The 55,998-nt window shown below is 65.6% G+C and carries 54 protein-coding genes (2 of these 54 running past the window's edge); 32 read left to right on the plus strand and 22 right to left on the minus strand.

The genetic code is table 11. The features are described from left to right. On the minus strand, positions 1-674 hold the 5' portion of the coding sequence (locus KF785_06245; protein MBX3146354.1) for a PQQ-dependent sugar dehydrogenase. It extends 484 nt beyond the left edge of the window; 674 of the gene's 1,158 nt are visible here — the first part of the coding sequence; its start codon is at positions 672-674; the stop codon falls past the left edge of the window. A 78-nt stretch (positions 675-752) separates the two neighbouring features. Here KF785_06245 and KF785_06250 point away from each other — a divergent pair, with 78 nt between their 5' ends. Then, on the plus strand, positions 753-1,745 hold the full coding sequence (locus KF785_06250; protein MBX3146355.1) for an NAD(P)H-quinone oxidoreductase: 993 nt from the start codon (positions 753-755) through the stop codon (positions 1,743-1,745). Positions 1,746-1,848: 103 nt separating this feature from the next. Here KF785_06250 and KF785_06255 read toward each other — a convergent pair whose 3' ends face one another. Together KF785_06255 and KF785_06260 are read right to left on the minus strand one after the other, a co-directional pair. Further along, a complete protein-coding gene (locus KF785_06255) occupies positions 1,849-2,883 on the minus strand; it encodes a radical SAM protein (protein MBX3146356.1) in 1,035 nt (344 codons plus the stop codon). 196 nt (positions 2,884-3,079) lie between these two features. Beyond that, complete coding sequence (locus KF785_06260; GenBank protein ID MBX3146357.1) at positions 3,080-4,183, minus strand: hypothetical protein; 1,104 nt, start codon at positions 4,181-4,183, stop codon at positions 3,080-3,082. A 121-nt stretch (positions 4,184-4,304) separates the two neighbouring features. Here KF785_06260 and KF785_06265 point away from each other — a divergent pair, with 121 nt between their 5' ends. From KF785_06265 to KF785_06280, 4 genes are all read left to right on the plus strand, one after another. Further along, positions 4,305-4,643 (plus strand): PadR family transcriptional regulator, encoded by a 339-nt coding sequence (locus tag KF785_06265; GenBank protein ID MBX3146358.1) that lies wholly within the window; start codon positions 4,305-4,307, stop codon positions 4,641-4,643. A 15-nt stretch (positions 4,644-4,658) separates the two neighbouring features. Further along, positions 4,659-7,370 (plus strand): ABC transporter permease, encoded by a 2,712-nt coding sequence (locus KF785_06270; protein ID MBX3146359.1) that lies wholly within the window; start codon positions 4,659-4,661, stop codon positions 7,368-7,370. Between the two features lie 109 nt (positions 7,371-7,479). Continuing rightward, positions 7,480-9,015 carry a serine hydrolase gene (locus KF785_06275; GenBank protein ID MBX3146360.1) on the plus strand — a complete coding sequence of 512 codons (1,536 nt, stop codon included), beginning with the start codon at positions 7,480-7,482 and terminating at the stop codon, positions 9,013-9,015. Between the two features lie 29 nt (positions 9,016-9,044). Continuing rightward, positions 9,045-9,596 (plus strand): VOC family protein, encoded by a 552-nt coding sequence (locus tag KF785_06280; protein MBX3146361.1) that lies wholly within the window; start codon positions 9,045-9,047, stop codon positions 9,594-9,596. Between the two features lie 275 nt (positions 9,597-9,871). Here KF785_06280 and KF785_06285 read toward each other — a convergent pair whose 3' ends face one another. Next, a complete protein-coding gene (locus tag KF785_06285) occupies positions 9,872-10,258 on the minus strand; it encodes a VOC family protein (GenBank protein MBX3146362.1) in 387 nt (128 codons plus the stop codon). 168 nt (positions 10,259-10,426) lie between these two features. Between KF785_06285 and KF785_06290 the strand changes: the two genes are divergently transcribed. Together KF785_06290 and KF785_06295 are read left to right on the plus strand one after the other, a co-directional pair. Continuing rightward, positions 10,427-10,924: an RNA polymerase sigma factor gene (locus KF785_06290; protein MBX3146363.1), complete on the plus strand. Its 498-nt coding sequence runs from the start codon at positions 10,427-10,429 to the stop codon at positions 10,922-10,924. Then, on the plus strand, positions 10,921-11,535 hold the full coding sequence (locus KF785_06295) for a hypothetical protein (protein ID MBX3146364.1): 615 nt from the start codon (positions 10,921-10,923) through the stop codon (positions 11,533-11,535). Before KF785_06290 ends, KF785_06295 begins: the two co-directional genes overlap by 4 nt. Here the strand turns inward: KF785_06295 and KF785_06300 are convergent. Both KF785_06300 and KF785_06305 read right to left on the minus strand, forming a co-directional pair. Continuing rightward, on the minus strand, positions 11,516-12,697 hold the full coding sequence (locus KF785_06300) for a phosphodiester glycosidase family protein (GenBank protein MBX3146365.1): 1,182 nt from the start codon (positions 12,695-12,697) through the stop codon (positions 11,516-11,518). The genes KF785_06295 and KF785_06300 overlap by 20 nt on opposite strands. Next, entirely contained in the window at positions 12,697-13,128 is a 432-nt protein-coding gene (locus KF785_06305) for a response regulator (protein MBX3146366.1), read from the minus strand. The genes KF785_06300 and KF785_06305 overlap by 1 nt, the downstream gene beginning before the upstream one ends. A 191-nt stretch (positions 13,129-13,319) precedes the next feature. Between KF785_06305 and KF785_06310 the strand changes: the two genes are divergently transcribed. Next, entirely contained in the window at positions 13,320-14,924 is a 1,605-nt protein-coding gene (locus tag KF785_06310) for an amidohydrolase family protein (protein MBX3146367.1), read from the plus strand. A 64-nt stretch (positions 14,925-14,988) separates the two neighbouring features. On the opposite strand, the gene KF785_06315 is transcribed toward KF785_06310, so the two are convergent. The 6 genes from KF785_06315 to KF785_06340 form a co-directional block, all read right to left on the minus strand. Next, a complete protein-coding gene (locus KF785_06315) occupies positions 14,989-16,269 on the minus strand; it encodes a HEAT repeat domain-containing protein (protein ID MBX3146368.1) in 1,281 nt (426 codons plus the stop codon). Beyond that, positions 16,266-18,005 (minus strand): HEAT repeat domain-containing protein, encoded by a 1,740-nt coding sequence (locus KF785_06320; protein ID MBX3146369.1) that lies wholly within the window; start codon positions 18,003-18,005, stop codon positions 16,266-16,268. The genes KF785_06315 and KF785_06320 overlap by 4 nt, the downstream gene beginning before the upstream one ends. Next, the gene (locus KF785_06325; GenBank protein MBX3146370.1) at positions 18,002-18,616 is read right to left on the minus strand and encodes a hypothetical protein; all 615 of its coding nucleotides are present in this window, start codon (positions 18,614-18,616) and stop codon (positions 18,002-18,004) included. The genes KF785_06320 and KF785_06325 overlap by 4 nt, the downstream gene beginning before the upstream one ends. Next, positions 18,613-19,176, minus strand: a complete 564-nt coding sequence (locus KF785_06330; GenBank protein MBX3146371.1) for a sigma-70 family RNA polymerase sigma factor — start codon at positions 19,174-19,176, stop codon at positions 18,613-18,615. The genes KF785_06325 and KF785_06330 overlap by 4 nt, the downstream gene beginning before the upstream one ends. Before the next feature lie 169 nt (positions 19,177-19,345). Next, positions 19,346-19,726 (minus strand): type II toxin-antitoxin system VapC family toxin, encoded by a 381-nt coding sequence (locus KF785_06335; GenBank protein MBX3146372.1) that lies wholly within the window; start codon positions 19,724-19,726, stop codon positions 19,346-19,348. Beyond that, positions 19,727-19,999, minus strand: coding sequence for a type II toxin-antitoxin system prevent-host-death family antitoxin (locus KF785_06340; GenBank protein MBX3146373.1), 273 nt, complete (start codon positions 19,997-19,999; stop codon positions 19,727-19,729). Positions 20,000-20,106: 107 nt separating this feature from the next. Here KF785_06340 and KF785_06345 point away from each other — a divergent pair, with 107 nt between their 5' ends. Continuing rightward, the gene (locus KF785_06345) at positions 20,107-20,625 is read left to right on the plus strand and encodes a DUF4112 domain-containing protein (protein MBX3146374.1); all 519 of its coding nucleotides are present in this window, start codon (positions 20,107-20,109) and stop codon (positions 20,623-20,625) included. On the opposite strand, the gene KF785_06350 is transcribed toward KF785_06345, so the two are convergent. Beyond that, the gene (locus tag KF785_06350; GenBank protein MBX3146375.1) at positions 20,596-21,012 is read right to left on the minus strand and encodes a methylated-DNA--[protein]-cysteine S-methyltransferase; all 417 of its coding nucleotides are present in this window, start codon (positions 21,010-21,012) and stop codon (positions 20,596-20,598) included. The two genes, KF785_06345 and KF785_06350, sit on opposite strands and share 30 nt — an antisense overlap. 194 nt (positions 21,013-21,206) lie before the next feature. On the opposite strand from KF785_06350, the gene KF785_06355 reads away from it, so the two are divergent. After that, complete coding sequence (locus KF785_06355) at positions 21,207-22,895, plus strand: M20/M25/M40 family metallo-hydrolase (protein MBX3146376.1); 1,689 nt, start codon at positions 21,207-21,209, stop codon at positions 22,893-22,895. Between the two features lie 4 nt (positions 22,896-22,899). Here the strand turns inward: KF785_06355 and KF785_06360 are convergent, their stop codons facing one another. Beyond that, complete coding sequence (locus KF785_06360) at positions 22,900-23,346, minus strand: hypothetical protein (protein ID MBX3146377.1); 447 nt, start codon at positions 23,344-23,346, stop codon at positions 22,900-22,902. A gap of 332 nt (positions 23,347-23,678) precedes the next feature. Between KF785_06360 and KF785_06365 the strand changes: the two genes are divergently transcribed. Next, positions 23,679-23,918 carry a GlsB/YeaQ/YmgE family stress response membrane protein gene (locus KF785_06365; protein MBX3146378.1) on the plus strand — a complete coding sequence of 80 codons (240 nt, stop codon included), beginning with the start codon at positions 23,679-23,681 and terminating at the stop codon, positions 23,916-23,918. A 9-nt stretch (positions 23,919-23,927) separates the two neighbouring features. On the opposite strand, the gene KF785_06370 is transcribed toward KF785_06365, so the two are convergent. From KF785_06370 to asd, 4 genes are all read right to left on the minus strand, one after another. Continuing rightward, entirely contained in the window at positions 23,928-26,366 is a 2,439-nt protein-coding gene (locus tag KF785_06370; protein ID MBX3146379.1) for an ABC transporter permease, read from the minus strand. A gap of 97 nt (positions 26,367-26,463) precedes the next feature. After that, positions 26,464-27,348, minus strand: a complete 885-nt coding sequence (locus KF785_06375) for a formamidopyrimidine-DNA glycosylase (protein ID MBX3146380.1) — start codon at positions 27,346-27,348, stop codon at positions 26,464-26,466. Positions 27,349-27,375: 27 nt separating this feature from the next. Next, positions 27,376-28,713, minus strand: a complete 1,338-nt coding sequence (gene lysC, locus KF785_06380) for a lysine-sensitive aspartokinase 3 (protein MBX3146381.1) — start codon at positions 28,711-28,713, stop codon at positions 27,376-27,378. Continuing rightward, positions 28,710-29,765, minus strand: a complete 1,056-nt coding sequence (gene asd, locus KF785_06385) for an aspartate-semialdehyde dehydrogenase (GenBank protein MBX3146382.1) — start codon at positions 29,763-29,765, stop codon at positions 28,710-28,712. Before asd ends, lysC begins: the two co-directional genes overlap by 4 nt. A 412-nt stretch (positions 29,766-30,177) precedes the next feature. On the opposite strand from asd, the gene thrC reads away from it, so the two are divergent. From thrC to moeB, 3 genes are read left to right on the plus strand one after another with little or no spacing between them, the layout of a single operon-like run. Next, positions 30,178-31,431: a threonine synthase gene (gene thrC, locus KF785_06390; GenBank protein MBX3146383.1), complete on the plus strand. Its 1,254-nt coding sequence runs from the start codon at positions 30,178-30,180 to the stop codon at positions 31,429-31,431. 16 nt (positions 31,432-31,447) lie between these two features. Next, positions 31,448-31,723, plus strand: coding sequence for a MoaD/ThiS family protein (locus KF785_06395; protein ID MBX3146384.1), 276 nt, complete (start codon positions 31,448-31,450; stop codon positions 31,721-31,723). Between the two features lie 3 nt (positions 31,724-31,726). Further along, positions 31,727-32,881: a molybdopterin-synthase adenylyltransferase MoeB gene (moeB, locus tag KF785_06400; GenBank protein MBX3146385.1), complete on the plus strand. Its 1,155-nt coding sequence runs from the start codon at positions 31,727-31,729 to the stop codon at positions 32,879-32,881. Positions 32,882-32,884: 3 nt separating this feature from the next. Here the strand turns inward: moeB and KF785_06405 are convergent, their stop codons facing one another. After that, on the minus strand, positions 32,885-34,252 hold the full coding sequence (locus KF785_06405; GenBank protein ID MBX3146386.1) for a M20/M25/M40 family metallo-hydrolase: 1,368 nt from the start codon (positions 34,250-34,252) through the stop codon (positions 32,885-32,887). A 124-nt stretch (positions 34,253-34,376) separates the two neighbouring features. On the opposite strand from KF785_06405, the gene KF785_06410 reads away from it, so the two are divergent. Both KF785_06410 and KF785_06415 read left to right on the plus strand, forming a co-directional pair. Next, positions 34,377-35,213 carry an alpha/beta hydrolase gene (locus tag KF785_06410; GenBank protein ID MBX3146387.1) on the plus strand — a complete coding sequence of 279 codons (837 nt, stop codon included), beginning with the start codon at positions 34,377-34,379 and terminating at the stop codon, positions 35,211-35,213. A 2-nt stretch (positions 35,214-35,215) separates the two neighbouring features. Further along, positions 35,216-36,241 (plus strand): hypothetical protein, encoded by a 1,026-nt coding sequence (locus KF785_06415; GenBank protein MBX3146388.1) that lies wholly within the window; start codon positions 35,216-35,218, stop codon positions 36,239-36,241. A 1-nt stretch (position 36,242) separates the two neighbouring features. Here the strand turns inward: KF785_06415 and KF785_06420 are convergent, their stop codons facing one another. Next, positions 36,243-37,016 (minus strand): enoyl-CoA hydratase/isomerase family protein, encoded by a 774-nt coding sequence (locus tag KF785_06420; GenBank protein ID MBX3146389.1) that lies wholly within the window; start codon positions 37,014-37,016, stop codon positions 36,243-36,245. Between the two features lie 19 nt (positions 37,017-37,035). Further along, complete coding sequence (locus tag KF785_06425) at positions 37,036-37,743, minus strand: GntR family transcriptional regulator (GenBank protein MBX3146390.1); 708 nt, start codon at positions 37,741-37,743, stop codon at positions 37,036-37,038. 153 nt (positions 37,744-37,896) lie between these two features. Here KF785_06425 and hpaB point away from each other — a divergent pair, with 153 nt between their 5' ends. The 15 genes from hpaB (at position 37,897) to KF785_06500 (ending at position 53,924) form a co-directional block, all read left to right on the plus strand. Then, a complete protein-coding gene (gene hpaB / locus KF785_06430; GenBank protein MBX3146391.1) occupies positions 37,897-39,375 on the plus strand; it encodes a 4-hydroxyphenylacetate 3-monooxygenase, oxygenase component in 1,479 nt (492 codons plus the stop codon). Continuing rightward, positions 39,372-40,349: a hypothetical protein gene (locus KF785_06435; protein MBX3146392.1), complete on the plus strand. Its 978-nt coding sequence runs from the start codon at positions 39,372-39,374 to the stop codon at positions 40,347-40,349. The genes hpaB and KF785_06435 overlap by 4 nt, the downstream gene beginning before the upstream one ends. Continuing rightward, positions 40,346-41,248: an SMP-30/gluconolactonase/LRE family protein gene (locus KF785_06440; protein MBX3146393.1), complete on the plus strand. Its 903-nt coding sequence runs from the start codon at positions 40,346-40,348 to the stop codon at positions 41,246-41,248. The genes KF785_06435 and KF785_06440 overlap by 4 nt, the downstream gene beginning before the upstream one ends. 1 nt (position 41,249) lies before the next feature. After that, the gene (locus KF785_06445) at positions 41,250-41,999 is read left to right on the plus strand and encodes an RraA family protein (protein ID MBX3146394.1); all 750 of its coding nucleotides are present in this window, start codon (positions 41,250-41,252) and stop codon (positions 41,997-41,999) included. Beyond that, positions 41,989-42,654 carry a hypothetical protein gene (locus KF785_06450; protein MBX3146395.1) on the plus strand — a complete coding sequence of 222 codons (666 nt, stop codon included), beginning with the start codon at positions 41,989-41,991 and terminating at the stop codon, positions 42,652-42,654. Before KF785_06445 ends, KF785_06450 begins: the two co-directional genes overlap by 11 nt. After that, positions 42,651-43,820, plus strand: a complete 1,170-nt coding sequence (locus KF785_06455; GenBank protein ID MBX3146396.1) for a hypothetical protein — start codon at positions 42,651-42,653, stop codon at positions 43,818-43,820. The genes KF785_06450 and KF785_06455 overlap by 4 nt, the downstream gene beginning before the upstream one ends. After that, positions 43,817-44,533, plus strand: a complete 717-nt coding sequence (locus KF785_06460; GenBank protein ID MBX3146397.1) for a hypothetical protein — start codon at positions 43,817-43,819, stop codon at positions 44,531-44,533. The genes KF785_06455 and KF785_06460 overlap by 4 nt, the downstream gene beginning before the upstream one ends. Further along, positions 44,530-45,066, plus strand: a complete 537-nt coding sequence (locus KF785_06465; protein ID MBX3146398.1) for a hypothetical protein — start codon at positions 44,530-44,532, stop codon at positions 45,064-45,066. The genes KF785_06460 and KF785_06465 overlap by 4 nt, the downstream gene beginning before the upstream one ends. A gap of 3 nt (positions 45,067-45,069) precedes the next feature. Beyond that, positions 45,070-45,411 carry an NIPSNAP family protein gene (locus KF785_06470; protein ID MBX3146399.1) on the plus strand — a complete coding sequence of 114 codons (342 nt, stop codon included), beginning with the start codon at positions 45,070-45,072 and terminating at the stop codon, positions 45,409-45,411. 29 nt (positions 45,412-45,440) lie between these two features. Beyond that, positions 45,441-45,965, plus strand: a complete 525-nt coding sequence (locus KF785_06475) for a flavin reductase (protein MBX3146400.1) — start codon at positions 45,441-45,443, stop codon at positions 45,963-45,965. Positions 45,966-46,128: 163 nt separating this feature from the next. Continuing rightward, positions 46,129-47,427, plus strand: a complete 1,299-nt coding sequence (locus KF785_06480) for an NAD(P)H-binding protein (protein MBX3146401.1) — start codon at positions 46,129-46,131, stop codon at positions 47,425-47,427. Then, positions 47,424-49,052, plus strand: a complete 1,629-nt coding sequence (locus KF785_06485; protein ID MBX3146402.1) for a GMC family oxidoreductase — start codon at positions 47,424-47,426, stop codon at positions 49,050-49,052. Before KF785_06480 ends, KF785_06485 begins: the two co-directional genes overlap by 4 nt. Positions 49,053-49,139: 87 nt before the next feature. After that, positions 49,140-50,324, plus strand: a complete 1,185-nt coding sequence (locus KF785_06490) for a glycosyltransferase family 2 protein (GenBank protein MBX3146403.1) — start codon at positions 49,140-49,142, stop codon at positions 50,322-50,324. Positions 50,325-50,331: 7 nt separating this feature from the next. Next, the gene (locus KF785_06495; GenBank protein ID MBX3146404.1) at positions 50,332-52,008 is read left to right on the plus strand and encodes a hypothetical protein; all 1,677 of its coding nucleotides are present in this window, start codon (positions 50,332-50,334) and stop codon (positions 52,006-52,008) included. 110 nt (positions 52,009-52,118) lie between these two features. Then, positions 52,119-53,924, plus strand: a complete 1,806-nt coding sequence (locus KF785_06500; GenBank protein MBX3146405.1) for a CocE/NonD family hydrolase — start codon at positions 52,119-52,121, stop codon at positions 53,922-53,924. Positions 53,925-53,973: 49 nt separating this feature from the next. On the opposite strand, the gene KF785_06505 is transcribed toward KF785_06500, so the two are convergent. Next, complete coding sequence (locus KF785_06505) at positions 53,974-54,717, minus strand: hypothetical protein (GenBank protein ID MBX3146406.1); 744 nt, start codon at positions 54,715-54,717, stop codon at positions 53,974-53,976. A gap of 746 nt (positions 54,718-55,463) precedes the next feature. Here KF785_06505 and paaA point away from each other — a divergent pair. Beyond that, a protein-coding gene (gene paaA / locus KF785_06510) for a 1,2-phenylacetyl-CoA epoxidase subunit A (protein ID MBX3146407.1) crosses the window boundary here: on the plus strand, positions 55,464-55,998 show its 5' portion. 434 nt of this gene lie beyond the right edge of the window; 535 of the gene's 969 nt are visible here — the first part of the coding sequence; it begins with the start codon at positions 55,464-55,466; its stop codon lies off the right edge, out of view.

The following is a 55,998-nucleotide window of genomic DNA, read 5'->3' on the forward strand; positions in this document are numbered from 1 at the left end:
CTCCAGATCTCGGGACGGGTGCCGGCCTCGGATACGAACGGGTTGTCGGTCGGGATGGACACCTGGCCGCTTGCACTGACGCTGAGTCGAAGCATCTTGCCGAGCAGACTATTGCGGCGCTGCGCATGGTTCTGGGGGTCACCGGCCGAGCCACCATCGCCCATGCCGATGTAGAGCCGACCGTCCTGCGGGCCGAACGCCAGCATGCCACCATTATGGTTGGTGAACGGCTGCGGCACTTCCAGGATGACCCCCTCGCTGTTCGGATCGGCGATGTCGGGGTTCGCCCCGACCCGAAAGAGCGAGATCTTGGTGTTACCGCCGGTGTCGGTATAGTTGACGACGAAGAGGCCGTTGGTGGCATAGTTGGGATGAAACGCCATGCCCAGCAATCCCTGCTCGCCACCGGTGGAGATCCGGCCGGCCAGGTTGAGGAAGGGTGTGGCGAGCGTTGCGCCGTTCTTGATGATCCGGATGGCGCCGCCTTTCTGAACCACGAAAAGGCGAGGATCTCCCGGCGGCGCCGTGAGCAGGATGGGGAAGCTGAAGTTCCCGACGTCCTCGAGGCGCAGGCCGGTTGCCGGATCGGGTGGGTCATCCGGGCCGCCGCTATCGGTGCACCCCACCAGGCCGGCGCTGAAGAGGCCGACGAGAGCGATATCACGTAGTCGCATGTAGTATCCGAGTCCGGGTGCTGGAGCAGTGCCAGAGCGCACCCCGGCAACCGTTCAATCTGAAGGGAGACGAGTGGCATGGCCGGGTTGACACCTGGGATGATGCGAGTGGTGCGGCACCGGGGCGCCGGCGGCCGTGAAGTGCTCGCCATCGACGAAGTAGACCGACCGGAGCCAGGGCCGGACCAGGTGCTTGTCAGGGTCGCAGCTGCCGGGCTCAATCGAGCCGACGTGATTCAGCGGCGCGGGCAGTATCCGGCGCCTCCGGGCTGGCCGCCCGACATTCCCGGGCTCGAGTATGTCGGGGTGGTCGCACTGTGCGGACCTGGCGTCACCCGCTTGCAACCGGGCGCGCGCGTCATGGGGCTGGTCGGGGGCGGGGCGCACGCAGAGTATCTCGTCGTGCACGAGCGGGAGGCCATGCCCGTGCCCGCCCGGCTCGGCGACATCGAGGCCGCCGCCATACCCGAAGCGTTTCTCACCGCCTACGACGCGCTGGTGACCCGGGGTCGAGTGGCGCCGGGAGAGCGCGTCCTGATTCACGCCGTCGGGAGCGGCGTCGGAACCGCGGCAGTGCAGCTTGCGAGGTGGCTGGGTGCCACGGTGCTGGGCACCTCGCGGACGGCAGACAAACTCTTCCGCGCCAGGGCACTCGGTCTCGATCTCGGCCTCGACACGTCCGAGCGCAGCTTTCGCGAAGGTTTGGACGCGCCGGTCGACCTGATTCTCGACTTCTTCGGTGCCGGCGCACTGGCCGACAATCTGGCATCTCTCGCGCTCCGCGGACGATTGGTCCTGCTGGGCACGATGCAGGGCGCCGAGGCGGAGCGAGTCGACCTGGGCCGGATTCTCCGCGGCCGGCTCGAGGTAATTGGAACGGTGATGCGATCGCGGCCCCGCGAGGAGCGAGTCGCGCTGGCCGATGAATTCACCGCGAGGGTGCTGCCTGAAATTGCCGCGGGCCGACTTGCCCCGATTGTTGGCGCCGTGTATCCGATGACGGCAATTGCCGATGCGCACGCTGCCATGGAAGCCAACGAGGTGTTCGGCAAGATCGTGCTGGCGTGGTGAGCCCAGCGCAACTGGTCTCCCCCGGTTCCGGCTCGCGTCTTTCCAGGCTCGCCACCGCAGCGCTCGACCGGTGCCCTACCGACCTTCGACCCGTGCTCCGCAGTCAAGGCATCAGGGTGAGATTCGGCTGCAGGGTCGCTCCGCGGCGGTTCTCAACCGACAACTGCCGCTCTGCTGATCGGTGGCTGAAGTTTTCTGGAAAGCCGTGGATTCGCTGCAGAGTGCGGAGCCGCTTACCCAGAGCCTCGAGATAGTCTCGGCCGGCATCGTGCCGGCGCGCGTAGCGGCGGCGGTACCGATCGAGCAGCTTCGGAAACTCGCGTTCCAAAGCGGGAAGAAAACCGGAACGCGCCACCGGTCCGAGTCTGAGCGCAGACCCGTCGGCAAAACGCGCTCCGGCCTCCTTCGCCGCTGCCATCAGCCCACCAAGGGCTCCCCATCCGTCTGTCAGGCCTGGAATGATCGGTGCGATCATCAGCCCGGCTTCGATGCCGGCATCGGTCAGTGCCTGCAAGGCGCGCAACCGGGCGTGCGGCAGTGGCGTTTTCGGCTCGAGCCGGCGGATCAGCTCAGGATCCAGCGCGATGAGCGAGATGTTGACCGAGACCTGATGGCGCCGGCGGAGTTCGAGCAGGAGGTCGATGTCGCGCGCAACCAGCGGAGACTTGGTGGTGATGTGGATCGACAGACCACGGTAGCCGCGGAAGGCCTCCAGAATCGATCGGGTGACCCCGAATCGGCGCTCGGCTGGCTGGTAGGGATCGGTGGCCGTCCCGATGGCAATGGGGTTGTGCCCAACCTTACCCGGGTCCAGTGTCTGCTGCAGCATCAGCGCCGCGTTCTGCTTGACGAAGATGCGGCGCTCGAACTCCTCGGCCGGCAACCGTTCGCGGGTCAGCTCGTTACGCTCCGACGTCCACCGATGGGTGTCCCGCGCGTAGCAGTAGCTGCAGCCGAACTCGCAACCGATATATGGGTTGATCGACCAGAACGGCATCCCGGTCGACTCCGGCGCGTTAGCCAGCCGCGTGACCTGCATCCCGATGAAGTCGGTGCCGCGCTGGCGCCGATCGAGGGTAGGCAGTGGTGCCCGACCGGACGGAAGCTCGAGGCCGATCTGATCTGAGGCTAGCCGCATCGGGCCCAGCCGCATTGAAGGCACGAGACGCAGGCGGACCCGTGCATGATCGGGCCGGCACATTCGGGGCAGACCCGGACTGCGGACGGCTTGGATGACGATTCGATAGGCATAGTCGGGCTTCCGTTGCCAGGAACTCTGCCCAATTTTCGGTTTTTATTCGGGTTTGTCAAGACCCCGAACTAGGGAGATGCGGTCAGGGTCGAACGTTGTACTCGACCGACAAGATCTCGAACTCGCCGTAGGCAAAGTCGCCCCCGCCCGGTAGAGACCAGCGGCCCTCGCCAAAGCTCGGCAGCCGCATCGGACCGAAGGTCCCGTAGGCTCGGATCGGGGTGGAGAACCGCGCCGGCTCGAAACGTTTCCCATCCTCGGACAGCCGGGCGCGGTCGTCCGACAGGAAGTCGACCAGCCGACCGTCGGGGTCGATGGTCAGGGTCGCCGAGACGGTATCCTGGCCGTGGGTGAACCGGAGCAGAACGTGCTGATCGTCGACTGCTTCCCATCGGACGGCCGGGTCGAGCAGGGTAGCTGGCGCCATCAGCACCATGTCATTCAGGAGCGTGACCGATTCGGTCCGGTTCATTTCCCGGCCCTCGGCGTGCACGATCGGGATGGCTCCCAGCAGCCGGACCTGCATAGTGGCTTCGCCGTCGGCGAGTCGATGGAACGCTTCGATCGGAAGCCCAAACCTCCGCGCGTGCATCAGGAAGAAACGGGCTGGTTGGTCGGCAAAGCTCTGCTGATCGGCGGTGAAAGGCATCCAGCCTGCTTCTGGGGTGCCCCTGATGCGACCGCGGAAGCGGATCCGGTAGTTGCGCACCCTGGGTTGGCCGACTACGCCTGCGGCCGTCAGGAATCGTCGGGCAGGCTCCGGCAGTCCGGCGAGATCGCGTGCGTCAATCGTTGCAGGTGTTGCCGAGTCGAAGCGCGCGGCCGTGTCGCGATCCATCGCTCGGCGAAAACTCGTCGGTCCATAGAGGAGCCAGCCCAGCAGCACGGCCAGCAGCAGCACCACATTGCCGACGGTGCCGGCCCACGCTTGGGGCCAGGCTGAAATAATCAGGATCTGCGACAGCACGAGGGCGACGCTGCCCAGCAGCCACCAGCCGGGCAGCCGGAGCGCCGACATCAGGGCCGTTCCGATCAACAGGATGCCGCCGAGCAGCCACCACCATCCCATGCCGCGCGAAACTGTCAGCGGCAGGGTCGGAATCGCGTCCGGGTTGACCGCTTTGGCAAATCCGAGCAGGTGAATCAGGCCGTGCAGCCCGATCAGGACTCCGACGATCCATCGCACTGTGCGCTCCCGAGCCGCTGGATCTGGACAAGATAGCGCCCGGTCCGGGCGGGGGCCGGTGAAACAATGACAGGCAACCGTTCGTTACCATAGAGTGTCTATGGTAAGGGAGAGGATTCCGATGAGTCTGGATCTGTTGCAGGGTACCCTCGACATGCTGGTCCTGAAGGCCCTGTCGTGGGGGCCGAACCATGGCTTCGGTGTGGCCCGGTGGATCGAGGCACGGACCGGGGACGCCCTGACCATCGAGGAGGGGTCCCTCTATCCGGCGCTTCACCGGATGACGCGAAAGCGCTGGCTCCGAGCCCAGTGGGGCATCACCGCCAACAAGCGCCGAGCCCGGTACTACGAGCTGACGCCGGCGGGTCGGGAGCAGTTGTCCACCGAAAGTCGGAACTGGAGCCGATTCACCCAAGTGGTCGGCCTGGTCATGGCGAGTGAACCGGGACAATCGACCTAAACCAGGAGCGTTGCCATGGCTTGGCTGCCGGATAAGTACCAGTCGCTGCGGGACCTGCTTCGCCGGGGGGACGTCGAGGCCGACCTGCGGGACGAAATGACCCACCATCTCGAGGCCCAGGTCGAGGCCAATCTCGCCGCCGGGATGACGAAGGCGGAGGCCGAGGCCGAAGCTCGCCGGCGCTTCGGCGATGCCGTGCGCTACCAGCGCGAGGCCAGCCGCGAAGATCGCTCGCTTCGCCGCAGCGACCGACGGCAGGAGTCCTTCACGGTTGCTCGGCAGGAAATACGTCGGGCCTGGCGATCCTTGCGCCGGACACCGAGCTTCAGCCTGGTGGCGGTGCTGACGCTTGCGGTCGGGATCGCCACCAGCGTGGCGGTTTTCACGGTGCTCGACGCGGTGGTGCTGCGCCCGCTGCCGTACCCGGATGCCGACCGTCTGGTTCGCATCATGCATCCGGTTCCCAAGATCGGCCCCGGACACGAGTGGAATATCTCGACGGCCGAGTTCGAGCTGTTTCAGCGGGAAGCCGGGAGTCTGGCCGCAGTGGCGCTCCACGGCGCCCAGCGGCTCACGGTCTCGATCGACGACCAGGCCAGCCGTGTCAACGCCGGCATCGTGACGGCCGGTGCGCTTCCGCTGCTCGGCGCCTCGCCCTTGCTGGGCCGCCTGCTGCTCGAGACCGACAACGATGTGGCGTCGCCGGGAGTCGTCGTGCTCAGCGAGGCGTACTGGCGCAGCCGATACGGCGCCTCTCCCGATGTGCTGGGTGCCTCGATTCGGGTCGAAGGGGCGACAGCGGAGGTCGTCGGCGTCGCGGCCGGGAGCGCGGGTCTTCCGGACTGGCCGGTCGATCTCTGGGTTCCCGAGCGGTATCAGCCAGGCGGGCCCGCCTACAACAATCACGTCTATCGGGCCTTTGCGCGGCTGGCAGACGGCGCGACGCCGGAAACGGCGTCGCGCGAGCTCGCCGCTCTCGCGGCCACCTACATCGAGCGCTTTCCCTCGGCGTACTCGCCGCGTTTCATGGAGAACACCGGCTTTACCACTCGGGCAGTGCCCTGGAAAGACACCGTAATCGGCGAGGCGCCGCGTACCCTCTGGGTCCTCTTTGCGGCCTCGATCCTCGTTCTCCTGATTGCAGCGGCCAATGTGGCGAATCTGTTTCTGGTGCGAAGCCAGACGCTGAGGCGTGAGGTGGCCGTTCGGGCGCTGCTCGGCGCCAATCGTCGGCAACTCGCCTGGCATCACTTCGCGGAGGCGGTTCTGATTGCCGGAGCAGGCATGCTGCTTGGCCTGGGCCTGGCGTGGGGAGGGCTCGAACTCCTGGTTGCTGCACTGCCGGGTGGGGCAGGTCAGGGCGTCACGCTGCCTCGGCTGACCGAGGTGTCGCTCGAATGGCGAGGGGTCGGGTTTGCCGCGACCGTTGCACTGCTTGCCGGACTCGCGTTTGTGGCGATTCAGTTCACCATCGACCCCAGGGGCGGCGAGGCCGTGCGGGCAGCCCAAGGAACTACCCCGTCGCGACGCGAGAACGCGACCCGTCACGTGCTCGTCGTCGCCCAGGTGGCGGTGGCGATGGTGCTGCTGGCGGCAGCCGGTCTCCTGACCCGGAGTCTGCAGTCGCTTCGCGACGTGAAGCCCGGCTTCGATCCCTCCGGCGTGCTGGTCGCCGACGTGTCGCTGCCATTCAGCGAGTATGGAAGCTATGACCGGACCACCGGATTCTATCGCCGGCTGACTCAGCGGCTCGAGGAACTGCCTGCCGTACGCGCAGCCAGTGTCGGGACCGCAGTGCCACTCGATACTGATGACGGATGCTCGGTCTTCGACTACCCGGATCGCGACCTGGGAACCAACGTGGCCTGCATTCTCAACGCCGTCGTAGGACCGGGATACTTCACCGCACTCGGCATCGAGCTCGAAGGGCGGGATCTGACCTGGGCAGACGTCGACGCACAGACGGGCGGCGTGCTCGTGTCGGATGCTCTGGCGCGGCGCATCTTCCCTGATGGCCGAGTGCTCGATCGGGCCGTGAACGGGCCGTCACCGCGAACCGGACCTTCGTATCGTGTCGCCGGGGTAACCCGGGATCTTCGCTGGCGGGGACTCGATCTGCCGCCGCCTGAGGTCGGGTTCTTTCCGATTGAAGCCATTCCCGGAACCTGGCTGTGGCGACCGCCATCGCGGATGCGCCTGGTCGTCAAGCTCGCTGGCGGCAGCCCCTTGGCATTGATGCCGGAGGTGCGCCAGATCGTCCGCGAGCTCGACCCGGCCGCAGCGGTCGAGCATCCCCGCACCATGGACGACATCGTGACCGCGTCGCTCGGGCGCGTCAGAGTCTTGATGATCCTGCTCGGCATCTCGGCTGCCGCTGCACTCTTTCTCAGTGTGATCGGGCTCTACGGCGTGATTGCCTATTCGGTGGCACGCCGCACCAGGGAGATCGGCCTCCGCATTGCCATCGGGGCGCCTGCAGGGTCGGTCCGGCTGACCGTCGTGAAACAGTCGCTGGTCGTGGTCGCCGCGGGGATTGGAGTCGGCATGCTTGGTGCGCTTGCGATGGGCCGGCTGCTGAACAGCTTTCTCGTCGGTGTCGCGCCGACGGATCCACTCACACTGGTTGTCGTGATCGTCCTGCTGGTTGGGGTCGCGGTGATTGCCAGCGTGCGGCCAGCCGTGCGGGCGGCGGCCATCGATCCGGTGGTGGCGTTGCGGTCAGACTAGCGTCAGGCGCAGCCATCTCGTCCCCGGGCGACCTGTTCCCCTTGCGGCTCGGGTACGGATGGCGATCTTTCGATGCGTCCCCCACCAATGCGTTTCCATCGAGGATCTCATGATGCGCCTGTTCCGATTTCTGGCGGTAGGCCTGCTCGCGCTTGCGGCCTTCGCTGCACCCACCTCTGCCCAACGTCAAACCGATCCCCTTCGCGGCCTCGACGTCTACATCGAAAAGGCCCGTCAGAACTGGAACGTGGCCGGCCTGGCCGTGGCAATCGTCAAAGGCGACTCCGTCATCTACGCCAAGGGCTTTGGCTTCAAGGACATCAGCAAGTCCGATCCGGTCGACGAGCGAACCCGCTTTGCCATCGGTTCGAACTCGAAGTCGTTTACCGTCGTGGCGCTCGGGATGCTGCAGGATGAGGGCAAGCTCAAGCTCGACGATCGGATGATGCAATACTTGCCCGAGTTCGCGATGTCCGATCCGTACATTACGCGGGAACTCACGGTTCGTGATCTGGTCACTCATCGCAGTGGATTTTTCCGCGGCGACGCCGTCTGGATGGGCAGCGGATTCTCGAAGGATGAGATTCTGCGACGGACCCTGCATCAGCCGGCGGCAACCAGCTTCCGTTCGGCCTTCGGCTACAACAACATCATGTTCCTGGCCGCCGGGCAAATCGTCGACAAAGTGTCCGGGATGAGTTGGGACGACTTCATGAAGCGCCGGATCTTTGCGCCGCTGGGCATGACGACGAGCAATACCAGCGCCAACGATCAGACCGGGCCCGATGTTGCGCGGCCTCATGCGCTCGTGGACGGCAAGCCGGTGCCGATCAACTACCGTAACATCGACAACGTCGGCCCGGCCGGTTCGATCAACGCCAACGTGCTCGATATGGCGCAGTACATCCGGTTTCATCTCCGCGATGGCAAGTACCGCGGCACTCAATTGTTGAGCAAGCGGTTCCAGGACGAAATGGAAACGGCCCAGATGATTTCCGGAAGCGGTCGCGATCCGCTCCTGCCGATGGTTCACTTCGACACCTACGGGCTCGGCTTCTGGCTGCGCGACTACTACGGCAAGCTGCTGGTCTCACACGGCGGCGGCATCGACGGAATGCTTTCGCAGATGGCCTGGCTTCCAGAGGCCGACGTTGGGGTGGTCGTGCTGACCAACACCGACGGGCAGAACCTCCAGAATGCGCTGCCGTTTGCCATCCTGGACCGGTTCATCGGGGCACCCGAGCGCGACTGGAGCGCCTTGTATCTGACGCAGGCCCTCGAGCAGCGCCGCCGTGCTGATTCGGCTCGCGCCGCGCTGACCTCGCAGCGGGTTGCCGGGACTCGGCCATCGCTTGCTGCGGATCGCTATGTCGGCGTCTATGAGAATGCCTTCTACGGCGACCTCCGGGTCGAGCAGGAGGGCGGCGGACTGAGCCTCAAGCGGAGCGCCGAGCAGTGGGGCAAGCTCGACCACTGGCATCTCGATACCTATGGGGTGACCTGGAATGTGTCGCGCACGCCCGGAGTCAATACCTTCGCGATTTTCCGGGTTGATCCGAATGGAACGATTGGCGCGCTCGAGATGCGCGGACCGCCGTTTGCGACGCCGTACCAGGAGGGTGTCGTTTTCACGCGCAAGCGTTAGGATACGGGGGTCTAAGGCAGGGCGGCGCGATGAAGAAGATTCAGGTGCAGGGCGTTCACCACATCACGATTGTCGGTTCAAACCGGCAGAGCGCCATTGATTTCTGGGAGGGCGTGCTCGGGATGCCGTTCATCTTCGAGCAGCCCAACCTGGGAAAGGCTGATGAGAGTCACCTCTACTTCGACCCTGGCGACGGCCGCCTGCTGACCGTGTTTACCGACGAGTCGCGGGTCGATGCAGGGCGCGATGCGCCGCGCGAGATTGGGTGCGTCGAGCATCTGGCGTTCAACGTGTCGCAGGCCACCTTTGCGCTGGCGGCTGACCGCCTGCGCGCCAGGGGCATCAGCTTCATCCAGCGCGACCGTGGCTTCATGAACTCGATCTACCTGCGGGACCCCAACGGACTCAAGGTCGAGCTGGCGTGCTACAAGTTCGAGGTGCCAGACGGGTTTCGCGCCGCCGACGTGCTGATGAATGCGCATCGCCTCAGAGTCGAGCGGGGCGACCACCATATCGGCGACGAGCATGTCGCCGATGCGATCGAACTGCTCTATGCGAGTCGGGATCGGTTGTCACACTGAGAGTCCCAGACCTGTTCGATCCAGCGCCGGGCCTGACACTGCGTTCAGGCCCGGCTCTTTTGCTATAGCGAGTGCAGCTGCTAGGGCAGGTGGGCGGTCGCGTTTGTCGCCGGCGCGCAGGTCGCAATCGCGGCCAGTGCGATCAGCGCGGCCGAAATGAGAATGGTTGTGGTGCTTGGACGGAGAGAGGCCATGGCTCGCGCGCAATTGAAGGTGCTTCGGTAGTCTCACCACCGTCGTTTCCCCTTACACGGCCCTCGAACCGGCTCGTCAGCTCAGATGGCTGCCTTCTCCGCCATCAGGGCGGCATGATTTCCTTCGGAATCCCGGAAGAACGCCATCCAGAGCTCCGAGGTCGGGGTGCGGTGAACGACATGAGGTGTGTCGACGAAGCCGACCCCGCGCGCCGAGAGCTCGGCGTAGCTCGCTTCCACGTCGGGCACGCGATAGTACAGGATCGAGGCCGGATGGTCGAACTCCGGCTTCTCTGCTGTGGAGAGCATCAGCCTGACATCGCCGCAGCGGAAAAACGCCAGGCCGGTAAACTCGAACAGGAGCGGCAGGCCCAGCTGGTCCCGATAGAACGCGGTGGCGCGACCGACATCGTGGACTCGAATGGCCACCTGTCCCAGGGTGGCTCCCTGCAGATCGGCGCTCGGCATCGCAATCGCCTCCGATTTGACTGGGGTGGAGAACCGGGTACCGTTCGGGCCGCAGCGAATCGCTTCTGGGCCGGCCCGTCATAATTTGGGTGCTTCGTGCGCCGAGGCAACGGGGCGCCGTTCGGTCCAGCCTGACAGCTTTTCTGGCCCGCAGGGACTACCTCTCCAATGGGCGAGCCGCAATTCGAACGGATCATCCGGCTGCATGGTCCGGCACTGCGCCGCCTGGCGCTTGCCTACAGTCGCACAACGGCCGATGGGGATGACCTGTTTCAGGAGATCTGTTTTGCCATCTGGCGTTCGCTCCCGACCTTTCGGGGTGATTGCAGCGAGCGCACCTATGCGTTTCGGATTGGCCACAACCGTGGGCTGACCTACCGGAGCAGGCGTCGCCCCGACCCGGTCGAGCTCGACGAAGGCGCTCGCGACGAGCGGCCGGGTCCCGACGCGATGGCGGTGGCGGCCTCCGAACGCGACCGGTTGCTGGATGCCATCCGCCAGCTTGGCGACGGACACCGGCAGGTCGTGCTGCTCAGTCTCGAGGGCTTGAGTCATGCAGAGATCGGCGACGTGCTGGGTATTTCGGAGAACAATGTGGCGGTTCGGTTGTCCCGCGCTCGCAAGGAACTGCGCCTGCTGCTCGGCGCCCCGGGAGGTGAAGAATGACGTCGCTCGGTGATCTTCAATGGCAGCAGTGGACCCGGACCTGGGAGACCGTGGGTGACGACGCACCTGCACGATGGGTCCGTCGCACCGTCGAGCGGCAGAGTCGCCAGATGCGTTGGATCGTGGGGTTCGAGGTTGTTGTGACAGCCGTGGTGCTCCTTGCCACCGCGTGGACGGTGCGGAACCTGACCCCCCTGGCCGCCGGCGCGATTCTCGGGGTTGCCCTGCTCCATTCGGCCGTGATCTGGGGCTTTACGCTCAGGAATCGCGCCGGTGTCTGGTCACCACTTGGTCAGACGATGCGCGACTATCTCGTCCTGGCCCGCGAGCGGTGCGGGCGGGAGCGTCGCGCGGCCCGCTTTACACTCTGGCTGCTGGCGGTGGAGGGCGTCCTCCTGGCTATCTGGCTGCTGGTGCGCGATCCGGCCGTTCGGCGGCCACCTCCGTTCGCGCTCTGGTGGGTGCCTTCGGCGGTGGTGGTAGCTGGTGCCGTGATCTGGGCCATCTGGGTCGACCGGCGGGCACGCAGGCGAATCGTCCGCCTCGATCATGCAGCTGTCCAGCTTGGCGTTGATGGGGGTGATGCGGCCGCTATGGGCGACAGCGCCTGACCAGCGCCAGCGCGTTCGCCACGGCCCGCTCGCCGTTGCGGTCGGAGGGGCGATTGACCACGGCGACCGAACCGTCCGCGCGGCGAACGGCCATCGTCGTCGACCCGCCACCGTCGAGGTTGATGGCATCGCTTGCGCCGATTGCCCTCAGGAAGCCTGCCAGTTCAACCAGGGTCATGCCTTCGCTGTAGCCGGGTTGGCGCCCATCCACCGTCACGAGCAGCAACCGCTGGCGGTCGTGACGGACGGCAACAGCTGTGCGCGGGTGGCGGATCGGGCCGAAGTTGGCGCCTCCGATGCTGTCGAGCCGCGGTGTGATGACGCTGTCGGTCAGCAGGACGGGTAGGCCACCAACCGCAACGACCGGCGTCAGGGGCGCCAGGGCAATCCGCCAGGTAACCGTGCTGCCGACTCGGAGCGCTCGGGCACGCTGCGCATGGAGTGAGCTGTCCGCGCCGTCGATGGCAATCACACTTCCGCCGGCCGGTATCGGAGTGCCGGCATCGGTGGTATCGACGGTGATAATGCGCCCCGACGAGTCGACGGCGAGCTCCAGCGTCCGCGATGCGGAGTCGGTTGCCCTCCCCCAGCGGCTGTCGAACAGACGAATGCCGTCCGCCCGCCGTTGATTCCATCCGGCAAGCGGAATCGAATCGCCGTCCGCTCGCAGGAATCCTGCGGTACCCAGGACGCCCATCCAAATCCGGCCGCTCCGATCGAATCCAACCAGCGGCCGGCTCGGCGACGGTCCGGAAATCACCTGGCCATCGTTGATGTGGGCACCGACCGGGATGCCGGGGGGGTCGAAGCTGAAGAAGTCAGCGTTCACGGCGCCGCCAACCGGTACTGCGAGCGTGTCGGCGAGTGTGCGCAGCAAGACTGAGGTTGGCGCGCGACCGACCGCCTGGCCACCGGCCTTGATGGCCACCGGATTCCAGCATGAGGCGCGATCGGCTTCGAGCAGGTTGACGACCCAGGGCCCGCGGGCAAGCTGGACCGTGTGCAGGATCAGCCCGGCCGCGAGGGTGTCGCTGCGTACACTTTCGGCATCTGCCCAGTCTGCCTGGGGTCGTGCCAGGATCGACGGCTGACCGGGGATGCAGCCGGCCAGTACGGCTGACCCGAACAGCAGGAGGGCCCATCGTGAGAGCCGCTGCGTCATCAACGGCTGCCAGTCTCGCTCAGGGCGCCACGTACGGCACCCACCAGCTCGTCCCGCTCGTATGGCTTGGCGACGAACCCCGCCGCGCCGGCCCGCCGCAAGCGTTCGATCTCGACCGGCGGGAGATAGCCGCTCGATATCACGACAGGAAGGTTCGGTCTGATCCGGTGGATCTCGGCCATCAGCTGATCTCCGGACAGGCCAGGCATGGTGCGGTCGAGGAGAATCAGACGTGTCCGGCTCTCGTTGTCCTTGAACAACTGCAGGCCCGTGGGACCGTCCGTTGCGGAGCGAACCTCAAAGCCGATTGTCGAGAGCAGACGGGAGGCATAGCGAACGATCCCGGGCTCATCGTCGATGACGAGCACGAGACCGGAACTCCGCCACGTTTTCCCGACAGCCTCACCATCGATGCGCCGGCTGGAGTGCACGATCGAGCTCCGATCCCAGGAGGTGGATCTAATCTAGCTGCCCGCAGGCTGCGGATGTTGGAATTGTCGTGTTTCCGGCGGTGGCTGGGATTGCGTCCGACCGTGATCAGGCTGAACATTCCATTCTCGTTGCCACGGCCTCCATCGGGGGTGGGGCCGGCACAACAGATCCTATCGCGTGAGGCGTATCGATGTTCCGATCAACCGAGTCTCGTTGGTTGCCGTCTGTGCTGCGACTCGTCGTCTGGGTAGGCGTGGTGGGGGGTCTTGCCTTGCCGGTGCGTGCGCAGCAGCCTGAGCGGTTCGACGTTCTGATTCGCAACGGTCGGTTGCTCGACGGGACCGGGAATCCGTGGTATCTCGCCGACGTGGCTGTTCGCGACGGTCGTATCGTTGCTGTGGGGTCGCTGCGGGGCGCGACGGCGACCCGCGTGGTCGATGCTGCTGGCCGGTACGTCGCCCCGGGGTTTATCGATGTCCATTCGCACGCGGCGGGCGGCCTGGCGCGCCCCGAGTTGAGTGGCGCGCGCCAGTTGCTGGCTCAGGGTGTGACAACGGTCGTGGTCAACCCCGACGGCGGCGGGCCGACCGACCTCGTGATGCAACGCGCGGAGCTGTCTCGACACGGCCTCGGTGTCAACGTCGCGCTCCTGGTGCCGCACAATACGCTCCGTGGCGAGGTGGTCGGGCAGGATGCCCGCGATGCGACCCCGGCAGAGATGGATCGGATGAAGGCGGTCGTCCGGGCCGGGATGGACGCGGGTGCGTTCGGGCTGTCGAGTGGGCCCTACTATGCGCCCTCAAGCTTTGCCAAGACGGAAGAGTTCGTCGAGCTGGCCAAGGTGGTTGCAGAGTACGGCGGTGTCTATACCAGCCACATTCGCGATGAGCGTGACAGGCTGATCGAGGCTGTCGACGAACTGATCCAGGTCGCTGAGGAGGCTAAGCTGATCGGGATCGTGACCCACATCAAGTCGGCAATCCCGGCGTTCGGTCTGTCCGAAGCGGCCAGCCGGCGAATCGAAAGCGCGCGAGACCGAGGCGTCCAGATCTTTGCCGATCAGTACCCGTACGAAGCTACCAGCACGAGTCTGGCGGCCAACGTGCTGCCGCGCTGGGTGGTCGAGGGCGGCCGAGAGCGGATGTTGGCCCGGCTGCGGAACCCCGATACGCTGGCTCGGATCCGGGAGGCTGCGGCTGCCGGGGTTGCGCGCCTTGGCGGTGCGGACAAGATGCAGTTCAGTCGTGTCGCCTTCGATCCGAGCATCGAGGGCCTCACCCTCGCTCAGGCTGCGACCAAGCATGGCAAGCCAGCTGAGGTCGTCGTGACTGACTTGATCGAGCGAGGCAGTCCGCAACTGGTCTACTTCGTGATGGACGAGGACGACATCGCCAATTTCATGCGTCGGCCCTGGGTCATGACCTCGTCCGATGGGGGTCTGGTCGCCCCCGGGGAGGGCCGGCCCCACCCGCGCGGCAACGGCACCTTTCCTCGCAAGATCCATCGGTACGTCAAGGAGCGTCGCGTCATCGATCTGCCGACGGCTATCCGCAGCATGACGTCGCTGCCGGCCACGGTCATGCACCTCACGGATCGTGGTGTGATTCGTCCGGGGGCGATTGCCGATGTCGTGGTTTTCGATCTCGATCGGATTCGCGACCGGGCTACCTACCTCGATCCGCACCAACTGGCCGAGGGAATGGAGACGATTCTGGTGGCGGGGAAGCTCGCGCTCGACAGTGGCCGCTGGACCGACGGGAAGTTCGGCGAGGTCCTGTCGATGACACGGCGCTGATCCGACAAAAAACAACGGGCGGCGAGGTCACTCACCCCGCCACCCGTTCCGATGGGGATACCGCCTACCGCTCGACGAGATCGGCCAGCGCCGCTCGGGCATCGGAATCGCCGCTGCGGGCAATCCAGCTGATTGCCGCCCGGCGGAGTTGCGGGTCCGTGTCGTTGGTCGCGATCGTTTTGATCCGCTCGACGGCCCGTTTGTCTCCAATCCGGCCCAGGGCATCGAGCACCGCGCGGCGGATGGTCCGGTCGGCGCTGCCGTCGTACAGCTTGACCAGCTCATCCGACCCAACCCCGGCCTGCTCCGCTGCCCGAATCGCGCGACTGCGGACATTGGCGGTCTGACGCTCGTCGCGGACGACGCTCATCAGCCAGCGCGTGTTCTCGGTACCGCCGGCTTCGCCGACCAGCTGCAGGATCCGTTGCCGCGTATCCGCACCGAGCGACTCCTCTGTCCACAATCCGCGAACAAATGCCAGCTCGGCAGGGGTGCCATCTCGGCCGCCCAGTCCACGAATGGCTTCGATGCGTACCGCCTCGGGAAGGGAGCGATCGCGCGCTGCCTGCCGCAGAGTTTCGCGCGCTTTCGGGTCGGGACTGCGGCTGAGCGCGGACAGCGCCGCCCGAGCCACTTCGCGCGACTCGTCTCGCGCCAGAGCGGTGAGCTCGGCGGTGGCGGCTCCTTCGGCGCGACTGAGGGCGGTAACGGCCCTGGCGCGGACCGAGGAAGCTTCATTCTCGTTTCGGGCCATGGCTACCAGCGCACCGATCAGCGCACGGTTGGCTCCGGCGCCGTCCTGCGCCACATCTCGGCCCAGCCATGAGAGAGCGCTTTCGCGGAGGCCCCGGGAGAGCGTCGGGGCGCCGGCGATCCGCAGCAAACCCGTCGCGTTGTCGTGATGGTCGGCGAGCACCGCGGCCAGCAAGGCGTCACGTCCCACCCGGCCGTCGCTTCGCTCTGCCAGGCCAAGGAAGTACTCGGCCGCCTGCGCGGCTGGTACGGTACCCAGGTCCGTCCCTCGGACCTGGGCCGGTACCGGGCCGATCCCGACTCGGATCGAGAACACGGCGCCGCCCGCGCGATTGATCACCGCAATGGCCGGTCCGGTGTCACACCGGTTGCCGTCGACGCCGTCAATGTTCGAGTAGACCCATCCGCCGCTGGCGCTGCCGATGCGCAGCACGGACAGTCCATAGCCGCAGGCATCGGGGCGCGCGGGGTAACTCAGCGTAACGATGCCGTCCGGGCCAGACTCGATCCGGCGGCGCAGGTCCTGTGCGTCGGCGCTGCCAGGAGCGGTCAGGAGCAGCAGCGCGGTCGCGGCGACGAGAGAGGCGTTCATCGTTCCACCAGTTCGAGCAGGAGTCGGGTGGTGCGGGGATCGTTCTTCTTGGCCAGGACGTTGATGGCCAGCCGCCGGATCACCGGATCGGTGCCGCTCTTGGCGATCTCGATCAGCTTGTCCGTCGCCGCAGGCTCCTCTCGGGTGCCGAGAATGCTGACCATGCTGGATCGGAGCTCACGCTCGTCGAGCGTGTCGTAGAGCTTGCTCAGCTCCTCGATCGCAACATCGGAGCGTCGCAGTCGCAGCAGGGCCGAGCGGCGGTATCGGATGTCCTCGTTGTTGTTGCGAACGATGCTCATGACCCACTGGTCGGCCGATCCACTGCTCGATCCGGCCACTGCTTCGAGTACTGCCGTCTTGATCTCGCGTTCGTTGCTCCGATCGTAGACGGCGCGCAGGAAGGCCACGTCGGCGTCCGTCAGCGTCGATCCCGAGGAATTCGAACCGATCGTGAAGGTTCGGCCAGAGGCGGACACGGCGCCCTGCCGTGCGGCCTGAACCCGAGTCTGGCCGCAGCAGCGACTCAGGCTGCGGATGGCGTCGACCCGAACCGAGGTGGCGAGGTCCTCGCGCTCGATGATGCGCCGCAGGGCCCGATTGGTCTCGGCCCCTTCGATATTGCGGAGCGACTGGACGATGGCGCGCTGACCCGACTCATCCGTGCTCGCGAGCAACTGTTCGAGGAGTGGAACCGGGTTGCCGCCCGGCAGCTGTGCCAGCCTGGCAATGGCATCGCGCCGTACCGAGACATCAGGATCGTTCTTGGCGATCTCGGTGAGCTCGGAGACTCCACCGCCGATGCCGTCACGTCCGATCAGATAGACCGCACGGCGGCGGAGCGGCGCCGAACACTCGTCGCGCCTGGCCAGGACGCGCTGCAGCAGTGTCGTTGCGGAGCTGGGGTCTGACTGCACCAGCGCACCAAGTGCCTCCGTGCGGACCGACAGGTCTTCCTGATCGCAGGACGGTCCGCCCTGGGCTGCGCGCTCGCGCACCCGGGTTGCGGCGCGGGAGTCGCCTCGGGTAGCCAGCGTCGCGACGACCCGAGTCATCAGGGCGTTGACGTCATCGTCGTCTCGCCGGTTGGTGAATCGTTTCTGCTGTTCATCGAGGACCTCGACGGCCTGGCGCAGTTCGGCGTCCGAGCCCGCTCGATAGAGCGCAAACGCCTGCCAGTAGAGCGCCGACGAGACATGGCGCGAGTTGGGGTACCGCTGAGTCAGAGTGCGCAGCTGTTCGGCAGCCTGGCGGTACTCGCCACGATTGAGGGTCTCGCGGGCGCGCCGATAGAGCGAGTCGTCAGGGCCGCTCTGCCGGCTGAGCCCGGGCAGTGCGGCGAAGCCGTTGGGGGCCCAGGCCGGCCAGGAGTCGGTCGAGTAGCTCGTCATCGGAGGCAGCGGAGCCATCGGGGCCAGCGGCGTGAACGGCGTCAAGGGCGTCGATGGCGCGAGTGGTGCCAGTCCGTCGAGGTCCATGTCGAACGTCATGGCTCTGAGATCGAAGTCGAGATCGACGATCACATCGTGATACGCGTCCCATGCTGCATGCGGAGCGATGCTCCAGACATGGGGTTCCGGAGCGATCGGCGTTGGATTCGCTCGAGGCGTCTGGGCGACAACGGGCGCCCGCGGAGCAGCCGGGCGTGGCGCGGGACGTTGCGCAGCAAGGCCAACCGGCAGCAGGGCGGCCACGAGCGCGGTAGTACAAATCAAGTACATGACAGGTTCCTTCATGGCGCAAGGCTGGCATTGGTCAGGAACAGCGAGAGCCGTGGCATCACGTCGCGCTGGTCCAGGGTTTCGTTGATCAGCTGTGCATCGGCGGCCGGGCGATTCTGCGGCAGCCGAACGATCTGGACCAGCACCAGCTCCAGGTCTTCGAGCAGATCGCGCAGCGCCGGATCGGTTACTCCGGCATCGAGGACGAGTCGAGTCGTCGAGAGCAGTTCGCGCGCTCGACCGATGGCGCCAGGAATGAAGGCATCGCCGCTGGGGTCATGGGTCACGGCGGCCAGCAAGGCGCTGGTCTGCTGCAGGTAATCTCCCGCGACACCGACGAACGGGTTGGGGGCCGGGGCACCGACCGCGACGGTTTCGACCGGATCAGCGTCGCGCGAGTCGAGACCCAACTTGGCCGCACCAAAGCCGAGACCGACTCCGATGACCAGGGTCGCGGCCAGAGCCAGCGGCCCGAGCCAGGTCCGCCGGGGAGTCACCGTCGGCGCCGGCGCATCGAAAGTGGCGTGTTCGACCCGTCGCCAGATGGCATCGAGTCGTGGCTCGGGCGGGATCCGGTAATGATCGCCGCTTTCGCGCAGCAAGCGTTCGAGTTCCTGTTCGTTCATACGGCTGCCTCCGTCCCGCCAACGCCTTTGAATGGTGCCAGAACCTGCCTGAGCTTGGCTCGGCCGTGCATCAGCCGTGTCTTGCAGGTCCCTTCCGGTACGCCGAGCATGCGGGCAATCTCAGCGTGGGTAAAACCTTCGATGTCGTGCAGCACGACCGGCACCCGGAACTTTTCCGGCAGCGCATCGATGGCCGCGTTCAGCCGGTCCTTCAAATCGGGCTCGACCGTCCGGTTCGGGGCCGGCAGGTCGGCCGCGGTGTCCAGCGCGAACTCCCGGGTGGAGCGGCGGCGCAGGGTCCGGAGCCCGTTCATGGTGGTCGTTACGGCGACGCTGTGGATCCAGGTGCCCAGTTGGGAGTTTCCGCGGAATCCCGCCAGCCCGCGAAAGACCTTCACGAAGGTGTCCTGGGTGAACTCTTCGGCCAGCACGTCGTCTCCCACCAGTCGGTAAATCACTCGGTACACTCGCCGGGCATGGGTGTCATAGAGCTCCCTCGCGGCCAGACGATCGCCGCCGAGGACCCGGGTTATCAGGCCCGCCTCCGGATTGTGGTCCATGAACGCTCCGAGCTCGGTAACAGATAGGACACCTGACCCCCGACAATAGTTCAATCGGGCGGCCGGTTCTGGGGTTGCGGCGGGTAGCGCTGCGGTCCGGGCCCGGCCTTCGGCCTGGAAGGTCGGCCCTACGATGGAGCCAGGGCCGCAGTTGCGGACTCGGCCGGGGTCAGACTTCGAAGCCGAGGCGTCGGGCGACGCCGCGCTGCTGCTCGTCCAGAGTGAGGAAGGTCAGACCGGGAGGATCCTCGACCAGGTAGAGGGCCGTCGCGAGGTGCCAGCAGTCGGCGCCGCGGACGTAGCCGGTATCCAGCACGCGCTTGATTTCCGGGCTCAGTGGGCGGTCGGGAACGACCCAGGAGACCGCCTCGAGCGCGGCCGGTTCTGTTGCGACACCTTCGCGCCGGTATGCGGCGCGCAGCTCGGCTTCGAGGAGGGGGGACGCAAACAGACCGTCGAACTGGGCCAGCCTGCGCCGTAGCGCCGTGCTGCCGCGCTCGCCGAACGCGACGGCAATCAGGCACGACGTGTCGACGTACGCGAATGCCATCTAGTCGCGGTCGTCGAGGAAGCGAGCCAGGGCCCCGGGCCGCCGAACCACAGGCTCGAGTGAACCGCTGGTGACGGGCTGGCGTGTGATCAGGCCGCGCTCCTCGAGCTGCGCGAGTCGGCCAGCCAGGTCCGGGGCCGGCGGTTCGACGGGCCGGAGTTCGACGGCCGGCTCTCCGTGGACGGTAATGATGACGTGCTGCCCCTCACGTGCCATCCGGACCAGCGAGGAGAGTCGGGCCTTGGCCTCATAGAGGGAGTAGCTTCGTTTCATGACTGAAATTGACTAGTCTGGTCAGACCTGTCAATCGTCGACATGGGTGTGGGGTGACGCTGCGTCCGGAGCCCTCGCTACCATTCAGCCTGGCCCGGGAGACAGCCATGGCGATCGATGAGCCCAAGGGGGTATCGGCGGGACCGGCCGAGGATCGCGCTGTGGAGCGCCTCCGGGTCCTGGTTCGCCTCATGGACGAGGCCGTCGCCATCCCGGGCACGGGCATTCGGATTGGTCTCGATGGGCTGATCGGCCTGGTGCCGGGTATCGGGGATGCCGCCGGGGCCGTTGTCAGCGCTTACCTGGTGCTGGCCTCGATCCGACTGGGGGTCGGGGCGCCGGTTGCCGCGCGGATGCTTCTCAATATTGGGGTCGACGCCGTGGTCGGGCTGATTCCCCTGCTCGGCGACCTGTTCGACATCGGCTGGAAGGCCAACCGGCGCAATCTCAAGTTGCTCGAGCAATGGCGGCTGGCGCCGCACAGAACCCGGCGGCGGAGTGCGCTCCTGCTTGGTGCGGTGACCGCTGGCCTGCTCGGAACCGTGATCGGCGTGATCTGGGCTGCCGTTGCCGTTTTCCAGGGCGTTGTTCGCTGGCTAGGCGGCTCCGCGGCGCCCCTTCCGTGACACTCGGGCTCCGGGGCGGTAGGCATAGGTCTCGAGGTCGATCCGACCGAAACTGTTGAACCGAATGCCCTCGCGTTCGAGCAGGACCTGCTGAGTCAGCTCGCTTCCCGGGTGTGCCCGTCGGCTGATGGCTCCCTGCGCATTGACGACCCTATGCCAGGGCACCGTCGTCCCGGCTGGCAGGGCGTGCATGGCATAGCCAACCTGGCGGGCCCGGCCGGGCAAGCCGGCCAGTTCGGCCACCGCGCCATAGTTCATCACTGCCCCTCGAGGGATTCGCCGGACGGCTGCATAGATCCTGGCGTAGCTGGATCGGTTGTTCGTCGCCGGCTCGGATTGGGCCGTACTCGAAATCCGTCGGTTGGTGGGCTTGCGGCGAGTGACCATCCCTCAAAGCTACTGCGAGGCAGCGGTCCTCGCTGCGTCGGAACAGGTCCCGACGACCCGCCGTGTCTTGGGCCAGTTCCCTTTGCGAAGTACTATTGAAGGTCTGGCGGGCGATCGTCGGCTCCACCCTTTCAACGTTGTTCCAAGGCCACTGGCGTTACAGCCGGTTGCAGGCAAATCATGAGGAATCGGGCATGCGAATTCTGAGTGCGGCAATCATTCTGGTGCTCGCGGGCTGCGGCCCCAAGGCGGACGGCCCGGGGGCCGCGCGTCCGACGGTTCCCGAGGCAGCACTGAATGCGATTTCGGGGGATCAGCTCCTTGCCGATATCAAGATTCTGGCGTCCGACTCCTTCCTCGGCCGTGGTCCGGGCACGCTGGGTGAGGATCGAACGGTCGAGTTCCTGGAGCGGGAGTTCCGCGCGATCGGCTTCGAGCCGGGCAATCCGGACGGGAGCTTCATTCAAAAGGTTCCCCTGGTCGGAATCACCCCGGATCCGGCCTCGACCCTGGTGGTGTATCGCGGTGGAGAGGCGCGAACGCTTCGCTTCCGGGACGATGTGGTTGCCTGGACTCGCCACGTTTCGGATGTTGCCGTCCGCAACTCTGAGATGGTGTTCGTCGGCTACGGAGTCCAGGCGCCCGAGTACAACTGGGATGATTTCAAGGATCTCGACGCGAAGGGCAAGACGCTCGTCATGCTGGTCAACGATCCACCGGTTCCCGATCCCAACAATCCGAGCGGACTCGACTCCACGGTCTTCGGCGGCAAGGCCATGACCTACTATGGCCGCTGGACCTACAAGTATGAGCAGGGCATGCGGCACGGCGCCGATGCCGTCATCCTGATCCATGAAACGGAGCCGGCCGGCTATCCGTTTACCGTGGTGCAGGGTATGGGCGGCGAGCGGTTCAATATCATCGGGCCGGACAACAATGCCAGCCGGTCCAAGATCGAGGCGTGGATCACGCTCGAGCAGGCGAAGTCGCTGCTCTCGCTGGCCGGGCAGGACTTCGATCAGCTCAAGGCACGCGCAGCGACTCGGGAGTTTGCCCCGGTGCCGCTCGGTCTGACGGCATCGATGAATCTCAAGTCGACTCGACGCACCGTCGAATCACGCAACGTGATTGCCAAGCTGACCGGCAGCGATCCGGTGGGTCGGGACGAGTATGTCATCTACACGGCGCACTGGGATCATTTCGGTGTCGGAGCGGCCATCAACGGAGATTCGATCTACAACGGCGCCTTCGACAACGCGACCGGAACTGCGGCGCTGCTGGCGTTTGCCCGGGCCTTCAAGGCGCTGCCCACCCCGCCTCGGCGCACGGTGGTGATGCTGGCGGTGACGGCCGAGGAGCAGGGGCTGCTCGGTTCGCAGTACTATGCGGAGCGACCCCTCTATCCGCTGGCCCAGACGGTGGCCAACATCAACGTCGATGGCGTCAATGTCGACGGCCGCACCAGCGACGTGACGGTGATCGGGCTCGGCGCCTCCGAGCTCGACGACGAGGTGCAGGCCGCGGCGGCCATCCAGAAGCGAACCGTGCGTCCGGACGCCGAGCCGGAAAAGGGCTACTACTACCGCTCGGATCACTTCAACTTTGCCAAGGTGGGTGTACCTGCGCTCTACACCGACGGCGGCGTCGATTTCGTGGGTGAGTCACCGGATTATGGGACCAAAGCGCGCGAGCGCTACATTGCCGAGGATTATCACAAGCCGTCGGACGAGGTGAAACCGTTCTGGCGGATGGATGGTGCGGTGGACGACCTGCGCCTGCTGCTGAAGATCGGTTACTGGCTGGCAGAGAGCGATCGCTTCCCCGAGTGGCGACCTGGCAACGAGTTCAAGCCGGCGCGGGATGCGCAGCGGCCGCCGCGCTGAAACATCAGCCCTTCCCAACGACAGGAGCCGCGGCTGGCGCTGCGGCTCCCGGGTCGACTCGCTCGACCTGAGCGAGCGCGGCTCGGTTGACCAGAATGCGAAGGTTGTTGCTCTTCGGGTCGATCGGCACCATGAAGAAGGAGTCGCCGGTCAGGGGCCACCTGTGGGTCATACCGACGACGGTCTCGCCATCCTCGAATCGGGCGGAGATTCGTTTGGCGCCGACCAGGCGGGCATCGCCAGGGGTGGCCTCAAATGATTCCTGGAAGTCTGAGTTTCCACTGGGATCTTTGACGAAGAAGAGTGCCTTGAGGTCCTGGAGGCGGACGACAACGACTTCGCCGTTCTCGGTTCTGAGGTGGAAAGTCGGCCGGTTCGGGTCGACGTTGAGGCTCGATCCCTTCAGAACCCGACCGTCCCGGAACCGCGCGACTACGATGTTGGGCTTCATGAACGGCTGCCTCCTGGAGAGAGATTGCACCGGCCATTCGAGCAGATCCCGTGCCGGTATCGGCTCCGGCCGGAGGCCGTCAGACGACTATGGGCGGTGTTGGCAAGTCATTGCTTTTGCTTGAGATAGCGCGTCGCGGCCCGGGGTGGATCGATCGCGGCCGACCGGGCAGGGGCCAAATGGCCCTCAGCGACTTACTGCAGTTTTCGGCGAATCGCATTCAGCGGGGGCGTTCCGACTGACACAATCCTGACCCTGGGTGCGTATGAGAGGCTCCGGGGCAAGTGACCAGGCCCCGATCCTCGAGAAACGTTCATTCTGCTGGAGGCACCATGGGACTGCTCTGGACCATCCTGATCGGCTTCATCGTCGGTACTGTGGCCAAGCTGCTGGTATCCGGGAAGGAGCCGGGTGGCTTCATCATTACCACCCTGCTCGGCATCGGCGGGTCCGTCGTTGGCGGATGGCTCTTTGGCGTACTCGGCATGAACCCGAACGTCGGCTTCATCGGGTCCGTGATCGGCGCCGTGGTAATCCTGGTGGTCTACCGCTGGCTCAAGAAGCCGCAGTAGGCGTCGTCGTCACTCTCTGCGCAGCGCCTCGATCGGATCGACGGTCGAGGCTCGGCGCGACGGGATCCAGATCGCCAGCAGCGCCACCGCCCCCAGGATCAGGGGAACTGCAGTGAAAGTTGCGGCGTCGATGCCGCTACCTCCGTACAGCATGCCGCGAATCAACCGGGACGCCGCCAGAGCTCCGACCAGGCCGATGCCGGTGCCGATGCCCACCAGGACAAGGCCTTCCCGCACCAGCAGCCGAACGATAGCGGTACCTGCAGCGCCGATGGCAATTCGGATTCCGATTTCCCGGGTGCGCTGCACCACCGCGCCCGACATCACGCCATAGATCCCGATCGACGCGAGGAACAGGCCCAGGACGCCGAACAGTCCCAGCACGCTCCCGGCGATCCGCGCTGGCATGAGTGCAATACCGAGATGCTGCTCCATCGATCGGATGTTGCTGACCGGCAGGTTGGGGTCCAGCGATGCGACTTCGCTGCGAATCAGGGACGACAGCGCCAACGGATCGCCGTTGGTCCGGATATGCACCGACATACCCGATTGCCACGACTGCGATTGAGGCACCCACATGAAGGCGGTCGGCGGCTCGCCCAGGCGACGATACTTGCCGGTCGGGACGACGCCGACGACGGTGTAGTCGCGACCGCCGGTGCGAACGATCCGGCCGACCGCATCCTGTCCGGGCCAGAAGCGATCGACGAAACGTTGATTGACGATCATGACCCGTGCTGCGGAGCTGTCGTCCGTCGCCCGGAACTCGCGGCCATTGACGAGCCGGGTGCCCAGCACACTGAAGTAGTCGGGAGACACCACCGCCGCGTCGATCGACATGCGCTCGGTGGTTTGCGGTGTGTACCCGGGGATCTGCACGCCCCAGTCGCTGTTGCCGATGCCGAGTTGCACGTCGTTGATCAGCGCCACGCCGGCAACGGCCGGGTTGGCCCGGATCCGCTCAATCAGTTGCTGATAGAACTGTTCGGTCCGAGCGCGCGAGTAGCCTTGCAGGCCGGGGTCCAGGTCCGCAATCAGGAGGTTGCTGCTGTCAAAACCTTTGTCCACCTGCGTAGCGTGTTCCAGGTTGCGCAGAAAGAGACCGGCCGACACCAGCAGGATGATCGACAGCGCAACTTGAGTGATGACGAGACCGCGGGTCAACCGCGAACGGCTGCCTCCGGAGGGCGATTCGCCCTTGAGCGCAGGCACGAGATCGGGGCGGGTAGCCTGCAGCGCGGGCGCCAACCCGAAGATCACGCCGGTCAGCACCGAAACGCCGAGGGTAAAGAGCAGGACCGTGATGTTGACCTCGAGCCCCGGCGTCATATCCACGGCCACCGGCAGTCGAATCTGATTGGCCAGTCCGATGGCCCACCATGCGAGTACGACGCCGATCACGCCGGACACGAGCGAGAGCAGCACGCTTTCGGTCAGCAACTGGCGAATGATGACCGATCGCTTGGCGCCGAGCCCGAGGCGGATCGCCATCTCGCGGCTTCGCTCTCGCGCTTGCGCCAGCAGCAGGTTGGCCACGTTGACGCAGGCAATCAGCAGCAGCAGTACGACGACGGCCATGACGATCGAGGTCAGGCCGTATTGGGCATCCCGTACTTCAGGATGAAACCCGGCTTCCGACTGCGGCACGATGTTGATGCCGCTCTCGCGGTAGGCGTCCGGATGCTCCTCGCGAAGCTGCTGGACGACGGCATCGATTCGGCCTTGGATGGCACCCGCAGTGACCCCAGGCGCAGGACGCGCAATTATGCTGAGGAAGTTGTTGCCCCGCGTCTGAAACGGGTTGTTGGTTCCCGGCCGCGACTCGGCGATTTGTGTGAGCGGCAGCCACAGAGTCGGCGTGATGATCGGCATGGTGCCGCGGAACTCTTCCGGGGCAACGCCCACGACGGTGTAGCCGATTCCATTGAGCAGGACGGAGCGCCCCACCACGTTCGGATCACCGCCGAAGGTCTCGATCCAGCCTTTGTGACTCAGGACGACGACGCGATGTGCGCCTTCGCCGATGTCCTCTTCAGGCACGAAGAACCGGCCTTGACGAGGTACCACCCCGAGCGTCGCGAAGTAGTTGGCGGATGCGATCATCCCGTAGATCCGTCTCGGCTGACCGTCGGCCGAGAGGTTGAGCACTTCGATGGACCAGGCGGCAACGTTCGAGAAAACGTCCTTGGTCCGGTCGCGCACGTCGATATAGTGGGCGGGGGCGTTCGATCCGTGCTCGGATCCGGGCCACTTCCGGTAGAGCTGGAGCAGCTCGTTGGGCCGGTCGACCCCCGGGAGCGGTCGCAGGATCAGGGCATCGACGGCCGAGAAGACTGCGGTGTTGAGTCCGATACCGAGGGCAAGCGTGCCGATGATCACCAGGGTGAAGACCGGCCGGCGGGCCAGCATTCGGACGGCGTGCCTGAGGTCGCGAAGCAGAGTCGACATGGGCGCTCGAGCTCGATTGACGGACGTAGGGGACGGAGGCTCGTCCATCTACGTCTTCCGGCTCCCGAAGGTTTCCAACTGGAACGGCGGAGCGGGATCAGTCCGACTCGTCGATCGACCGGGGCCAGTCCTGCTTGAGCAGGCGCGACATGGCCCGATCGGCCAGGAGGCGACCCTCCGTTTGGCAGCGAGCGCAGTAGTTGGTCTCGTTGTCGGCATACCGGATCCGCTGGACCGGGGTGCCACAATCGGGGCACGGTTGTCCGAACTTGCCATGCACCGCCATCTCGGGTCGGAAGGCGGTGACCTTCTCGGGAAATCCGCCGGCCCGGTCGCGTCTGAAGCGGGCAACCCAGTCGCCCAGCACCGTTCGACCGGCGTCGAAGAGCCGGCCGATTTCATCGTCGGTGAGCCGGCGGGTCAGCTTGAGGGGGGACAACCGCGCGGCGTGCAGGATCTCGTCCGAAAACGCGTTGCCGATGCCGTCGAACGCTCTCGGGTCGGTCAGGGCCCGCTTCAGCGTGTGGTTCCCGGCCATGATGCGATCCCGAAAGCTCTCGACGGTCGCCGCAAAGAGGTCGAGCCCGCCCCGGTCGAACTCACGAAGATTGTCGGCCCCGCGGACGGCGTGGAGCGAGGCGCGCCGCTTGCTGCCCGCTTCGGTGAGCGTTAGGGTGCCGTTATCGAAATCGAAGGCGGCCAGCGAAATCTTGCTGCCAATGGCGGCACCGACCGGTTTCCAGTGGAGCCGCCCGGCAATCATCAGATGAATGACGAGGAAGATCTCGTCCTCCATGGCCAGGACGATGCGCTTGCCGAGCCGACGGATGCCGTCGACCCGCTTGCCGTGCACAGCGCTGAGCGGCGGGTCGACGGAGCGGAGCAGGAACGGGGTCCGCAGTCTGACGTCACGAAGCACGTGACCGCGGATCCGTTCCTCGAGCGCCTCGACATAGGTCGCGATATCTGGCAGTTCCGGCACGCACGCTCCCCCCGGAGAGCCGTTCGGTCAGGCGGCGGAGAAGAACTCCTGATGGAGTGCCTTGACCGCGGCCGGCCCGTCCTCTTCGCGGACCACGAAGGTGACGTTGATCTCCGAGGCTCCCTGCGAGATCACCTCAATGTTGACGTCGCGCACCGCATGAAACAAGCGCGCCGATAGTCCTCGGCTGCCTCGCAAATCGACGCCGATGACCGCCACGATGGCTCGACCATCGAGGACCGTCACGGTGCCCAGGGCCTGGAGGTCTCGCAGTAGGCCGGTCCGCTCGGTGCTGCCGTCGATGGTGACGGAGACATTGACTTCACTCGACGCGAGCACATCGACCGCCACGCCATGGTTGGCAAAGACACCGAACAGCTGCTGGAGGAACTCGACCGCGCCAAGCCGCCGGGGCGCCCGGACGTTGATGATGGTGATGCCGCGCTTCCAGGCAATCGAGCGCACCGGCGAGTTGCCAACGAAGGTCGGCCGCGCGCCCGCTACGATGCGTGTGCCCGGCCGATCAGGCGCAAACGAGTTGAGGACCCAGCAGGGAATCCCCGCATCCACCAGCGGCGACTGGGTTGCGGGGTGCAGCACCTTGGCGCCGAACGCCGCGAGCTCGGCCGCCTCATGGTAGCTCGCTTCTGCCAGCAGGTGCGCATCCGGCACGATCCGCGGATCGGCGGAGAGAATGCCGTCGACATCGGTCCAGATCTCGACGCGCTGCGCATCGAGCGCAGCGCCCAGCAGTGATGCGGTGTAATCGGACCCGCCTCGGCCCAGGGTGGTGGTCTGACCATCCGCCGTGGCGCCGATGAATCCTTGCGTTACCGGCACCGTGCCCGCTTCGGTCAACGGCGGGATGATTTGCCGGGCGCGACGCCGGATCTCGTCGAGCTGTGGTGCGGCCTTCGTGAACCGGGCATCGGTTACGACCACATGGCGCGCGTCGACCCAGCGACTGGGCACCCCTGCGGCCTCGAGCGCAGCGGTCACGAGGCGCGAGCTCCAGAGTTCGCCGTGGCTCACCACGTGGTCCGACTCGAACGGGCGCCAGTGGCTGCCGGCACGAACGAGGAGCCATTGCCGCAGGGCGCTGACATCCTCCTCGATGCGGCCGATCACCGCAGGGGGGAGAGCCAGCTCGGCAGCGACCGTCTGATGGCGTTCCAGAATGGTGGTGAGCCGATTGTCGATCGTGGCGCCGGCGTGTTCGAGATCGAGCAGCGCGTCGGTCATCCGCGCCAGCGCCGATACCACGACGACCGGCCGGTCCTCGCGACGGGAGGCAATGATGCTCACCAATCTCTTGATGGCAGCGGCATCGGCGACCGAGGTGCCGCCGAACTTGGCGATGATCATCGCGCCACGATCCCTTCGCTGACCAGGAGCTCGGCGTTCTGAATCGTGGCGCCTGCCGCGCCGCGGACGGTGTTGTGGCTCAGCACGACAAAGCGGATGTCGAACACGGGGCAGGGGCGAATCCGGCCGACCGTTGCCGTCATGCCGCGACCCCGCTCGATGTCGAGCCGCGGCTGCGGGCGATCAGGGCGGTCGTCGACTACGACCGGGAACTCCGGCGTCGAAGGAAGGGCCAGAATGCGGGGGTCGGGGCGCCAGGACGCCAGCGCCTCGCGAACCGCCTCCGGCGTCACCCGCTGCTTGAAGCCGATCGACACCGTTTCGGTGTGCCCATCGATGACCGGAACGCGGTTGGTGTGCGCGCTGACGAGCACCGCCGCCTCGCTGATTGCGGTGCCGTCGAGCCGTCCCAGGATCTTTCGGGTTTCCCGCTCGACTTTTTCCTCCTCGCCGCCGATGTAGGGAACCACGTTACCGCTGATGTCGAGCGAAGCAACACCCGGCCACCCGGCGCCGGAGATGGCCTGCATGGTCGACACGACGAGGCGGTCGATTCCGAACTGTGCGTGCAGGGGCGCCAGCGCGAGAACGAGTCCGGTGGTGGTGCAGTTCGGATTCGCAACGATCGCACCCGGCCAGCCGCGCGCCGTGCGCTGATGTGGCAGCAGGCCGAGATGGTCCGGGTTGATCTCCGCAACCACGAGCGGCACATCGGGATCCATCCGAGTCGGGCTGGCATTGGTGACGATCACGACGCCGGCCTTGGCCCAGATCGGCTCGATCGTGACTGCGGCCTGGGTATCGAGCGCCGAGAAGGCGAGTGGGACGTCGACGGCGACCGTGCTCGACTGGATGACCAGCTTGCCGATCCGCTCCGGCAGCTCGGTCGATTCACGCCAGCGAACCACCTCGGCGTAGGGACGACCGGCGCTCGCATCGGAGGCCGTGAGCACCGCGACTTCGAACCAGGGATGGTTGTCCAACAGGCGAATCAGCTTCTGGCCAACGGTGCCGGTCGCACCAAGAATCGCAACGGGTATGCGGGACGCCACAAGAACGCTCCTCGAAAATGAAAAGCCCCGCGCTCGTTCGAGGCGCGGGGCGTTGGACAATCCAGTCTGGTTACTTGCGTCAGTCTGTGATGTTCGCGCCGCGCCGGCTGCACATGGTCGTGCCGCCCTTCGTCATGAAGGTCGTGGACTTCGTGCCGGTGCGCTTGGTTGCGAACATGGCCGTCAAGCTAGTGAACGGACTCTCAGGCCGCAAGAGCCCCCCTCTTGCGCGATTGGCGGCCGCGCGTTAGCGTTGAGGGACAATTGTTGGCTCGTGGCAATTTGCGGCATATTGCGGCCACGCTAAACAAACGCTAAAAAGCCACGCGCTCGCGTGTCTTTTGGCACCCGGGCGATTTTTGTTTGCCGGGTGCCTCGAGACGACGAGACGTGTGGGGATGGAGAGAGTCCCTTGACCGTCGTTTCGCTGGAAGCTGCCACTCAGCCGGTTCCCCTCGTTTGCGGCCATTGCGGTGTCTCGCATGAGCCGATTGCCCAGGCAGTCTGTCCGGAATGTCTCGGACCCCTCGAGCCCTACTACGATCCGAGTCGGCGTTTGCCGAGCCGCGGGGAGATCGCGGATCGGGCGCCTTCGCTCTGGCGTTACCGCGAATGGCTCCCGTTTCTGGGCGAGCCGACCTACTCCCTCGATACCGGCTTCACGCCGCTGGTCGAAGCGCCCCGGCTCGCCGCGCTGCTCGGCGTGGCCCGGGCCTGGGTCAAGAACGACACGGTGGCGCATCCGACCCTGTCGTTCAAAGATCGGGTCGTTGCCAGCGCCATCAATGCCGCCGCCGGACTCGGCCTCACCACCATCGGTTGCGCTTCGACCGGCAACCTGGCCATCGCGGTGGCTGCGCATGCGGCCCGCGCCGGGATCCCGGCCTGGGTGCTGGTGCCCGAGACGCTCGAGCCCGCCAAGATCCTCGCCTCGGCAGTGGCCGGCGCTCGGGTCCTCAAGATCAAGGGCAACTACGATGACGTGAACCGGCTCTGTGCTCAGCTGGCTGATCGCTATGCCTGGGGCATCGTCAACGTCAATCTGCGCCCCTACTACGGTGAGGGTTCCAAGACGGTTGCCTTCGAGATTGCGGAGCAGCTCGGCTGGCGGCTGCCGACGGCGGTCGTGGCGCCGCTGGCAGGCGGCTCGCTGCTGTCGAAGCTTTACAAAGGCTTCGGCGAGTTCCGCGCGGCTGGCCTGGTCGACGATCCGGCGCCGCGACTGTATGGCGCCCAGGCGTCAGGCTGCTCGCCCATCGTCAATGCGGTCGAGAGCGGCGCCACGACGATCACCCCGGTGATTCCGAATACGATCGCCAAGTCACTCGCGATTGGCGCGCCGGCGGACGGCGCCCGGGCGGCCCAGTGCATCCGCGACAGCGGCGGCTGGGCTGCGGCCGTGTCCGATGAGGACCTGATCAAGGCGATCCGGATCCTGGCCGAGACCACCGGTGTCTTTACGGAAACGGCAGGCGGCGTCACCGCCGCCGCGGCGCAGGCGCTTGCTGCAAAAGGGCACTTCAAGGCGGATGACGAGGTCGTCATCTGCGTCACGGCGCACGGGCTCAAGACGCCCGATGCCGTGTCACCCGACGTCTTCGACATTCCCGTGGTCTCGAGCAAGCTGGGCGAGGTCGCGAAGGTCGTGGACGCGTACCAACACTAGAGAACGGAGTACTACCATGGCTGTTACCATCACGCTTCCCACCGTTCTCGCGCGTCACGCCGGCGGTCTCAAAGCTCACACGGTTGCCGGCGCCACCCTGGGCGAGGCGCTCGGTCACGTGACCCGTGATTATCCTGAACTCGGTCGTCGGCTCGAGCAGGCGACCGATCCGGCCAACGCGTTCGTGACGATCTATGTCAACGACGAAGATGCTCGCTTCCTGAGCGGACTCGACACCCCGGTCAAAGATGGCGACGACATCAGTGTCGTGTCGGCCATCGCGGGGGGCTAAGCCATGGCATCGGTCGCTCCGCGAGCGGCTGGCACGCTGAGCCAGGACGAACTGGTTCGCTACAGCCGCCATATCATCCTGCCGGAAGTCGGGCTTGCCGGGCAGGAACAGCTCAAGAAGGCGCGCATCCTCGTCGTTGGCGCCGGTGGGCTCGGGTCGCCGGTGGCGCTCTACCTCGCCGCGGCCGGGGTCGGTCATCTCGGTATCGTGGATTTCGATACGGTCGATGCCTCGAACCTGCAGCGCCAGATTCTGCACAGCACGAGCACGGTCGGTCAGTCGAAGCTCGACTCCGCCGAGGCGCGCCTGCTCAACCTGAATCCGTACACCAAGCTCGAACGCTACGACACCCGACTCTCGGCCGACAACGCCCTCGAGATCATCGAAGGGTATGACGTGGTGGTCGACGGAACCGACAATTTCGGTACCCGGTACCTGGTCAACGATGCCTGCGTGCTGACGGGTGTGCCAAACGCCTACGGCAGCATCTTCCGGTTCGAGGGTCAGGCCTCGGTCTTTGCGACGAAGGATGGCCCGTGCTATCGATGTCTCTTCCGGGTGCCGCCGCCGGCGGGTGCGGTCCCGAACTGCGCCGAAGGTGGCGTGCTCGGTGTGCTGCCAGGTCTGGTCGGCACGATTCAGGCGACCGAAGCGATCAAGCTCGTGCTCGGCATCGGCCGGCCGCTGATCGGTGAGCTGCTGCTGGTCGACGCCCTCGACATGCAGTTCCGCCGGCTCAAGGTGCGGAAGGACCCGAACTGCCCGGCCTGCGGTACGCGTGAGATCAAGGAGCTGGTCGATCTCGACGTGGCCTGCGAAGCCCCGCCTGCCAAGTCCGGCGTGCGCGACATCTCGGCGGCTGACCTCGACGCCAGGCGGAAGCGGGGCGATAGCTTCTTCCTGCTCGATGTGCGTGAGCCGCATGAGTGGGCCATCGCTCGGATCGAGGGGGCCGAGCTGATTCCCCTTGGTGAGGTGGGTCGGTCGCTGGAGCAGATTCCGCGCGATCGTGAGGTCGTCGTCTATTGTAAGGGCGGAGTGCGGAGCTTGCAGGCTGCCGAGCAGTTGGTGGACGCGGGATACACGCAAGTGACCAACCTGTCGGGCGGGATCCTCGCTTGGCGGAGCGACGTGGATCCCTCCCTGAGCCGGTACTGATCCTCAGTCGGTGGCGGGCTGCGCGGGGCGCGACAGGCGGTTGATCAGGACCGCCGCGCGCAGCGCCGCCATCCGAAGAGAGGGCAGGTAGATCCCTTCCGATGGCGCATGGGCGCCGAATCCATCGACACCCAGTCCGTCCAGCCCGGGAATGATGTCGGCGACGAAGCCGATATCGCCCGCGCCGCGGCGTTCTGGCGGAAGAGCCGCGACCGCCGGATACCCCAGGTCCTGACTTGCCTGATCAAAGATCCGCAAGGCCTCGCGCCCTCCGGGAGTCGGAGGCATGCCCGGATAGCCGTCGACGAATTCGATCGTTGCCGTGGTGCCTGGCAGGTTGTTCGCGACGATTGCACGCATGACCGCACGAACGGAATCCTCCTGGCCGCGGGTCAGGGTGCGCAGGTCGCCGTGCGCCACCACCCGTCTCGGCACGATGTTCACCTTGCCTGAGCTGGTGCCGCTCACGGCGGCCGTATCGTACTCGACCTCGGTTCCGCCGAGGATCACGCCGGGGCTGAAGGTGAGATACGGCTGGTTCCAGAGCTGTTCCCGGAACGCGTTCAGGATTCGGGCGCTTTCGTAGATGGCGCCGAAGCCCAGCGTTTCGCGGAAGATGGCCGACGAGTGGCCCTGATTGCCGGTGGTCGTCAGCACCCACATCGAAGCGCCTCGACGGGCGATGGTTGCATTGTGCGCATCGCCGCCCTCGAAGGCCAGGGCAAGGTCGCTTCGGCGGGCGGCGTCCATCAGAGACTTGCGGGATACCTCGAGCGGCCGTCCGGCCGATTCCTCGTCGCCCGTGAAGATGAGAATGATCGAGGTGGCATCGAGGGCCCCTGATTGCTTGAGGGCCTTGAGCGCCAAGATTGCGGCGACGTTGCCGCCTTTCATGTCCACCGCCCCTGCGCCGCTGGCAACGCTGTCGGTGCGCACAAAGCGTTCGGATTCATTCTCGAACACGGTGTCGAGGTGCCCGATCAGGAGCAGTCGCTTGCCGCCGGGTCGAAAGCGCGGCCCCTGCCACTCGGCGATGAGATGCCCGGCACGGTTGACCTCTGGAGGCAGTTCTTCCCAACGGGTCGTAAAGCCAATCGCATCGAGTTCGCGACGGAAGACGCGTCCGACCTCGCGGACGCCGGCCAAGTTGAGTGTGCCGCTCGGGATGTTGATCGTTTCCTCGAGCAGGGTCACCGCGCCGTCGAAGTGCGCGTCGACGGCCTGGCGAATCCGCCGCTCTTCCGGTGAGAGTCCCCTCTGGGCTGCGAGGGGTGCGGCGACCAGCGTCCAGAGGGAAACCAGCCACAGGGCTGCCAGGATGGCGACCGCAGTCGCGACCGAACGAGATTGCGGTTGACGGACATTCCTCATAGTCATCAGGTCGACAGATTGGGGTGAGCTGGGCCGAGAGCAGGCTGCGATCTCGCAAGATACCCCTTCAGATCTTGCTACGCACCGGCGATGGCGCAATCCTTCCTGGCAGATGAATTACCCAATGATCGACCATGGCGGCGCCGGGCAGGTGTTGCATTGGGCTCCGGCCAACGGATTTCCGCTGGAGACCTATCGACCGATTCTCGAAGGGCTGACGGCGCAGTACCATTGCGTGACGCTCCCGCCACGCGCGCTCTGGCCATCCGCCGGCGATCCGCCCGCAGACAACGGGGACTGGAGCGAGCTGGCGGTGGATCTCGTGGCCGGGATCGAGGAGCGCGGCTGGAGCGATGTCGTTGCCGTGGGTCATTCCTTTGGCGCGGTGGCCTCGCTGGTTGCTGCAACGATGCAGCGGTCGCTGTTCCGAGCCCTCGTACTGCTCGATCCGGTGATTCTCCCGAGCAGCGGAATGCAGCAGTATGCGCGTGCCAAGGGGGCCGACTGGCAGCCGGACGGCCATCCGCTCGCTCGGCAGGCAATCAAGCGCCGCAGCCGTTTTTCGTCCCGCGAGGAGGCGTTCGAGGCGTGGCGTGGCCGACGGCTTTTTGCCGACTGGTCCGACTCGGCGCTGGCGTGGTACACCGACGGCGGGCTGCGCCCCGATGGGTCGGGGGGCTTTGATCTCGCTTGGTCGCCGGCCTGGGAAGCCTACTACTACCGCTCGTACAAGGTGGACACCTGGCAGAATGTTGCGCGGCTCGATCCGGCCTTGCCGATCCTGCTGGTCTCCGGAGCGGAGTCAGACGCATTCGGGCCGGAGGCTCGTGCCGAGTTCGAGGCGGCGGTGCCGTGGGCGGAGTCGATCGTTCTGGAGGGATCAGGCCACCTGTTTCCGCAGGCGCGACCGGAGGCTACGCTTGCTGTGCTGAGGGATTGGTTGTCGCGAACCGTGAGGTGAGAATGCGGAACCTGACTGTGCTGGTGCTCGGGCTCGGTGTGCCGGCTTTCCTGGCCGGGCAGGGTGGCCCGCGGCTCGAGGTGCAATCGTCGGGCACCACGGCCCGCTTGCAGGCGGTGTCGGTGGTCAACGATCGTGTTGTCTGGGCCAGCGGGGTTCGCGGTACCGTGGTTCGGACGACGGACGGCGGTGCTACCTGGGCGGTGCGGGCCGTGCCAGGCGCGGATTCGCTCGAGTTTCGGGACATCCATGCCTTCGATGCGGACCATGCCGTGGTGCTTGCCGCCGGCCCTGGCGACCGCTCCCGGGTGTACCGGACGGACAACGGCGGGGCCAGTTGGCTGCTGACCTACACTAACCGGATCCCGGAAGCATTCTTCGACTGCTTCGATTTTCACGGGCAGATCGGGATCGCGTTCAGCGATGCGGTCGGCGACACCTTCCCCTTGATTCGAACAGCGGACGGTGGGCGGACCTGGGCGGCCTATACTCCGCCGGGCGGCATGATCCGTCCCCTCGCCGGAGAAGGTGCGTTCGCAGCGAGCGGGACCTGCCTGGTGATGCGTTCGGACTTGAGCGCCTGGGTCGGCACTGCGGTTGGCGGGCGGGTGCTGCGATTCGGAGTCGACCAATCCCGTGCGGTCGGGACTCCGATCTTCAATGCGGCGCCAGCCTCTGGCATTGCCACTCTGGCATTCGCTGGCGACCTGCTCGGTATGGCCGCGGGTGGGGACCTCGGTGCGCCGGATGCCTATCTCGACAACGTGGTGGTGACGATCGACGGCGGTCGTAGCTGGGCGCTGGCGGGTCGGCCGGCGTTTCCTGGTGCGGTGTACGGGTTAGCTTACGTGCCACTCCATCCGAAAACCGTCGTTGCGGTGGGTCCGAAGGGGGCGGCCTGGACCGAGGATCACGGCGAGACCTGGCTCCTCCTCGACGGAGGTAACTATTGGGGAATCGGGTTCTCCCCGACGGGTATTGGTTGGCTGACCGGACCGTCGGGGCGCATCGTCAAGATCGTCTTCTGAGCTAGCGCTTGAACGCCGCGGCAATCGCGGCGCGAGCCGGCTCCGTCAGCACGAGGCCGCCGCTCATCGCTGCGCGCTTGGCGAGCAGCTCATCCCAACCTTCAGTGCCTTCCCAGAACACGGCCTTGATCCCCGCCATGGCCAGCGGGTTGCACGATGCCAGCCACGCGGCTCGTTTGGCGAGGGCGGCGTCCATCTCCGCCACGGAGGGGTGGACTTCGGCGTAGAGCGAGTGCTGCGCACCCCATTCGGCGGAGCGCCAGTCGGCGTCGACGCTCATCGCGGCGTAGGCGCCCAGCCCGATTTTCTTCTCGATGACCGGCCCCACCACGAACGGTCCGATCCCGACGGCGAGCTCGCTCAGCTTGAGTGCGGCGCCCGATGTGGCAATCGACCAGTCGGCTGCCGCGATCACGCCGATGCCGCCACCGGTCGCCTTGCCGTGGACGCGCGCCAGCACGAACTTGGGCGCGCGGATCATGGCCAGGATCACTCCCGCAAAACCCGAGAAGAATCGCTGACCGGCTGCGGCATCATTGACGGCGCGGAGCTCGTCGAACGATGCGCCGGCGCAGAATGGCCCGGTGCCCTCGCTTCGCAGGACGATGACGCGGGCGGCGGGGTCGTTGCCGGCCTCCCGGATGGTGTCGGCAAGCTTGCCGAGCAGGGCGCCAGGAAGGGAGTTGCTCTTGGGGTGACCAAAGGTGATCGTGGCGATGCCGTCAGCCAGGGTGCTGGAGACGTTGCCGTCGTGAATCGGATCGGATGACACCAAACCTCCCCATCAAAGTTGTTCAGTGCGCGTGGTTCGAGCCTCCGTTTCCGGCTCGCTCGAGCGCCGTCAGGACCTGTTCTTCCGACGCGACAAGGTGCGCGCCAAGCAAATCTCGACAGCCGTCCTGTTCGCCGCGCAGCAGCAGACCATACATGGCTCGATGGTCGTCCACCAGGCCGCCCAGGGTCGGCTCGGTCCGTGCGTCGAGCAGCGCCAGGCCGAGCCGCAGCTCGTCGAGGCTCGCCGTGAACGCCTGCTGGATCCGCTCGCTGCCGTGGAGACGGACCACAGCCTGGTGAAAGGCCAGGTCCGCCTCGATGATCGCCGCCGGGTCGTCGAAAGTCGCTGCCTGGGTCAGCTGCTCGATCGCGGCCCCGATTTCGTGGAACCCCTCCGCCGGCCGTCCTGTGCTGGCCTCGATGGCCGAGAGCTCGAACAGGCGGCGCATCCGGTAGAGATCTCTGACGCTGTCGGCCGAGAGCGTTGACACGGTGGCGCTGCGATGCCGCTGCAACTGGACCAGCCCGCGCGCCGCCAGGATCTTGATCGCTTCGCGCAGCGTGTTTCGGGACACCTCGAGCGCCGCCGCGAGTTCGATTTCCGGGAGGCGGGTGCCGGGAGCAAGCTCGCCCCGGAGAATCCGGGATGCAAGCGTATGGGCTGCGATATCGGCCCGGTTGGCCTCGCCCAGTGAGCCGTTGGGTTGCCAGTCAGCTGGAGATGTCATCGCGCCTCGCGAGGTTGCTTGCCTCCGAGGCGCCCCGGGCAAGTGAGTTGCCATTTGATTGAACAATCTCCCTTCAATAAACAACCCGCGGTCAATGGCTTGCATGAAGTCCCTGTGAATATATCTTAATTGTTCAACAATCAAGGTGCTAGAATGAGCTCCCAGTCTCCGTCAGGAGCGCGAAGAGGGTCTCAAGTCATTGAAAGACTTCGAGATAGGCCGCCATCTCTGTGGCATCGCGGCGAGCCAGTAAAGGATCCTACAACTTCCCCTGGCTTTGCAGGCGGGGTCCGCACGCTGGCCCGCCTCTATGATCTGCAATGGCAGGATCCGGAGCGGACTCTCTTCGATTCCCCTGGCGGACCGTTTCGGGTTGGGCGCTCTTTTCAGAATCCGACCACCAGCGAGGACCTGAAGGCAGTCGGTCGGTCGATGGAGCACTGGACCGGCGCCACCTTGGGCATGATGGGACGGCTACCCGACTACATCAATCGGTCGATCTCGGGTTACGCAGCGGGTGCTGCGTTCCTGGGTGAAGCCGACCCGCGTTTCGGCGACAACATTCGGGCCTATCACGCCTATATCCGTGACCACGATCTCTGCCTGACCCATACGCTGAGCAGCCCGCAGGCCAATCGCTCGGTGCACGCGGCCATGCAGGCCGATCCGTTCCTGGCCGCCAAGGTCAAGGACGAGAACGACGCCGGGATCGTGGTACGCGGCTGCCGTATGCTTGCCACGCTGCCTGTTGCCGACGAGATCATGGTGTTTCCGTCGACGTTTCTCCGGAATACGGAGGAAGATCAGCGTTACGCGTACGCGCTTTCGATTCCGACGGATACGCCTGGCCTGCGCTTTCTCTGCCGGGAAACCGTGGACCATGGGCGTTCGCACTACGATCATCCCCTGGCCTCGCGGTTCGAGGAGAACGATGCGGTCGTGATCTTCGACGACGTCTTCGTGCCATGGGAGCGCGTCTTTCTCTACCGCGATGTGGCCCGTTGCAATGCCGCCTACCAGAAGACCGGGGCGCTGGCGAACATGGCCCATCAGGTGCTGATCAAGAACATCGCCAAGACGGAGTATCTCCTCGGCCTCGCGTCGATGATGGTCGACGCAATTGCCATCGAGCAATTCCAGCATGTCCAGGAGAAGCTGGCTGAGATCTGGGTCAATCTGGAAACGATGCGCGCGTTCCGAGTTGCTGCGGAGGCCGGCGCCGCGCTCGACGAATATGGTGTGATGCGTCCGGTGTGGGATCCGCTCGACGCCGCTCGGAACCTGTATCCGCGGCTCTACCCGCGGATGATCGAGATCATCCAGCAGCTCGGGGCAGCGGGTCTCGTTGCGATGCCGACCGAGGCGGACGTCAACGGACCGCTGATCGAGGATGTAAAGCGTTACTTTCAGGCGGCGCGCCTCGAAGCGCTCGACCGGATTCCCCTGTTCCGTCTGGCCTGGGACACCGCCATCTCGGCGTTCGGAACACGGCAGGTACTGTACGAGCGGTACTTTTTCGGCGACCCGGTCCGGATGGCGGGTGCCTTGGTCAACAGCCACGATCGGACCGTATATATGGACAAGGTTCGCAGCTTCCTGGCCCGGGCCGCAACGGACGGCGACCTCGAGTGAAGGTTGCCCTGCTCGGATCGCTCGCCACCGCTCAGCGTGAACGGCTCGAGGCCCTGGTCACCGAGCCGATCGAGTTCATTCCGCTGCCGGACGAGCTGCCGTACCAGGCAGTGGAGGCGGGCCTGCTCGAGGCGCGGGCTGCGATCTCGATGCGATACGATCGCTCGATGCCTCAGGCGCCCCGGCTCGAACTGCTCCAGGTCGGCGGCGCCGGCTACGATGGAGTGGATCTGGAACACCTGCCGCGCGGATGTCAGGTGTGCAACGCCTACGGTCATGAAGTGCCGATCGCCGAGTATGTTGTGCTGGCGATGTTACAGTGGTGCTCACGGTTCATGGAGGCAGAGCGCTCCTTCCGGGTCGATGGTTCGTGGCACCTGGGCGGGCGGACCGCAGGACCATATCAGGACGAGCTGGCAGGAAAGACCGTTGGCATCCTGGGGTTTGGGCACATTGCCCAGGCGCTGGTTCCGCGCGTCAAGGCAATGGATACGACGGTGATGGTGTGCAGTCGCACCGAGCGGTCGCTGCCGCCAGGAGTCGACTGGTTCGGAGGCGCTGCCCGACTCGACGACTTTCTTCCGCAGGTCGACTTCCTTGTCGTGACCGCTGCGCTGACGCCGGAGACGACGGGAATGATCGGTGCGCGCGAACTGGCCTTGCTGCGCCCGACCGCGGTTGTGATCAACGTGGCGCGTGGTCAGATCATCGATGAGGATGCGTTGTACCATGCCCTGTCCTCGGCCCGAATTGGCGGTGCGATACTGGACGCCTGGTATCGGTATCCGACGCCGGAGTCTCCGGAGGTTCGGCCGTCGCGCCATCCCTTCCATGAGCTGGCCAATGTCTACATGACGCCACATTCGTCGGCCTGGACGATCGGGATGGTGAATCGGCGCTGGGCCACCATCGCGTCCAATCTCGATCGGCTTGCTCGCGGTGAGCCGCTCCTCAATGTGGTGCACCGAACATGACCGATCTCGTTGCGACCTGTGTGCTGCCCGTCGAGAACCACCTGGGCGAGAGTCCAATCTGGTGTGAGCTGCGGCAGCGGCTGTACTGGGTCGACACGCGTGCCCCGCTGATCTGGTGGTTCGAGCCGGACACGGGGGAGCACGGATCGGTCCCGTTGCCGGAGATGGTGGGGTCGATCGCCTTCGTAGTAGATCACGATCTGCTGCTTGCTGCGCTGGAGACTGCTTTCTGGCTGGTGAATCCTGAGACCGGAACGCTGGAGCCGTTTGCCTCGCCCGGCGATGTTCCGAACGGGCACCGGTTCAACGACGGCCGCGTCGATCGGGCCGGTCGCTTCTGGTGCGGCACGATGAACACCGGCGATCGGTCGCCGACCGGGTCGCTCTACCGTCTCGATCCCGACGGCCACGTCGAGCGATTCTTCAATGGGATCGTGGTGCCGAACAGCACGGCCTGGAGTCCCGACGGACGTCAGATGTACTTCGCCGATACCTACCGCTTTCAGATCCAGGTGTTCGACTTCGACCTCGAGGCGGGACGGCTCGGCCCGGACCGGGTCCTGGTGGATCTGACCGGTCGACCGGGGCGCCCCGATGGCTCGACGGTCGATGCGGAGGGCTGCCTCTGGAACGCCGAGTATAACGGCGGCCGCGTCGTGCGATACCGTCCGGACGGCACCGTCGATCGAATCGTCACACTGCCGGTACGCAACGCGACCTGCTGTGCCTTCGGCGGGCCGGCACTCGATACGCTCTACATCACCACGGCCTGGCAGCGGTTGACGCCGGAGGAGCGTGCGGAGCAACCCATGGCCGGCGGCTTGTTTGCGGTCAAGCCCGGTGTGACGGGGCTTCCTGAGCAGCGGTTCGGCCCGCTCGCGCGCGGGTCGCGGCGTTGAGATGACGCGCCCGCTCACCGGACGCCTGGCGGCCCATCGCGTTGGAGTGCGTCCGGTGCCGCCGGTGCCGGATCGGGTGCTCGAGGTCTTTCGGGACATCAGCGATGCCTCGAGCGTCGTCTCCGATATTCTCGATGGGCTCGGTATGGCCGGCGCCGTGCCAGCCACCGTGCTGTGCCCGACGGTACCGGGCTCCACCCTGGTCGGGCGGGCGCTCACGGTCCGACACATCGCTCGGGATGCGTCGCCACCGTCACCGGATGAAATCCAGCGACGCGTGCGTGAAGTTGATGTGCGCCTCGCTGATATCGAAGCACACAATCAGGCTGAGCCGGGCGATGTCCTGGTCGTTGCCGGTGTCTCAGGGATCTCGAGCATGGGGCGAATCTCGGCGGCCATCGGCTTGCGGCAGGGCGAAGCTGGCGCCATCGTCGACGGTGCCGTCCGCGATACTGTCTCGGTTGCTCGACTCGGCTATCCAGTCTGGTCGCGCGGGCGGAGCCCGATTACGGGGAAGTACCGTCTCGAGACCGTAGCCGTCAATCAGCCGGTCGATATCGCCGGAATCACCGTGCATCCTGGCGATCTCGTCATTGCCGATGACGCTGGAGTCGTGATTGTGCCGTACGCACTCGCAGCGCAGGTGGCGGATCGTGCCCTCGAACTCGAGCGGGCGGAAGCCGCGCGGCTGGTACGTATCGAAAAGGGCGAACCGGTACCCGATCTGGCCAAGGTGCCTCGTGCTCGATGACCGGGTTCTCGTCCACGCCTCCGCAGTCGAGGTCGGCGGCGAGCTTGTCCTGGTCCTCGTGGATGACCGCAGCAACCAATGCGAGACCGTTACCACGAATGCTCCCGGCGTAGCCGATCGTCTCGGCGAGCGCCTCGTCCGGCAGCTCGACCGTCCCCTCCTCTCGGAGAACCAGCGCTGGGCGGACCGTCCGGCCCATGGCGGTCTCGACTGGATCGCCTTCTCGGCTGTCGAGACTGGCCTTGCGGCATTGAGCGCAGAGGCCGCCGGCATTCCACTCTCCTCGTGGCTGGGTGGTTCGCTTCGGAGTATGGACTCGATCGTTGATCCGGACACCCTGGGCGTGGACGGCCATGCGGTGGGCGATGCCAGCTTTGACGAGGTCGCAGCGTGGTTGCCCGAGGCGTCGGTGGCCTGGCTTCGAGTGGATCCGCGCATATGGTCGGTTCCTGCGCTGCGACGGCTCGACGCCATGTGTCGCATCTTCCAGATCGGTATGGCCATCGAGCTACCGCCCGGCAGCGCGGCCATGCCGATCGGGGTCGCAGTGCAGGAAGCTCTGCCGATGGCGACGCTCGGGCGGGGGGTGGAAATCCAACGGACGCCTGCGGAATCGCAGCGCCCTGTCTTCTCGATAGGCAGGGCGCCAGCATGAGCTCCCGGCAGATCGGCCGCGTCCGCCTGTGGCGGGTGCGGATTCCGCTTCGGATGGTATATCTGAGTTCGATGTACGTGATGCAGGACACCTTCCGTACGGTCATCGAGCTCGAGACGTCCGACGGCGCCTTCCGTGGCTACGGCGAAGCCCACGGCACGACCGAAGCTTTCCAACTGGCCGAACAGCTGGCGACGGGGCTGGTTGGTGCGGACCCGTTCGATCGCCGAGTCGTCGAACGCCGCTTTGCGCGATCCGTTTTCGATAACCGCTTGGGTCGGACAGGCTGGTCTGTGGCGGGCGGGTTGGATCTTGCCCTCTGGGATCTCAGTGCTCGCCTTGCGGGCAGCTCGCTCGGTGGGATGCTTGGCGGTCGTTGCAGGGATGCCGTGCCCCTGGTGTGTCCCCTCCCTGCGCTGATGCTCGATCGCCCGATGCCGCGTGCCGAGGTGACCCGGCTGTTCAGCGATCTCGGCCGGGTCGATGCCGTCGTCGAGTATGCGGTACGGCAGGCCGAGCAGTACGGGTTTCGCTGCTTCAAGTACAAGAGTGCCGCGGTCAGCCCGGCCTTCGACAGGGCTGTCATGGCCTCGCTCCGCCAGCGCTTTCCTGATGCCGCGCTCCGCTTCGACCCCAACGCGGGATATCCTCCAGCCGAAGCCATCGGGCTCTGCCAGTCGATGGATGACCTCGGACTCGAGTTCTTCGAGGACCCGACCGACGACCAGGCGGGGCTTGCCAGGCTGCGGAGCAAGGTGCGGACTCCGATCGCGACCAACATGTGCATCATTCAGCCGGACCACCTGGCTGCCGCGGTGCGCAGCCGTCCGGTCGATGTCATTCTGGCCGATCTGTATCTCTGGGGCGGCGTCGGCAGGTTTCGTTCGCTGGTGCATGCAGCGGAGCCGCTCGGGTTCGAGGTTGCGATTCACAGCCTCTTCGAGACTGGAATCGGAACCGCGGCCAATCTCCAACTTGCCGCGGCGTTTCCCGGGATCCGCCGAGCCAATGATTGCGGTTACCACGCGCTGAGCGAGGATGTCGTAACCGCCGAGCTGGCCATTCAGGACGGTGCCGTGAGGGTGCCAGCGGGTCCCGGCCTTGGCGTCGATCTCGACCAGGTCCGTATCGCCGGGATGGCTGTTCAGATGACGGAGGTTCGATGACGGGGCGTTCTGACGACCCGACCCAGCCGCCGCGCTCGGTGCCTGGCTATCGCAAGAGCCTGCTCAGGGCTCCGCAGGCGCTGCCGTGGCCGCGGCATGCGCCGGTTGAGGCGCCCGCGTCTTTTGGACCAGAGCTGGCCGCGTTTCCGCCGACTTGTGATCTGTCCGTGGTCTCCCCTGGTCGGCCGCGGGCGCTTGGTCAGCTGATTCTGGTAACCGGGCGGGTTCTGGACGAGTCGGGTCGACCGATTCGCCGCGCCCTGCTCGAATGCTGGCAGGCCAACTCGGCGGGCAAGTACATTCACGCGGCCGACCCGTCGCCGGTGCCTGTGGATCCCAACTTCGAGGGCGTCGGCCGGATCGTGACCGATGCGGAGGGCCGCTACCAGCTGCGCACGATCAAGCCTGGTGGGTACGCGGTCCCGTACGATGGCGAGGGACAGCTGGCGGGCTGGTGGCGCCCGCCGCACATCCACTTCTCCATCTTCGGCGACGGTTTTGGCAAACGGCTCGTGACCCAGATGTATTTTCCGGGCGAGCCGCTCAACCGATACGACCTGCTGCTCAACAGCATTCGGGACGATCGTGCCCGGGCCAGGCTGGTGTCCGTTTTCGATGCGGAGCTGTCGACGCCCGATGGTGCGCTGGGTTTCCGCCATGATTTCGTGCTGGGGGGCGGGCGAGAGACGCCTCTGGAGGACGATCACCCATGACGGGCACGGCATGGCACACCACGGGACCGTTCTTTCCGACAGCCTTCATCGGGCCGGCCGACGGCGATCTCACCGTTGGACGGGACGGGTCGCCGATCGACGGCGACGCCATCGAGATTCACGGGCAGATCGTCGATGGTGAAGGCCAGCCGGTCGTCAATGTCATTGTCGAGCTGTGGCAGGCGGATCCGGCAGGCCGGCGTTCCGGAGCGACAGACCGCTTTCGGGGCTGGGGCCGAGTCTGGACGGACGGCAAAGGATGCTACCATTTTCGTACTTTCCGGCCCGGGCGACCGGAAGGATCGGTGCGGGCTCCGCATCTGTGTTTCCGGCTGCTCGGATCCGGGCTGATGCGCCCGCTCGAAACGGAGGCGTTCTTTCCCGACGAGACCGCGGCCGGCGATCCTCAGCTTGCGGCGATCGATGCTGCCCTGCGGAGCCGGTTGATGCTCGTGCCCGAGCCGACGCCGGGGCACTTTCGGTTCGACATCCGCCTTCGGGGCGAAGGCGAGACTCCTTTTCTGGAAGAGTGAGGCATGATCGTCGAGCAGCGGACCTACACGTTTCGGATGGGCAAGCTGGCTGAGTACCTCGCGGTGTACGAGGCGGAGGGGTTGCCAGTACAGCGAGAGTACCTGCCGCATTGCGTCGGCTATTATGTCACGGAGATCGGCCCGCTCAACCAGGTCGTGCATCTCTGGGCCTATCGAAGCTACGAGCATCGGACGGAGTGCCGCGAGCGGATGCGTGCCGACCCGCGGTGGCCCGGCTATCTCGCCAAGATCCACCCGTTGCTCGACAGTCAGGAGACGCGCTTGCTCAATCCGGCCCCGTTCTTTCGGCTCGAGGCGCTGCTGGAAGGTGGGCAGCCGCTGTGACGATCGAGCCCGCTGCCTTTCGAGAGGCGATGAGCCAGTACCCGACGGGTGTCGTGGTGCTGGCTATTGCTGATGGCGGCGGGATACAGGGCATGACCATCGGTTCGTTCACCTCGCTGTCGCTCACCCCTCCACTGGTGCTGCTGTGCGTCGGTAAGCAGGCGCGGATGGGGTCTCTCCTCGCGTTCGGCCGACTCTGCAGCATCAACGTCCTGAGGGCGGATCAGCAGGCATTGTCAACCTATTATGCCGGCTCGTGGAAGGGCGAGTCGCCACCTCCGCACCGCTTCGTTCCGTGGGGCCACGTTCATCGGATGGAGGGAGCGGCCCTTGCGTTGTCATGTACCATCGCGGCAGTGCTCGATGGCGGCGATCACTACATCGTGACGCTCGAGGTCGGCGATCGCTGCCTCGGCCTGCCGCCACGTGAACCCCTCATCTTTCACGATCGGCGGTATCGGCGGATCGACCCGTCCGGTGGTGAGGACGCGCCGGACCTCGATCGCGCGGCCGGGGGCTCGCCTGCTCAGCTCTTTCACGACGCCTGGGAGTAGGCCGAGAGGTTCGGTTCCACACTATCGTCGAGGCTTTGCAACAGGTTTCCGGCCCGGGACGGTTCTCAGGGGCGTTCGACGTCCCTTCAGGCTCGGCCCGGATATTGCCTTTGGCCAAAGGCTCGAATGATTCAGATATCCTTCCCCTCCGAGGGCCGATTGAATGGTTGATCGGCCCGACCGTCCGATCCTGGTAACAGGAGCCAATGGCTTTCTGGGCCGGAGGGTTGTTCGTGCGCTGGTCGAGGCCGATCGGCCCGTTCGAGTACTGGTGCGCAGCGCCCCGGTCGACTCGGCGGTTGCCTCCGCGGAAGTCGTGCTCGGGGACGTTCGTGATCCGGCCGCAGTGCTGAAGGCGGTTCGAGGCTGCCGGTCGGTGGTCCACCTCGCGGCGGCCCTGCGTGACGAACCCGACAGTGAGGACGTCAATGTCGGGGGGGCGCGGCACCTGATCGCTGCCTGCCGGCAGGAGGAGGTGCCGCGCGTCGTTGTCGTGAGTACTCAGTCTGCTCGGATACCCCGCAAGGGAGCCTACGGCAGAACCAAGGCAGAAGCTGACGCGTTGTTCCGAGCGTCCGGGCTCGATGTCACGGTGCTCCATCTCAGCGTCGTGTACGGCGAAACCGGCGACGGCATCTTCGGAACCCTGCACCGATTCGTTCGCCGGCTTCCTGTGGTCCCTGTGCTGGGCAACGGACGGTGGCGTTCGGCGCCGGTCTATGTCGGCGATGTTGCGAGCCTGTTGGCGCAGTGTGCCGTCCGCCAGGGAACGCCAGCGACCGATTACGACATTGGCGGGCCGGATCAGGTCTCTCTCGACGAGCTGCTGGACCGGATCGGGGTTGCCTGCGGGGTGGGGATCCGACCCAAGCTCCATGTGCCCTTCGGGCTCGCGCTTGCCGGTGCCCGCGCCCTGGCGATGGTCCTGCCGCGCCCGCCCGTTACCGTCAGCAATGTGCTCGGTTCCAACCAGGATACGGCGATGGATCTGGCCCGGGCTGGATACGATCTCGGCTTCGCGCCCATGTCGCTCGCCGATGGCTTGGATCGCATCTTTGGAACGGCTCTGCACCGCGAAGCCCGGATCCTGGGCGCATACCTCCTGGGTACGACGGTTCCTGAGGAGATCGTCGATCGGTACGTCGAGGCGCATCGCCGCTTGCTGCGTGACTCGGCTCCCGATCAGGTGACGGCGTTTGCCCTCCGTCATCCGCGCCTGATTGGTGCGCTCGATGCGGCCGGGGCGCTGGTCCGAACGCGAGACGGTTTGCGGGATCGCCTGCTGATGCTGGCTGCGATACTCGAGGCGAGCGTGGAAACCACCGACCGATTCCTGCCGCAGTCGCGATCCCGTGCTGCCAGCATTGCCACGCTGTTGGGCGTCGGCGTCATCGCCGTTGCTCGCGCATTGATTGGGTTCCCATTGCGCCGGTTTCTGCTTGCGCGGGGCGGGGCTGCATGATTGCCGACGTTCTCGTGGTTGGATCCGGGCCCAGTGGCATCACGGCGGCGGGACGCCTGCTGGAGCTGGGGCGTGAAGTCACACTGATGGACGCGTCGTTGCCTGAGGATCGCTACCCGCACGACGTTCCGGCGCGACCATTTCTGTCGCTCCGCCATGAAGATCGAGAGCAGCATCGTTACATCCTCGGTGACGACTACGAGGGTGTTGCGCTCGGCGCGACCGGTCCGCTCGCTCAGGCCACTCCGCCCCGTCAGCACGTCTTTCGGCGTGCGAAGGAGCTGTTTCCGGCGGCCGCGGACGGATTCGCGGCTATCGAAAGCCTCGCAGCCGGCGGCCTCGGTGAGGCCTGGGGTGCGGTGTCGTTTCCGTACACCCGGCACGAGTGCGAGATGAGTGGCTTGGACGCCGACCGGCTGGCGCCGCACTACGACGCGGTTGCGAGACAGATCGGTCTCTCCGGCGAAATGAACGACGATCTGACGCCTTGGCGCGGTTCGGTCCGGCCGCTTCAGGGCCCACCCGCCCCTGATCGCAACGCCTGCGCCGTGCTTGCTGCGTATCAGCGCCGCCGGGACAGCTTCCATGCGCGCGGCCTGCGACTCGGTCGTCCGCTGTTGGCGATGCTGACGGAATCGATCGGATCTCGTCAGCCCAACCCCGGGTACGGCTTGGATTTCTGGGCCAATCATGGGGGCAGCGTTTTTCGTCCCACGGTCGTTCTCGACGAACTCCGGCAACGCCCTGGCTTGACCTACCAACCTGGCATGCTGGTGCTCCGCTGGGTCGACCAGGGCGAGCAGGGTGTCGAGGTCGAAGCGGTCGACCTCACCACTGGTGAAATGGTGACGTGCCGAGCTCGAACGGTGCTGCTCGCTGCGGGCGCCCTGGGCACCACGCGCATCGTGCTGCGGTCGCTGAGTCACTATGACCGCCCCGTTCCGCTGGTATGCAACGAGCATGCGCTGATACCGACCGTCAGACTCGGTGGCCTGGGCGATGGTCCTGAGCAGGGTGTTCATGCTCTTGCGCAGTTGACGGCAATGATCGATCCGACCGGCGACCAGCGGCATCTGGCCCAGGCGCAATTCTACTCGTTTACCGGTCTCCCGCTGGCCCGGCTGCTGCGCGAGTCGCCTTGTGCCTATCGGGATGCGATTGCTGTGTTCCGGACCATCGCGACGAGCCTGGTGATCCTCGTGCTGCAGCACGAGGATCACCCCGAACCCACCAAGACCTGCCTGCTGCGGCAAGCTGCGTCGCTTCGTGACGATCCGCTCGAGTTCGACTACCGGACAACGACAGCGGAAGCCGATCGTCAGCGGGCGGCCGAAGGGATGCTCAAGCGGGAGGTCCGTCGTTTGGGGTGCTGGCCGGTGCGGTCCGTTTATCCCGGCGCGGGGAGCAGCATCCACTACGGCGGGATGTTGCCCTATTCGTCGGAACCGCGGCCGCTGACGACAGGTCTCGACGGGCGCCTCCACGGCACCGCAAACGTGTACGTTGGCGACGGCGCGAGCCTGCGGTATCTGCCTGCCAAGGGCCTGACCCTGACGCTGATGGCCAACGCCCATCGGGTCGCCGACGGGCTTGCCCCGGGGTCCGGGCGGGTGCGGGTTGCCTGAGGCCGTTGCCGAGGTCTGCTGTGAGTCGTAACGTGGTAGCGCGGTAAGCTGTGTTGAGGAGCTTGGAGTCCACTTGAGGAGCAACCTGTGTCAGTGACTGCCGGGTCTCGTGCCGAGACCATCGAGGAGATCGAAGTAACCGTCCTCATGCCCTGCCTCAACGAGGCTGAAACGCTGGAGCAGTGCATCATCAAGGCGCAGCGCGGCCTGGCCGACATTGGGGTACGTGGCGAAGTCGTCATTGGTGACAACGGCAGCACCGACGGTTCTCAGGATCTGGCCCGATCACTCGGCGCGCGGGTGGTCGATGTGCCCATTCGCGGCTATGGAGCTGCCCTCTTGGGTGGCATTCGGGAGGCGCGGGGCCGGTACATCATCATGGGCGATTCCGATGACAGCTACGACTTTTCCCGTTTGGGGCTGTTCGTCGAGAAGCTGCGTGAGGGATACGATCTCGTGATGGGCAATCGATTCCGGGGCGGGATCGCGCCGGGGGCGATGCCGCCGCTTCATCGCTATCTGGGTAATCCGGTTCTGTCCGGTATCGGCCGACTGTTCTTTGCCAGTCCGGTCCGGGACTTTCATTGCGGGCTGCGCGGCTTTAATCGGGCCTCCATCATGGCTCTCGGTCTCCGGACAACCGGGATGGAGTTTGCCAGCGAGATGGTCGTCAAGGCAACGATTCAGCGACTTCGGATCACCGAAGTGCCGACAACCCTGTCGCCAGATGGTCGCAGTCGTCCGCCGCATTTGCGAAGCTGGCGCGACGGCTGGCGTCACCTGCGGTTCCTGCTGCTGTTCAGCCCCCGTTTTCTGTTCCTTTTTCCCGGGTTCCTCCTGGCAGGCGTCGGCTTGGCCACGATTGCCTGGCTCCTGCCTGGTCCGCAGATGGTCGGATCGGTCTCCTTCGACGTCAACACTCTTCTGTTCGCATCGGCTGCCGTCATCATCGGTGCCAAGCTGATTCTGTTCTGGCTGTACGCCAAGGTGTTCGCAGTATCAGAGGGGCTGCTGCCCCCGGACCCTCGGCTGGAGCGCCTCTTCAAGTATGTGACCCTCGAGGTTGGCGTCATCCTTGGTGCCCTCACCTTCATTGCCGGGATTGTACTGGCCTTGCTCGGCGTGGCGGAGTGGCGAGCAGCCGAGTTCGGCACCCTCGATGTTCGGCGGAGTCTGCGCTGGGCGGTTTCGTCGGTGACCCTGATGGTGCTGGGCTGCCAGGGCGTGTTTGCCAGCTTCTTCCTCTCGGTGCTTGGCCTCCGGCGGCTCTGAGGCCTGGATGATGTCGACCGATCGTGGTCAGGGCGAGCGGAGTCCGACGGCAGTCGCTGTACTCGTCGCGACTGCCTGCATCTTCTATGGCGGGGTCAGTGCCATCGGGATTGCACAGGCTTGGCGCCACCACGAGCTGATCGGGTTCCTGCTCCAGGCAGTCGTTCTTCTCCCAGTGCTCTGGTGGGCTTGGACGAGGACCGGGCTGGCCGCGCCGACGGATGCGCTCGTGAGTGACCGAGTTGCCCGCGGTGCGATCGTGCTGTTTGTCCTCGTCGCGGCGGGTCTCAGCTGGCATGTGACGCAGGGCATGCTGATCAACGACGAGAACGCCTATCGTTTCCAGGCAGAGACGCTGGTGCGGGGCTCGCTGTTCGCGCCCAATCCCCATGGAGCTCCACTTGCTCCGGAGCGGCCGCCTCGCGCACTCCTCTTCACTCACGCGATCTACACCGAACACGGATGGGCGTTTCACTTTCCGATCGGGTGGCCGCTGGTCCTGGCCCTCCCGGAAACGCTCGGCATCTCGTGGCTGCTCAACCCGGTCCTGGGCGGCGTCCTGCTCCTGCTGACTTGGACGGTGACCCGTGAGCTCTTCGGCGGTGCCGTGGCTCCCGCGGCAGTCGTAATCGCCGCACTGTCGCCGTACCTGCTGGGCAATCTCGTCGGCATCATGTCACATGGGGCCAGCGGCGTTCTGGTGGCTGGCGCCACCCTGCTATTCATTCGCGGCGTGCGCAGCGGTCGGCTTGGGCCATTCGTGCTGATGCTGGCCTTGCTCGCGATCTGCATCCAGATCCGTCTCCTTACAGGGGCGATTGCCGCCGCGATCCTGGGCTGTGCTGCGCTCGTCATGACGAGAGATCGGCCCCGGCTGTGTCTCGGCATTGCTGGCGCATCGGCCGTACTCGGGGGGCTGGCGGTCGCGGGCGTCCTTGCCTCCAACGCAGCAATCACCGGATCGCCGCTGCTCTCGCCATATGCGTTGTCACGCGGCCTGACCGAGAATGCCGGCATTGTGGCCGGGCTCAGCCAGATCGGCCACAATCTGATCGGTTCGTATCGCGGCGCGGCGCAGGCAACGATCCTGTATGCCTTTCCACTGGTGATCCTCCTCGCCGGATACGGCTACTGGAAGACTCGCCGCCAGGTTCCAGAGGGGAATGTGCTCGTCCTCCTGCTGGTCGGCCTCGTCCTCGGGCACCTGATCCAGTCCGAGCCATTCAGTTCGGTCAGCGGTGAGCGCTACTGGTTCGAGGCCTACTTCGGGGTTGCTGCGCTCGCGGCGGTCGGGCTCCACCGCTGGGTTGCTGAGCACCGCCCGGCTCGCCAGGTCGTGCAGGTATCGGCGGCCGGTATTGTGTTGGCTCAGCTCGCGCTCGGTGGCGCGACGGCCGTCAAACTCGATCGTCTGAGCCAGCCTCAGCGGGCGTTCCTCGACGCGGCCCGCCAGTTCGAAGGGTGCCAGTGCGCATTGTTTCTCTCGATTCCAGAGCCGTTCTTCGCCCAGCACTTCATTCTGAACCGGCCGGACTGGCCGGATCGGTCGGTCTTCTTCTTTACCGACCCGGGTCCTGGTGAGCGGGTCGAGTGGGCGCAGCGCTTCGGCAAGGAACGCTGGGCCGCCCTCAGGTACGACCCCTCGATCAGAAAAGCGGTCGTCGATGATGAGGGTTCGCTCTGAAGCCACCTGCCGTGGCAGGTGCACCAGTCCAGCTGCACGCGATTTCGTGTCGTGACTGTACCGTCGGCGGATGAGCCGCACTCTCGCCCCCTTTTCGGAACGGTGGCTGCATGACCGGACGTCTCCTCTCCGTCATCACTGTGCTCGCAACTCTCTCGACCGGTCCGTGGCCTGCCGTTCCCATTGTCGTCTCGGCCGACTCGTTGCCGCGATTCGCGCCGAATCATGGTACGGTTTCGAGTATCGCGGACTCCGTCGTTCGTCAGTTTGGGGTTCCCGTCCGGATGCGCGATGGGGTGACGCTCTATGCCGACGTCTATCGGCCAGCCGTCGCGCATCCGGTGCCGGTCGTGCTCGAGCGGACGCCCTACATGCGTACGGGCGCGGGGTATGCTGCCGCCGGCCGGCGCTGGGCCTCGCTCGGGTATGCCTATGTCGTGCAGGACGTTCGCGGTCGCGGCGACTCCGAGGGGCGTTTCGATCCGCTGGCGCAGGAAGTCGCCGACGGATTCGATACCCAGACTTGGGCAGGTCAGCAGCGGTGGTCGACCGGGCGGGTTGGTACTGTGGGTGGTTCCTATGGCGGTTGGACCCAGACCCTTCCTGCGCATCTCAACAATCCGGCAGTCGGCGCGATGATCCCGACGGTTACCCCATCGGATCCGGGTGGCTTCTGGCCCCAGCGACGCGGCGGGCTGTCGTTCGGGATGCTCGAGTGGGCCATGGTCGTCGAGGGTCGGACGACGCGGGCGCTTCCCTATGAGCTCTTTGATCTCGTGGCGGCGTACAAGACCCGCCCGATTCGAGATGCCGACCTGGCGATCGGTTCGCGGTCCGAGATCTGGCGTGAGTATCTCGGTCGACTCGAAGATGCCGATTATTGGAGGACGCGGAGCTATCAGCACCTTCTGCCTCGTTCGACCATTCCGATGCTGCACGTCACGGGATGGTACGACGGTACGTTAGGCGGCAGTCTCGAGAATTTCGCGGCGGTACGGACGCAAGGAACCCCTTCGGCGCGACAGCACCAGTATCTCGTGGTGGGGCCGTGGCGGCACTGGGTTGCCTCCGACTCTCGCAACACGAGCTTGCGCGGGGTGGAGTTTGGCGAAGAGTCTCGGGTTGACCTTGGTGCCATGTCGGCGGCGTGGTTCGAACACTACCTCCGGCGCGGTTCGACGGATCCGATTGCCTGGCCGCGAGTCCGAGTATTCCAGATGGGTGCCAATCGCTGGCTCGGCGGCGATGACTGGCCGCTCGGCGGGACGCGGATGGAGACCTACTATCTCGATCGCACTGGTGATGCGGGCGTCTTGACGTCCACGTCTCCAAGAGATGACCACGCTCTCGATCGGTACACCTACGATCCTGCCGATCCGACGCCCTTTCTCTGGGAAGTCAACGTCGACTCGGGCAACCCGGACGACTATCGCCCAGTCGAGGCGCGCCCTGACGTGCTGGTGTACACCATGCCGTCGCCGCGGACGGCGTTGTCCGTCTGTGGTCCCGTGCGCGCGACGCTCTTTGCCGCATCCTCGGCGCACGACACCGATTGGGTTGCGCGGCTGTCGCTGGTTCGCGCCGATGGTTATTCGCAGCGGCTGACCGAAGGCTGGGTGCGTGCACGAGAGCGTCGCGGCAATTTCCGCAACGATCCGCTCGTCCCGGGGCAGGTCGAGCGGTACGATCTCGACCTCTGGGGTACCTGTGTCCTGGTCAAGCCGGGCGAGCGGCTCCGGCTGGCGGTGATGTCGGCGGCGTTTCCGCTCCTGGTGCCCAACTTCAACAGCGGCGGCGATCTCGCGCTCGAGACAGAACCGGTAGTTGCGCAGCAGACGATTCACCGGGGCGGAGCGTACGCTTCGTTCGTGCTGCTCCCCGTGGTGCCCGAACCGCGCGTCGTTCGCAAGCCGTAAAGCGGATCAATGCTACTCGCGATGCAGCGACTATCGAACGAATGGAGCGTTATGGCGTCTCAATCTTGAACTGGACGAGGCGCACACCGTCGTCGGTATCCTGAGTTCCCAGGACCATGGTTGCGGTCGCCGCCTCAAGGCGAATGCCTGATGGTTCCGAGACCAGGGCGACGGTCTGGCCGGAGGTGTCGAGTACCCTCCATTGCACAGCAGTTCGCTTCGCTTCAGTACGGAGCCAGATCCTCCTGTCGGTGGAGACGAAGGCCTGGGACACGGGTGGATAGTAAGGCGGGGCCTTGACCGCGGGACGAATAACCGATCGCGCCGCTTCCAGGGATGGGAACGATCGCCGTGCCACCTCACTGAGTTCATCCACGACACTGTTCACGTGAGAGGCGGGAATGGCCTGCGGCTGGTACTGATAGGTATGACTTCTTACCGTATCGCCTGCCGCGTCGATGACCGTGACGGAATACTGCGCGGTTCGCGGGCTCGTTGCGGCGGGACGATCGATGATGACAAACGCGGCGCCCCCTGGCGTCAGGCGCCATAGGGGCGTGTCGTCGAACGCATCGAGGCCCTCCACTCGTAGAACGTTGATCGAACGCTGCGGTCCGGTGAACGTGATCGCGCTCCGCGGATGCCGCCGGATCGTGATCGTGTCGCGGACTTCCCCGTCCCAACCGCACAGCATCAGCGGCCATGGTGCGTTGATCAGGTCTGGCTGAGCAAGCGGCAAGGGCTGACACAGAGCGTTTCCGCCTTGAAGCAGCGCGGCGAGCGTTCTCCGCATGGGAACTGCGCGGACGAATCGGACTGAACTCGTATCGAGCGCGAAAACGCTGAACCTGTTGAGGTTCGGATCTGCAGCGACGATCGAATCGCCCAGCGTGGCGATACCCGAGATACGTGCAAACTCGCCCGGGCCTGCGCCCCTCCGACCGGCGTAGCTTCGAGCTTTCCCGTCTGGTCTCATGAGAAGGATGGTAGGAACGTCAGCCAGGGCAACGACCATGTCACCTCTCGCTGTCAGAATCACCCCGTTCAATGAAGTTGCAGGAGTACCGTCCGGCGCGGCTATCGGGACGATCCGGGTTGTGGTCAGCTTCCAGCTTGGGGCTGAGGTTTGCCCGAGGGATTCAGATGCGATCGCAATACTGGCACCTAGCCAACCCATGGTCGAAGCACGGCCAAGCACTACGCATCGAAGCCTCGTCACGAGCGTGCTGAAACTGAGCATCACGGGAACTCCTCAAGCCCCTGTTGGGATTGTTTCAGGGCCCAGGGCGTCAGGGGTAGGGAACGGTGCTGTCGCGCCCGCGTCCTGGAAGAGCTGACTGGTCATCTCGATTACGGGCTGACGGCTCTGAGTGGCGGTGCCCGAGAGGCCGCATCGCTCATCTCCCGAGTCCCAGGCCCTGGGACACATTAATGACGAACCTACCACCTAAAACCGGGGCCCACCAATCGGTTTTGGACAGGTCGGGCGATTGGCGTTAGATTACACTAACGCTTGTTAGGTTCCGCCGAACCGGAGGGATGGAGATGGCCGCCGATAAGACGATGACCGAGGATCCGGTCAAAATGGCCGAGTTCGACGCCCGGATCGATGCCGGTGAGACGATCGAGCCCAAGGACTGGATGCCGGAGAAGTACCGCCGGCAGCTGACCCGGATGATGTCCCAGCACGCCCATTCCGAAGTCGTCGGGATGCTCCCTGAGGGCAACTGGATTACCCGGGCGCCGAGCTTGCGCCGGAAGATGTCGCTCCTGGCCAAGGTCCAGGACGAAGCCGGCCACGGCCTCTATATCTATTGCGGTACCGAGACCCTCGGCACGTCCCGCGACGAGCTGATCGACCAGTACCTCTACGGCACCGCCAAGTATTCCAGCATCTTCAACTATCCGACCCTGAGCTGGGCCGACATGGGTGTGATCGGCTGGTTCGTCGACGGCGCCGCCATCGTCAATCAGACCATGCTGGCCCATGCGTCCTACGGGCCGTACGCCCGGGCCATGGTCCGGATCTGCAAGGAAGAGAACTTCCACAAGCGGCAGGGCTACGAGATCTGCG

The sequence above is a fragment of the Gemmatimonadales bacterium genome (genome assembly GCA_019637315.1).
Classification (GTDB): Bacteria; Gemmatimonadota; Gemmatimonadetes; order Gemmatimonadales; family GWC2-71-9; genus SHZU01.

What these genes read in the sequence shown, in the direction of transcription:
- KF785_06265 (MBX3146358.1), top strand. Translation starts at nt 4,305, where the DNA reads ATGAGTCTGGATCTGTTGCAGGGTACCCTCGACATGCTGGTCCTGAAG.
- KF785_06275 (MBX3146360.1), top strand. Translation starts at nt 7,480, where the DNA reads ATGATGCGCCTGTTCCGATTTCTGGCGGTAGGCCTGCTCGCGCTTGCG.
- KF785_06355 (MBX3146376.1), top strand. Translation starts at nt 21,207, where the DNA reads ATGCGAATTCTGAGTGCGGCAATCATTCTGGTGCTCGCGGGCTGCGGC.
- KF785_06455 (MBX3146396.1), top strand. Translation starts at nt 42,651, where the DNA reads ATGAGCTCCCGGCAGATCGGCCGCGTCCGCCTGTGGCGGGTGCGGATT.
- KF785_06320 (MBX3146369.1), bottom strand. Translation starts at nt 18,005, where the DNA reads ATGAAGGAACCTGTCATGTACTTGATTTGTACTACCGCGCTCGTGGCC.
- KF785_06315 (MBX3146368.1), bottom strand. Translation starts at nt 16,269, where the DNA reads ATGAACGCCTCTCTCGTCGCCGCGACCGCGCTGCTGCTCCTGACCGCT.
- KF785_06440 (MBX3146393.1), top strand. Translation starts at nt 40,346, where the DNA reads ATGACCGATCTCGTTGCGACCTGTGTGCTGCCCGTCGAGAACCACCTG.
- KF785_06405 (MBX3146386.1), bottom strand. Translation starts at nt 34,252, where the DNA reads ATGAGGAATGTCCGTCAACCGCAATCTCGTTCGGTCGCGACTGCGGTC.
- KF785_06470 (MBX3146399.1), top strand. Translation starts at nt 45,070, where the DNA reads ATGATCGTCGAGCAGCGGACCTACACGTTTCGGATGGGCAAGCTGGCT.
- moeB (MBX3146385.1), top strand. Translation starts at nt 31,727, where the DNA reads ATGGCATCGGTCGCTCCGCGAGCGGCTGGCACGCTGAGCCAGGACGAA.
- KF785_06425 (MBX3146390.1), bottom strand. Translation starts at nt 37,743, where the DNA reads ATGACATCTCCAGCTGACTGGCAACCCAACGGCTCACTGGGCGAGGCC.
- lysC (MBX3146381.1), bottom strand. Translation starts at nt 28,713, where the DNA reads ATGATCATCGCCAAGTTCGGCGGCACCTCGGTCGCCGATGCCGCTGCC.
- KF785_06500 (MBX3146405.1), top strand. Translation starts at nt 52,119, where the DNA reads ATGACCGGACGTCTCCTCTCCGTCATCACTGTGCTCGCAACTCTCTCG.
- KF785_06290 (MBX3146363.1), top strand. Translation starts at nt 10,427, where the DNA reads ATGGGCGAGCCGCAATTCGAACGGATCATCCGGCTGCATGGTCCGGCA.
- KF785_06300 (MBX3146365.1), bottom strand. Translation starts at nt 12,697, where the DNA reads ATGACGCAGCGGCTCTCACGATGGGCCCTCCTGCTGTTCGGGTCAGCC.
- KF785_06340 (MBX3146373.1), bottom strand. Translation starts at nt 19,999, where the DNA reads ATGAAACGAAGCTACTCCCTCTATGAGGCCAAGGCCCGACTCTCCTCG.
- KF785_06495 (MBX3146404.1), top strand. Translation starts at nt 50,332, where the DNA reads ATGATGTCGACCGATCGTGGTCAGGGCGAGCGGAGTCCGACGGCAGTC.
- KF785_06350 (MBX3146375.1), bottom strand. Translation starts at nt 21,012, where the DNA reads ATGGTCACTCGCCGCAAGCCCACCAACCGACGGATTTCGAGTACGGCC.
- KF785_06295 (MBX3146364.1), top strand. Translation starts at nt 10,921, where the DNA reads ATGACGTCGCTCGGTGATCTTCAATGGCAGCAGTGGACCCGGACCTGG.
- hpaB (MBX3146391.1), top strand. Translation starts at nt 37,897, where the DNA reads ATGAGCTCCCAGTCTCCGTCAGGAGCGCGAAGAGGGTCTCAAGTCATT.
- KF785_06415 (MBX3146388.1), top strand. Translation starts at nt 35,216, where the DNA reads ATGCGGAACCTGACTGTGCTGGTGCTCGGGCTCGGTGTGCCGGCTTTC.
- KF785_06465 (MBX3146398.1), top strand. Translation starts at nt 44,530, where the DNA reads ATGACGGGCACGGCATGGCACACCACGGGACCGTTCTTTCCGACAGCC.
- KF785_06250 (MBX3146355.1), top strand. Translation starts at nt 753, where the DNA reads ATGGCCGGGTTGACACCTGGGATGATGCGAGTGGTGCGGCACCGGGGC.
- KF785_06330 (MBX3146371.1), bottom strand. Translation starts at nt 19,176, where the DNA reads ATGGACCACAATCCGGAGGCGGGCCTGATAACCCGGGTCCTCGGCGGC.
- KF785_06360 (MBX3146377.1), bottom strand. Translation starts at nt 23,346, where the DNA reads ATGAAGCCCAACATCGTAGTCGCGCGGTTCCGGGACGGTCGGGTTCTG.
- KF785_06255 (MBX3146356.1), bottom strand. Translation starts at nt 2,883, where the DNA reads ATGCGGCTAGCCTCAGATCAGATCGGCCTCGAGCTTCCGTCCGGTCGG.
- KF785_06480 (MBX3146401.1), top strand. Translation starts at nt 46,129, where the DNA reads ATGGTTGATCGGCCCGACCGTCCGATCCTGGTAACAGGAGCCAATGGC.
- KF785_06505 (MBX3146406.1), bottom strand. Translation starts at nt 54,717, where the DNA reads ATGCGGAGAACGCTCGCCGCGCTGCTTCAAGGCGGAAACGCTCTGTGT.
- KF785_06325 (MBX3146370.1), bottom strand. Translation starts at nt 18,616, where the DNA reads ATGAACGAACAGGAACTCGAACGCTTGCTGCGCGAAAGCGGCGATCAT.
- KF785_06310 (MBX3146367.1), top strand. Translation starts at nt 13,320, where the DNA reads ATGTTCCGATCAACCGAGTCTCGTTGGTTGCCGTCTGTGCTGCGACTC.
- KF785_06270 (MBX3146359.1), top strand. Translation starts at nt 4,659, where the DNA reads ATGGCTTGGCTGCCGGATAAGTACCAGTCGCTGCGGGACCTGCTTCGC.
- KF785_06445 (MBX3146394.1), top strand. Translation starts at nt 41,250, where the DNA reads ATGACGCGCCCGCTCACCGGACGCCTGGCGGCCCATCGCGTTGGAGTG.
- KF785_06345 (MBX3146374.1), top strand. Translation starts at nt 20,107, where the DNA reads ATGGCGATCGATGAGCCCAAGGGGGTATCGGCGGGACCGGCCGAGGAT.
- KF785_06370 (MBX3146379.1), bottom strand. Translation starts at nt 26,366, where the DNA reads ATGTCGACTCTGCTTCGCGACCTCAGGCACGCCGTCCGAATGCTGGCC.
- KF785_06485 (MBX3146402.1), top strand. Translation starts at nt 47,424, where the DNA reads ATGATTGCCGACGTTCTCGTGGTTGGATCCGGGCCCAGTGGCATCACG.
- KF785_06285 (MBX3146362.1), bottom strand. Translation starts at nt 10,258, where the DNA reads ATGCCGAGCGCCGATCTGCAGGGAGCCACCCTGGGACAGGTGGCCATT.
- KF785_06335 (MBX3146372.1), bottom strand. Translation starts at nt 19,726, where the DNA reads ATGGCATTCGCGTACGTCGACACGTCGTGCCTGATTGCCGTCGCGTTC.
- KF785_06280 (MBX3146361.1), top strand. Translation starts at nt 9,045, where the DNA reads ATGAAGAAGATTCAGGTGCAGGGCGTTCACCACATCACGATTGTCGGT.
- KF785_06410 (MBX3146387.1), top strand. Translation starts at nt 34,377, where the DNA reads ATGATCGACCATGGCGGCGCCGGGCAGGTGTTGCATTGGGCTCCGGCC.
- KF785_06395 (MBX3146384.1), top strand. Translation starts at nt 31,448, where the DNA reads ATGGCTGTTACCATCACGCTTCCCACCGTTCTCGCGCGTCACGCCGGC.
- KF785_06475 (MBX3146400.1), top strand. Translation starts at nt 45,441, where the DNA reads ATGAGCCAGTACCCGACGGGTGTCGTGGTGCTGGCTATTGCTGATGGC.
- KF785_06460 (MBX3146397.1), top strand. Translation starts at nt 43,817, where the DNA reads ATGACGGGGCGTTCTGACGACCCGACCCAGCCGCCGCGCTCGGTGCCT.
- KF785_06365 (MBX3146378.1), top strand. Translation starts at nt 23,679, where the DNA reads ATGGGACTGCTCTGGACCATCCTGATCGGCTTCATCGTCGGTACTGTG.